Origin of the sequence: Stenotrophomonas sp. TWI377, assembly GCF_039674525.1 — a bacterium.
Taxonomy (GTDB): Bacteria; Pseudomonadota; Gammaproteobacteria; order Xanthomonadales; family Xanthomonadaceae; genus Stenotrophomonas.
Genome location: NZ_JBDJNT010000001.1, coordinates 688,854 through 746,524 on the forward strand (window position 1 = coordinate 688,854; position 57,671 = coordinate 746,524).

General features: G+C 66.1%; 46 protein-coding genes and 3 pseudogenes (2 of these 49 cut by a window edge). 23 read left to right on the plus strand and 26 right to left on the minus strand.

All coding sequences use genetic code 11. The annotated features are described in order from the left end of the window. Nucleotides 1-932: the 5' portion of a formimidoylglutamate deiminase gene (locus tag ABE546_RS02990; protein WP_346462652.1), read on the minus strand. Its footprint begins 445 nt before the window's first position; the window shows 932 of its 1,377 coding nt (coding positions 1-932); it begins with the start codon at nucleotides 930-932; its stop codon lies beyond the left edge, outside the window. A 63-nt stretch (nucleotides 933-995) separates the two neighbouring features. Here ABE546_RS02990 and hutI point away from each other — a divergent pair, with 63 nt between their 5' ends. The 8 genes from hutI (at nucleotide 996) to ABE546_RS03030 (ending at nucleotide 11,519) form a co-directional block, all read left to right on the plus strand. Continuing rightward, nucleotides 996-2,195 carry an imidazolonepropionase gene (hutI, locus tag ABE546_RS02995; protein ID WP_346462653.1) on the plus strand — a complete coding sequence of 400 codons (1,200 nt, stop codon included), beginning with the start codon at nucleotides 996-998 and terminating at the stop codon, nucleotides 2,193-2,195. 23 nt (nucleotides 2,196-2,218) lie between these two features. Beyond that, nucleotides 2,219-3,760: a histidine ammonia-lyase gene (hutH, locus tag ABE546_RS03000; protein ID WP_346462654.1), complete on the plus strand. Its 1,542-nt coding sequence runs from the start codon at nucleotides 2,219-2,221 to the stop codon at nucleotides 3,758-3,760. Next, nucleotides 3,757-4,590, plus strand: a complete 834-nt coding sequence (hutG, locus tag ABE546_RS03005; RefSeq protein WP_346462655.1) for an N-formylglutamate deformylase — start codon at nucleotides 3,757-3,759, stop codon at nucleotides 4,588-4,590. Before hutH ends, hutG begins: the two co-directional genes overlap by 4 nt. After that, nucleotides 4,587-6,254, plus strand: coding sequence for a urocanate hydratase (hutU, locus tag ABE546_RS03010; RefSeq protein ID WP_346462656.1), 1,668 nt, complete (start codon nucleotides 4,587-4,589; stop codon nucleotides 6,252-6,254). The genes hutG and hutU overlap by 4 nt, the downstream gene beginning before the upstream one ends. Before the next feature lie 38 nt (nucleotides 6,255-6,292). Next, on the plus strand, nucleotides 6,293-8,077 hold the full coding sequence (locus ABE546_RS03015; protein WP_346462657.1) for a hypothetical protein: 1,785 nt from the start codon (nucleotides 6,293-6,295) through the stop codon (nucleotides 8,075-8,077). Nucleotides 8,078-8,419: 342 nt separating this feature from the next. After that, nucleotides 8,420-8,626, plus strand: coding sequence for a hypothetical protein (locus tag ABE546_RS03020; protein ID WP_346462658.1), 207 nt, complete (start codon nucleotides 8,420-8,422; stop codon nucleotides 8,624-8,626). Next, nucleotides 8,598-9,263: a hypothetical protein gene (locus ABE546_RS03025; protein WP_346462659.1), complete on the plus strand. Its 666-nt coding sequence runs from the start codon at nucleotides 8,598-8,600 to the stop codon at nucleotides 9,261-9,263. Before ABE546_RS03020 ends, ABE546_RS03025 begins: the two co-directional genes overlap by 29 nt. Before the next feature lie 123 nt (nucleotides 9,264-9,386). Next, nucleotides 9,387-11,519 (plus strand): TonB-dependent receptor, encoded by a 2,133-nt coding sequence (locus tag ABE546_RS03030; RefSeq protein ID WP_346462660.1) that lies wholly within the window; start codon nucleotides 9,387-9,389, stop codon nucleotides 11,517-11,519. A 27-nt stretch (nucleotides 11,520-11,546) separates the two neighbouring features. Here ABE546_RS03030 and ABE546_RS03035 read toward each other — a convergent pair whose 3' ends face one another. The 5 genes from ABE546_RS03035 to ABE546_RS03055 all read right to left on the minus strand — a co-directional run bounded on the left by ABE546_RS03035 (nucleotide 11,547) and on the right by ABE546_RS03055 (nucleotide 14,606). Continuing rightward, nucleotides 11,547-12,314, minus strand: a complete 768-nt coding sequence (locus ABE546_RS03035) for a cyclic nucleotide-binding domain-containing protein (RefSeq protein ID WP_346462661.1) — start codon at nucleotides 12,312-12,314, stop codon at nucleotides 11,547-11,549. 207 nt (nucleotides 12,315-12,521) lie between these two features. Beyond that, nucleotides 12,522-12,743, minus strand: coding sequence for a hypothetical protein (locus tag ABE546_RS03040; RefSeq protein WP_313210733.1), 222 nt, complete (start codon nucleotides 12,741-12,743; stop codon nucleotides 12,522-12,524). Between the two features lie 81 nt (nucleotides 12,744-12,824). Continuing rightward, a complete protein-coding gene (locus ABE546_RS03045; RefSeq protein ID WP_313218769.1) occupies nucleotides 12,825-13,208 on the minus strand; it encodes a hypothetical protein in 384 nt (127 codons plus the stop codon). 2 nt (nucleotides 13,209-13,210) lie between these two features. Continuing rightward, a complete protein-coding gene (locus ABE546_RS03050; protein ID WP_346462704.1) occupies nucleotides 13,211-13,897 on the minus strand; it encodes an SGNH/GDSL hydrolase family protein in 687 nt (228 codons plus the stop codon). 133 nt (nucleotides 13,898-14,030) lie between these two features. Beyond that, the gene (locus tag ABE546_RS03055) at nucleotides 14,031-14,606 is read right to left on the minus strand and encodes a TetR/AcrR family transcriptional regulator (RefSeq protein ID WP_313210729.1); all 576 of its coding nucleotides are present in this window, start codon (nucleotides 14,604-14,606) and stop codon (nucleotides 14,031-14,033) included. Nucleotides 14,607-14,688: 82 nt separating this feature from the next. On the opposite strand from ABE546_RS03055, the gene ABE546_RS03060 reads away from it, so the two are divergent. Continuing rightward, nucleotides 14,689-15,228 (plus strand): thioesterase family protein, encoded by a 540-nt coding sequence (locus tag ABE546_RS03060; protein ID WP_346462662.1) that lies wholly within the window; start codon nucleotides 14,689-14,691, stop codon nucleotides 15,226-15,228. 32 nt (nucleotides 15,229-15,260) lie between these two features. On the opposite strand, the gene ABE546_RS03065 is transcribed toward ABE546_RS03060, so the two are convergent. From ABE546_RS03065 to ABE546_RS03080, 4 genes and pseudogenes are all read right to left on the minus strand, one after another. Beyond that, on the minus strand, nucleotides 15,261-15,932 hold the full coding sequence (locus ABE546_RS03065; RefSeq protein WP_346462663.1) for an HAD family hydrolase: 672 nt from the start codon (nucleotides 15,930-15,932) through the stop codon (nucleotides 15,261-15,263). A 15-nt stretch (nucleotides 15,933-15,947) separates the two neighbouring features. Then, nucleotides 15,948-16,280: a hypothetical protein gene (locus ABE546_RS03070; protein WP_346462664.1), complete on the minus strand. Its 333-nt coding sequence runs from the start codon at nucleotides 16,278-16,280 to the stop codon at nucleotides 15,948-15,950. Nucleotides 16,281-16,355: 75 nt separating this feature from the next. Further along, nucleotides 16,356-18,665: a patatin-like phospholipase family protein gene (locus ABE546_RS03075; RefSeq protein ID WP_346462665.1), complete on the minus strand. Its 2,310-nt coding sequence runs from the start codon at nucleotides 18,663-18,665 to the stop codon at nucleotides 16,356-16,358. 254 nt (nucleotides 18,666-18,919) lie between these two features. Then, a pseudogene (locus ABE546_RS03080) lies at nucleotides 18,920-21,335 on the minus strand (prolyl oligopeptidase family serine peptidase). Nucleotides 21,336-21,608: 273 nt separating this feature from the next. On the opposite strand from ABE546_RS03080, the gene ABE546_RS03085 reads away from it, so the two are divergent. Together ABE546_RS03085 and ABE546_RS03090 are read left to right on the plus strand one after the other, a co-directional pair. Beyond that, the gene (locus tag ABE546_RS03085; protein WP_346462666.1) at nucleotides 21,609-22,385 is read left to right on the plus strand and encodes a HipA family kinase; all 777 of its coding nucleotides are present in this window, start codon (nucleotides 21,609-21,611) and stop codon (nucleotides 22,383-22,385) included. After that, complete coding sequence (locus tag ABE546_RS03090; protein WP_313210715.1) at nucleotides 22,363-22,755, plus strand: DUF3037 domain-containing protein; 393 nt, start codon at nucleotides 22,363-22,365, stop codon at nucleotides 22,753-22,755. Before ABE546_RS03085 ends, ABE546_RS03090 begins: the two co-directional genes overlap by 23 nt. 83 nt (nucleotides 22,756-22,838) lie before the next feature. Here the strand turns inward: ABE546_RS03090 and ABE546_RS03095 are convergent, their stop codons facing one another. The 7 genes and pseudogenes from ABE546_RS03095 to ligA all read right to left on the minus strand — a co-directional run bounded on the left by ABE546_RS03095 (nucleotide 22,839) and on the right by ligA (nucleotide 34,288). After that, nucleotides 22,839-25,331 carry a membrane-bound PQQ-dependent dehydrogenase, glucose/quinate/shikimate family gene (locus ABE546_RS03095; RefSeq protein WP_313210713.1) on the minus strand — a complete coding sequence of 831 codons (2,493 nt, stop codon included), beginning with the start codon at nucleotides 25,329-25,331 and terminating at the stop codon, nucleotides 22,839-22,841. A 201-nt stretch (nucleotides 25,332-25,532) separates the two neighbouring features. Further along, complete coding sequence (gene gyrA, locus ABE546_RS03100; protein WP_313210711.1) at nucleotides 25,533-28,232, minus strand: DNA gyrase subunit A; 2,700 nt, start codon at nucleotides 28,230-28,232, stop codon at nucleotides 25,533-25,535. Between the two features lie 218 nt (nucleotides 28,233-28,450). Next, a pseudogene (mtnA, locus tag ABE546_RS03105) lies at nucleotides 28,451-29,509 on the minus strand (S-methyl-5-thioribose-1-phosphate isomerase); the annotation flags it as partial. A 43-nt stretch (nucleotides 29,510-29,552) separates the two neighbouring features. Further along, on the minus strand, nucleotides 29,553-30,275 hold the full coding sequence (locus ABE546_RS03110; protein WP_313210707.1) for a DUF3011 domain-containing protein: 723 nt from the start codon (nucleotides 30,273-30,275) through the stop codon (nucleotides 29,553-29,555). 109 nt (nucleotides 30,276-30,384) lie between these two features. After that, nucleotides 30,385-31,329 (minus strand): EF-P lysine aminoacylase EpmA, encoded by a 945-nt coding sequence (gene epmA / locus ABE546_RS03115; RefSeq protein ID WP_346462667.1) that lies wholly within the window; start codon nucleotides 31,327-31,329, stop codon nucleotides 30,385-30,387. Then, the gene (locus tag ABE546_RS03120; protein WP_313210703.1) at nucleotides 31,326-31,811 is read right to left on the minus strand and encodes a GNAT family N-acetyltransferase; all 486 of its coding nucleotides are present in this window, start codon (nucleotides 31,809-31,811) and stop codon (nucleotides 31,326-31,328) included. The genes epmA and ABE546_RS03120 overlap by 4 nt, the downstream gene beginning before the upstream one ends. Nucleotides 31,812-31,825: 14 nt before the next feature. Continuing rightward, entirely contained in the window at nucleotides 31,826-34,288 is a 2,463-nt protein-coding gene (gene ligA / locus ABE546_RS03125; protein WP_346462668.1) for an NAD-dependent DNA ligase LigA, read from the minus strand. 126 nt (nucleotides 34,289-34,414) lie between these two features. Here ligA and ABE546_RS03130 point away from each other — a divergent pair, with 126 nt between their 5' ends. Then, the gene (locus tag ABE546_RS03130; RefSeq protein WP_346462669.1) at nucleotides 34,415-35,536 is read left to right on the plus strand and encodes a pyridoxal phosphate-dependent aminotransferase; all 1,122 of its coding nucleotides are present in this window, start codon (nucleotides 34,415-34,417) and stop codon (nucleotides 35,534-35,536) included. 33 nt (nucleotides 35,537-35,569) lie between these two features. Here ABE546_RS03130 and zipA read toward each other — a convergent pair whose 3' ends face one another. The 6 genes from zipA to ABE546_RS03160 form a co-directional block, all read right to left on the minus strand. Beyond that, complete coding sequence (gene zipA / locus ABE546_RS03135) at nucleotides 35,570-36,307, minus strand: cell division protein ZipA (protein WP_346462670.1); 738 nt, start codon at nucleotides 36,305-36,307, stop codon at nucleotides 35,570-35,572. 47 nt (nucleotides 36,308-36,354) lie between these two features. Further along, complete coding sequence (smc, locus tag ABE546_RS03140; RefSeq protein WP_313210695.1) at nucleotides 36,355-39,858, minus strand: chromosome segregation protein SMC; 3,504 nt, start codon at nucleotides 39,856-39,858, stop codon at nucleotides 36,355-36,357. Nucleotides 39,859-40,613: 755 nt separating this feature from the next. Next, entirely contained in the window at nucleotides 40,614-41,066 is a 453-nt protein-coding gene (rplI, locus tag ABE546_RS03145; protein ID WP_123729653.1) for a 50S ribosomal protein L9, read from the minus strand. Nucleotides 41,067-41,221: 155 nt separating this feature from the next. Next, nucleotides 41,222-41,452 carry a 30S ribosomal protein S18 gene (gene rpsR, locus ABE546_RS03150; protein WP_002804494.1) on the minus strand — a complete coding sequence of 77 codons (231 nt, stop codon included), beginning with the start codon at nucleotides 41,450-41,452 and terminating at the stop codon, nucleotides 41,222-41,224. An 11-nt stretch (nucleotides 41,453-41,463) separates the two neighbouring features. Then, nucleotides 41,464-41,904: a 30S ribosomal protein S6 gene (gene rpsF, locus ABE546_RS03155; protein WP_088434172.1), complete on the minus strand. Its 441-nt coding sequence runs from the start codon at nucleotides 41,902-41,904 to the stop codon at nucleotides 41,464-41,466. A 167-nt stretch (nucleotides 41,905-42,071) separates the two neighbouring features. Next, nucleotides 42,072-42,410, minus strand: coding sequence for an iron-sulfur cluster assembly accessory protein (locus ABE546_RS03160; protein WP_313210692.1), 339 nt, complete (start codon nucleotides 42,408-42,410; stop codon nucleotides 42,072-42,074). A gap of 184 nt (nucleotides 42,411-42,594) precedes the next feature. Here ABE546_RS03160 and asnS point away from each other — a divergent pair, with 184 nt between their 5' ends. From asnS to ABE546_RS03215, 11 genes are all read left to right on the plus strand, one after another. Continuing rightward, the gene (asnS, locus tag ABE546_RS03165; protein WP_346462671.1) at nucleotides 42,595-43,989 is read left to right on the plus strand and encodes an asparagine--tRNA ligase; all 1,395 of its coding nucleotides are present in this window, start codon (nucleotides 42,595-42,597) and stop codon (nucleotides 43,987-43,989) included. A gap of 23 nt (nucleotides 43,990-44,012) precedes the next feature. After that, on the plus strand, nucleotides 44,013-44,318 hold the full coding sequence (locus ABE546_RS03170; RefSeq protein ID WP_102787980.1) for a hypothetical protein: 306 nt from the start codon (nucleotides 44,013-44,015) through the stop codon (nucleotides 44,316-44,318). Next, nucleotides 44,315-44,629: a hypothetical protein gene (locus ABE546_RS03175; protein ID WP_046273331.1), complete on the plus strand. Its 315-nt coding sequence runs from the start codon at nucleotides 44,315-44,317 to the stop codon at nucleotides 44,627-44,629. The genes ABE546_RS03170 and ABE546_RS03175 overlap by 4 nt, the downstream gene beginning before the upstream one ends. Nucleotides 44,630-44,635: 6 nt before the next feature. Further along, nucleotides 44,636-45,274 (plus strand): FMN-binding negative transcriptional regulator, encoded by a 639-nt coding sequence (locus ABE546_RS03180; RefSeq protein WP_346462672.1) that lies wholly within the window; start codon nucleotides 44,636-44,638, stop codon nucleotides 45,272-45,274. Nucleotides 45,275-45,348: 74 nt separating this feature from the next. Further along, the gene (gene can / locus ABE546_RS03185; RefSeq protein WP_346462673.1) at nucleotides 45,349-46,011 is read left to right on the plus strand and encodes a carbonate dehydratase; all 663 of its coding nucleotides are present in this window, start codon (nucleotides 45,349-45,351) and stop codon (nucleotides 46,009-46,011) included. Between the two features lie 24 nt (nucleotides 46,012-46,035). Continuing rightward, nucleotides 46,036-46,563: a 3-hydroxyanthranilate 3,4-dioxygenase gene (locus tag ABE546_RS03190; RefSeq protein ID WP_346462674.1), complete on the plus strand. Its 528-nt coding sequence runs from the start codon at nucleotides 46,036-46,038 to the stop codon at nucleotides 46,561-46,563. A 639-nt stretch (nucleotides 46,564-47,202) separates the two neighbouring features. Next, a complete protein-coding gene (gene kynU, locus ABE546_RS03195; protein WP_346462675.1) occupies nucleotides 47,203-48,480 on the plus strand; it encodes a kynureninase in 1,278 nt (425 codons plus the stop codon). 34 nt (nucleotides 48,481-48,514) lie between these two features. Next, complete coding sequence (locus tag ABE546_RS03200) at nucleotides 48,515-49,882, plus strand: NAD(P)/FAD-dependent oxidoreductase (protein ID WP_313218794.1); 1,368 nt, start codon at nucleotides 48,515-48,517, stop codon at nucleotides 49,880-49,882. Then, nucleotides 49,882-51,321: an exodeoxyribonuclease I gene (sbcB, locus tag ABE546_RS03205; protein ID WP_346462676.1), complete on the plus strand. Its 1,440-nt coding sequence runs from the start codon at nucleotides 49,882-49,884 to the stop codon at nucleotides 51,319-51,321. The genes ABE546_RS03200 and sbcB overlap by 1 nt, the downstream gene beginning before the upstream one ends. Continuing rightward, nucleotides 51,318-52,004 (plus strand): DUF2461 domain-containing protein, encoded by a 687-nt coding sequence (locus tag ABE546_RS03210; RefSeq protein ID WP_313210673.1) that lies wholly within the window; start codon nucleotides 51,318-51,320, stop codon nucleotides 52,002-52,004. The genes sbcB and ABE546_RS03210 overlap by 4 nt, the downstream gene beginning before the upstream one ends. A gap of 61 nt (nucleotides 52,005-52,065) precedes the next feature. Beyond that, nucleotides 52,066-52,647 carry a DUF2939 domain-containing protein gene (locus ABE546_RS03215; RefSeq protein WP_313210671.1) on the plus strand — a complete coding sequence of 194 codons (582 nt, stop codon included), beginning with the start codon at nucleotides 52,066-52,068 and terminating at the stop codon, nucleotides 52,645-52,647. A gap of 85 nt (nucleotides 52,648-52,732) precedes the next feature. Here the strand turns inward: ABE546_RS03215 and ABE546_RS03220 are convergent, their stop codons facing one another. From ABE546_RS03220 to ABE546_RS03230, 3 genes and pseudogenes are all read right to left on the minus strand, one after another. After that, nucleotides 52,733-53,680, minus strand: coding sequence for a 5'-nucleotidase (locus tag ABE546_RS03220; protein WP_346462677.1), 948 nt, complete (start codon nucleotides 53,678-53,680; stop codon nucleotides 52,733-52,735). 79 nt (nucleotides 53,681-53,759) lie between these two features. Then, the gene (locus tag ABE546_RS03225) at nucleotides 53,760-54,530 is read right to left on the minus strand and encodes an NAD kinase (protein WP_070470529.1); all 771 of its coding nucleotides are present in this window, start codon (nucleotides 54,528-54,530) and stop codon (nucleotides 53,760-53,762) included. A 275-nt stretch (nucleotides 54,531-54,805) separates the two neighbouring features. Continuing rightward, nucleotides 54,806-57,671: pseudogene (locus ABE546_RS03230) on the minus strand (NAD-glutamate dehydrogenase domain-containing protein) (its annotated part continues 2,027 nt past the right edge of the window); the annotation flags it as partial.

Sequence of the window (57,671 nt, forward strand, 5' to 3'; positions counted from 1 at the left end):
TGCATCGGGAACAGGCCGTCACCCAGGTTCGCCTCGGTGATCGGGCACAGCCCGGCCACCGCACGGCTGGCTACGATCTGCTGCATCTCCGCTTCGGTGATGTGGGTGGCATGCACCAGGCACCAGCGCGCATCCACCGGCGCGTGTTCGTACAGCCACTGCACCGGCCGCATGCCGCTCCAGGCGACGCAGGCATCGACCTCGCGGGTCTGTTCGGCGATGTGGATGTGGACGGGCCCGCTATTGAGCGGCAGCAACGCCGACAATTCCTCGCCGGTCACCGCGCGCAGGCTGTGCGGGGCGAAACCGAGCACCGCATCGTCCTGGTCCTGCAGCGCGCGCGTGCAGCCCTGCAGCAGCGCAGCAAACCCGTCGACATCGTGGATCAGCCGGCGCTGGGCCGGATTTGGCGCGGCGCCGCCGAAATCGGCATGCGCGTAGAACACCGGCAACAGGGTCAGGCCGATGCCGCTGGACCGGGCAGCGGCCGCGATACGCTCGGCCATCTCGGCACGGTTGGCATAGGCCGCGCCGTCCGGGCCATGGTGCAGGTAATGGAACTCGCCGACCCGGGTGAAGCCGGATTCCAGCATTTCCACATACGCCTGCTCGGCAATCGCCTGCATGGCCTCGGGCTGCAGATGCGCGAGGAAGCGGTACATCAGCTCACGCCAGCTCCAGAAGCTGTCGCCGCTGTTGCCGCCGATCTCGGTCAGTCCGGCCATGCCGCGCTGGAAAGCGTGGCTGTGCAGGTTGCCCAGGCCCGGCACCGCGATCGCCAACGCGGTATCGCCCGGCGCGCCCGACACACCTTCGGTCACCTCGATGAATCTGCCGCCCTGGCTGAGGATGCGCACATCGCGCGCCCAGCCATGTGGCAGCAGCGCATGAGCGGCGTGGAAACGAAGGATCGGTGCGGGGGTGGCTGGCATCACTGGACATCCCGGAAGAGGCGTCTATATTGTATAGACATATACACCGATGTGGTTGCTGCCATGCACTGTGACACCCTCTGGTACCACGCCAACCTGATCACCGTCGACGGCCCGGGCCTGGGCGTGATCGAGGAGGGCGTCATCGCCGCGACCGATGGGCGCATCGTGCATGTCGGTGCGGCCGGATCTGCCGATCACCTGCAGCCGGTCCAGCGTATCGACTGCGCCGGGCGCTGGATCAGCCCCGGCCTGATCGACTGCCACACCCACCTGGTCTATGCCGGCAACCGCGCCGGCGAGTTCGAGCAGCGCCTGCAGGGCGTGAGCTATGCCGACATCGCCCGCGCCGGCGGCGGCATCGTCTCCACCGTGCGGGCCACCCGCGCCGCCAGCGAGGCCGACCTGCTCGCCGCGAGCCTGCCCCGGCTGGACGCCATGCTGGCCGAAGGCATCACCACGCTCGAGATCAAATCCGGTTACGGGTTGACCCTGGCCGATGAGACCAAGCAGCTGACCGTCGCGCGCGAACTGGGCCGCCAGCGCGCGGTCGAGATCGTGCCGACCTTCCTCGGCGCGCATGCGATCCCGCCGGGCCGCGAAGCGCAGGAGTACATCGACGAGGTCTGCAACGTCATGATTCCGGCCGTTTCGGCGGCCGGGCTGGCCGAGGCGGTAGACGTGTTCTGCGAGAACATCGCCTTCAGCGCCGCACAGGCCGAGCAGGTCTTCCTCGCCGCGCAGCAACACGGGCTGGCGATCAAGATCCATGCCGAGCAGCTCAGCAACCAGCACGGTGCCGCCCTGGCGGCACGTCACGGCGCACTGTCGGCCGACCATATCGAACACCTCGACGCCGACGGCATCGCCGCGATGCGCAGCGCCGGCACCGTGGCGGTGCTGCTGCCGGGCGCGTTCTATTTCACCCGCGATACCACCCTGCCCCCGATCGCCGACCTGCGGGCGGCCGGCGTACCACTGGCGCTGGCCACCGATTCCAACCCCGGCACCTCGCCGCTGACCAGCCCGCTGCTGGCGATGAACATGGCCGCCACCCTGTTCCGCATGACCGTGGCGGAGTGCATCGCCGGCTTCACCCGTGAAGCGGCGCGCGCCCTTGGCCGGCAGGACCGGATCGGCCGGCTCGCCGTCGGCCTGGACTGCAACCTCGCCCTGTGGGACATCGAGGCGCCTGCCGACCTCGTCTACCGCATGGGTTTCAACCCCCTGCACGGCCGCGTGATGTGCGGCCAATCCGTCTGAATCTAGTGATGTCTGGAGATTTCATGAGCACTACCCTGACCCTGCACCCCGGCGCCGTCACGCTGGCGCAATGGCGCGCGATCCATGACGGCGCGCGGGTGCGGCTGGACCCGGCCTCGGCCGCGGCCGTGCTGCGCAGCGCGCAGACCGTGGCCGACATCGTCGCCAAGGGCGCACCGGTGTACGGCATCAATACCGGCTTCGGCAAGTTGGCCAGCGTGCGCATCGAGCGCGACGACCTGGAAACCCTGCAGCGCAATATCGTGCTTTCGCATGCCGCCGGCGTCGGCGAGCCGATGCCCGCACCCGTGGTGCGCCTGATGATGGCGTTGAAGCTGGCCAGCCTCGCCCAGGGCGCCTCGGGGATCCGCCCGCAGACGCTGGCCCTGCTGGAAGCCTTCCTGCAGCACGACTTCATTCCGGTGATTCCGTGCCAGGGCTCGGTCGGTGCCTCCGGCGATCTGGCCCCGCTCTCGCACCTGGCCAGCGTGATGATCGGCGTGGGCGAAGCCTTCGTGGCGGGCGAGCGCCTGCCGGCGGCCGAGGCGCTGGCCAAGGTCGGCCTGGCCCCGCTGGTACTGGGCGCGAAGGAAGGCCTGGCGCTGCTCAACGGCACCCAGTACTCCACCGCCTATGCACTGGCCGGTCTGTTCGCGATCGATACCGTGTTCCGCGCGGCGCTGGTCACCGGCGCGCTGTCGGTGGAAGCAGCCAAGGGCTCGGACACCCCGTTCGATCCGCGCATCCACAGCATCCGTGGCCAGCGCGGGCAGATCGCCACCGCCGCCGCGCTGCGCACCCTGATGCAGGGCTCGGCGATCCGCGAATCGCACCGCGACAACGACGTGCGCGTGCAGGATCCGTACTGCCTGCGCTGCCAGCCGCAGGTCATGGGCGCCGCGTTCGACGTGATGCGCCAGGCCGCCACCACGCTGGCGATCGAAGCCAACGGCGTGTCCGACAATCCGCTGGTGTTCACCGATACCAATGAGGCACTGAGCGGCGGCAATTTCCACGCCGAGCCGGTCGCTTTCGCGGCGGACATGCTGGCGATGGCCGTGTGCGAGATCGGCTCGATCAGCGAGCGCCGCACCGCGATGCTGGTCGACCCGGCCCTGTCCGGGCTGCCGGCCTTCCTCACCCCGAAGCCCGGTTTGAATTCCGGTTTCATGATTCCGCAGGTCACCGCCGCGGCGCTGGTCTCGGAAAACAAGCAGCGCGCCTACCCGGCCAGCGTCGACTCGATCCCGACCTCGGCCAACCAGGAAGATCACGTCTCGATGGCCGCGCACGGTGCACGCCGCCTGATGGCGATGGCCGAGAACGCGGCCAATGTGATCGGCATCGAGCTGCTCGCCGCTGCACAGGGCTGCGATTTCCATGCCCCGCTGCGCTCCAGCGATGCGCTGGAAGCGGTGCGCCAGCGCCTGCGCGCACAGGTGCCGACGCTGGAAGACGACCGTTACTTCCACCCGGACATGGTGGCCGCGACCGACCTGGTGCGCAGTGGCGTGCTGGCTGAAGGGCTGGCCGACATCCTGCCGCCGCTGGAGCCGCTGGCATGACGACCCCACCGGATTGGCTGCAGATCCACCGCGGCGATGTGCCGTTGATCGTCAGCTTCCCGCACACCGGCACCGAGCTGCCCGATGCACTGGCCGCGCAGTTCGTGTCGCCGTGGCTGGCCCGCCGCGACGCCGACTGGTGGGTGCATGAGCTGTACGGCTTCGCGCAGCAGATGGGCGCCACCACGGTGCGCACCGCGGTGTCGCGCTCGGTCATCGACGTCAACCGCGACCCCAGCGGCACCTCGCTGTACCCGGGCCAGAACACCACCGGCCTGTGCCCGCTGACCACCTTCGACAACCAGCCGCTGTACCGCGATGGCCACGGCCCGGACGAAGCGGAAATCGCGCGCCGCCGCGATACCTGGTTCGCGCCCTACCACGACGCCCTCGCCGCGGAGATCGCGCGCCTGCGTGCCCTGCACGGCACCGTGGTGGTGTATGACGCGCACTCGATCCGCTCGCACATCCCGCACCTGTTCGATGGCCAGCTGCCGCAGTTCAACCTCGGCACCAACGGCGATACCACCTGCGACAACGCGCTGACCGACGTGGTCGACAACCTGTGCGCGATGAGCGGCATGAGCCATGTGCGCAACGGCCGCTTCAAGGGCGGCTACATCACCCGCCATTACAGCGACATCCCCGGCGGCGTGCATACGCTGCAGATGGAGCTGGCCTGCCGCGGCTACATGCACGAGCCCGAGGCCGTGGATGAGCACAGCTGGCCCACGCCATTGGATCCCGATCACGCCGCCCCGCTGCGCGCCACGCTGCAGCAGGTGCTCGATGCCTGTCTCGACTTCGCTACGTCCCGGAGTGCTGCATGACCCGTCTCGATTCCACCCGCACCATCCTCGCCCCGACCGGCACCACGCTGACCTGCAAGAGCTGGCTGACCGAAGCTCCGCTGCGCATGCTGATGAACAACCTGCACCCGGACGTGGCCGAGCGCCCGCAGGAGCTGGTGGTCTACGGCGGCATCGGCCGCGCGGCGCGCGACTGGGAGAGCTACGACAAAATCATCGAGACCCTGCAGCGGCTGGAGGATGACCAGACCCTGCTGGTGCAGTCCGGCAAGCCGGTCGGCGTGTTCCGCACCCACGTGGATGCCCCGCGCGTGCTGATCGCCAACTCCAACCTGGTGCCGCGGTGGGCCAACTGGGACCACTTCAACGAGCTCGATAAGAAGGGCCTGGCCATGTATGGCCAGATGACCGCCGGCAGCTGGATCTACATCGGCGCACAGGGCATCGTGCAGGGCACCTACGAGACCTTCGTGGAAATGGGCCGCCAGCATTACAACGGCAGCCTGGCCGGCAAGTGGCTGTTCACCGGTGGGCTCGGTGGAATGGGCGGCGCGCAGCCGCTGGCCGCGGTGATGGCCGGCGCCTCGTGCCTGGCGGTGGAATGCCGCAAGAGCAGCATCGAGATGCGCCTGCGCACCGGGTATCTGGACACCTGGACCGACGACCTCGACGAAGCGCTGCGCCTGATCGAAGAGTCGTGCACCGCCAAGAAGCCGCTCTCGGTCGGCCTGCTCGGCAACGTCGCCGACGTGCTGGACGAGCTGCTGATCCGCGGCGTGAAGCCGGACCTGCTGACCGACCAGACCTCCGCGCACGACCCGGTCAACGGTTACCTGCCGCAGGGCTGGACGGTGGAAGAATGGGACGACAAGCGCGTCTCCGCGCCGAAGGAAGTGGAAGCGGCCGCGCGCGAATCGATGGCCAACCACATCCGCGCCATGCTCGGCTTCCACTCGCTCGGCGTACCGACCGTGGATTACGGCAACAACCTGCGCCAGATGGCGCTGGAAGAAGGCGTGGAAGATGCCTTCGACTTCCCCGGCTTCGTACCCGCCTACATCCGCCCGCTGTTCTGCCGCGGCATCGGCCCGTTCCGCTGGGCCGCGCTGAGCGGCGATCCGGAGGACATCGCCAAGACCGACGCCAAGGTCAAGGAACTGATCCCGGACAACCCGCACCTGCACCGCTGGCTGGACATGGCCGCCGAGAAGATCAAGTTCCAGGGCCTGCCCGCGCGCATCTGCTGGGTTGGCCTGGGCGATCGTGATCGACTGGGACTGGCCTTCAACGAGATGGTCGCCAATGGCGAGCTGAAGGCGCCGGTGGTGATCGGGCGCGATCATCTGGATTCGGGCAGTGTCGCCTCGCCGAACCGCGAGACCGAGGCCATGCAGGACGGCTCCGATGCCGTTTCCGACTGGCCGCTGCTCAACGCCCTGCTCAACACCGCCAGTGGTGCCACCTGGGTCTCGCTGCACCATGGCGGCGGCGTCGGCATGGGCTTCTCGCAGCATTCGGGCATGGTCATCGTCTGCGACGGTACGGAAGCGGCGGCCAAGCGCATCGCCCGCGTGCTGTGGAACGACCCGGCCACGGGCGTGATGCGGCATGCCGACGCGGGGTATGCGATCGCGGTGGACTGCGCGAAGGAGAAGGGGCTGGATCTGCCTGGGATTCTGGGCTGATACTTGGCAATAATTCTTAAGACTGAAGGGGCGGGATAATGAAACTTAGAAATTTGAGTCGTTGGACGTTGACGGAAGAAACCGCAAGTCTCCTGTTCTTCGCACAACGAATCGATGAACTCCTATTTGATTTATCCCTAGACACTTATAAACCGCCAGCCTTAAATTCACCGAGCCTTTGCCTAGAAGCAATTTCTTTGATCAAAGAGATCGAGAAAGGGACAATTGAGGCATCGAACCTTCAGCACGTCATCGAGGAGCTTGTTTGGAGCTTGCAGAATGACCCTATTGCAAAGAGCCTCCTCGACTCCGAGATTAGTTATTACACTCTTCATAACGATCAAACCCCAATTTCCGCAACAAAACTAAGACTAGAGATTCTATCCAGAACTCTAAATAGCGCTCGCTACATCGAATCAACATGCGAGATGCTATTTGACGCCATCACCAGCAATAAAAAAAAGAGCATTGACTTACACGCAACCGCGCTGATCACTTCACTTGTCAACAATGGCGTCAACAAGCAGTGGCTACATGAGCAGACACATGTATTTTTCTTTGCTCCAAATGGCGAAAAGATCTCCTCCAACGATGCGCTAGCCAAATTCATCAGCATAATAAATCAAGACACACACCATTTTTGCGTTTACGCCGCAGTATCCAATCTGATTCTTCAGACAAAAACTTCACTCGGCTCTTTTAAGATTTCAATTGTTGACCTACAAGATCAGAATATAAAGCTCAATGCCGAATTGAAGCAAATGCTTTTAGAAACTCCGGCTCAGGCGAATGAAGTTTTAGTGAAGATTGACGGCATCGAATGTCGCGATCCTTATACGGCAAGATCAGTCGCTTTCCGTAGACTTGATTTACTTAGCGATCTATTGGCACTCTTTCACCATAGAAAGCAGATCACATGGAGCTCCAGCGCAGTAATTGAATGGGCCTGCTGCGCTTTTGCCCCGGCACGCTGCGACGAATTGCGAAATCCAATGGAAAAGGCTTTCGATTTTCGCGAAGACCGTGCCGCGAAAGAGCTAAACCAGATGATAAGGAACCTCGCACTTCGCCAGAACCCGGCGAGCTTCCAGAGATTCAACAGAGTTGCGGATCTGCATGGAACTTGTATATCTCAGAATATTTCTGAGAATCAGCTTGTAAACCTTTGGACTGCCATTGAGACCCTTATCCCCTCACACGTTGACAGCGGCTCAAAAATAAAGCAAGTAATCAACGCAGCCATACCTTTCATTGGAATAACATACATAAAAAGAATTATTGACAGACTTCTTTTCGACCTGTTGATGTGGGATAAGTGGAGAACGCGAAGAATTCTCAACAAAATCAACGTAGAGAAGGGGACTCCACTGATCGTCAGGCTATCCATTTTCCTTTTTGATCCAGCAGCCCAAGATCTGCGAGACCAGCTCTACGCAAAGCTAGGGGACTTTCACCTTCTCCGATACCGCATATTTTGCATTTCGACGGAATTATCAAACCCTATCAACGTTAAGAGCAGACTGGATCGACACGAAAAGAAGGTTAAGTGGCAGATGCGGAGACTTTACAGGGCTCGCAATCTGATTGTTCACACAAGTCAAACACCTTCATATGTCGGAACGCTAATCGAGAATGGTCATGATTATCTCGACAGCATCATGTTCGGTGTAATTAAGTCATCATGCAGCGATTACAAGATTAGCACTATTGAGCAGTCCTTTGAGCTCACCTCCGTTCTTTATAGAAAGCTCATTTCTGAGATTTCGTCGTGCGAATCATTTGGCGAAGATCGAGCAAGAATATTGGTCTCTGACCCGTACTAGCCCCGACCCGCAGACCTCACGGCGGGGAGATGAATTTGCGACTTCAGTGACCCGAAACATCGCGTCCGATGAAACGCGACAGGGTCGAGCTGGACGTACCCGCCAGCCGCTATCTGCCAGACCTGCGAGGCTTGGCAGCGATCTCTGTCCAGCAATTCATCGACCATGCCTCCGGCGTTCCGGGGTGTTTCCAGCACCAGGTGAGGTGATTACCTTGGAGGTCAATCGCTTCCCGGCCACGCTGGCGGAGGTGTTCAAGGCACTCGCCGGGGGGCCACTGCAGTTCACGCCGGGCGCCGCCAACCGGTACACGCAGATAGACTATCCGGTCGTTACCGCCTGTTGGAAGTGCAGTACCAGCAACCCTATGCGCAGATCGTCCACGAACGTGTGCTGCGTCCGCTGGCATTGACGCACACCTCGTTGAATCCGGCAGGCGCCGCGCAGGAAAACACCGCTATCGCCTGCATCGGCAAACAAAGCTCCCTGCAGCGCGAAGACGACATCGCCTGGTCATCCTATGCCCGCACTGCATACCACCGTCGGTGATCTGGACCGCTTCCTGCTGGCCCTGACCCGCGGGGAGCTGGTGCGTCGTGGCACGCTGCAACGTCTGTGGCAGCCGCAGTTGTTGAGCAACGGGCGACGCAGCGGCTTCTCCGCCGGTTGGGAATTCGAGGAAAGCGGCGACTACCGCATGACGGGGCATGACGGTGGCACGCGGGCGCGGATAGCCTTCAGCGACGGCATGGCCGGGGACACTTACAGCTTCACCTACCTCACCAACGGCAGTGCGAAGAATGTGTGGTCGCGCACGCTGGTGGACAGCACCATGGCGGTGGTGGCCCCGATGCAATTCCCTCGCGAGGCCCTGTCGGAAAGGCTGATCACCTACGCACAGGAGCCCCCGACGGCCGCACGCACAACCGCGTTGAAACAGTGGCTCATCACTACCGGGCGCGGTGATCAGCCGATGCTGGAGCAGGACATCAACCGCGTGGGCGACGCGGTGGCCGAGAACCTGGGCCACGCCACCGCCGTGCACATCTTCACCCTCAACACCACGCTGTTCCCACGCTCGCCCAATGCCTGGGACAGCTTGCCGGAGACCTACTCCGCGCTGGGTGACCTGAAGCAGGCCGAACGGCTGTACGCCAAGTCGAAAGCTCTGGCGGCGCCGCGGTAGCTACGCGCCATACGCCCTACAAAGGTGACGAACCCGCAACATCCTGTTAACTTGCGCGCCCCACATGAAGTTGACAGGGTGCCGCGGCGACGTGGGCGCTGTCCGCACTGATACCGCGCACGAATGACTGCCCTCCCGAATCGCTCCACCGCCCCTGCCCTGTCCCTGCTCGCCGCTGCCTTGCTGGCCAGCCTTGCCGCCACCAACGTCGCCCATGCCGCGCCCGCCGGTCAGGCGGTCACCCTGGATGCGGTGAACGTCACCGCCGCCGATGCCACCGAGGCGGTGCGCCGTGCGCTGGGCCGGGTCCCCGGCGCGGGCAACGTGGTGGATCTGGCGCAGGTCGGCCAGGGCCGCGTCGCCGGCACCGCCGATGTGCTGGCCTACCAGCCCGGCATCAGTGCGCAGAGCGCCGGCAATGAAGGCGTCAAGGTCTCCATCCGCGGTTCGGGCCTCAACCGGGCGCCGGGTGCGCATGCCTCCGGCCTGTCGGTCTCGCTGGATGGTCTGCCGCTGACCGGCCCGGGTGGCACGCCGTACGAGCTGCTGGAGCCGCTGTGGCTGAGCCGCGTGGAGGTCCTGCGCGGTGCCAACGGGTTCGAGCGCGGCGCGTTGGCCTTGGGCGGTGCGATCAACTACATCACCCGCAGCGGCCGCGATACGCCGGGGCTGGAGCTGCACTACGAAGCCGGCGCACGCGGGTACCAGAAGCGCGGGATCAGCCTGGGTGGCGTGCAGGACGCGGTCGATTACTTCATCGCCTACACCGACACCGAGTACGACGGCTATCAGCAGCACGCCGCCGGCAAGGGCAAGGGTGCGGTGGCCAACGTCGGCTGGCAGCTCACGCCGGATCTGGAGACGCGCTTCTTCCTGCGCTACCGCGAGACCGATCACGAAACCCCGGGGCGCCTGACCCGCGCGCAGATCCGCAACGATCCCCGCGCTGCCAATCCGGCCAACCTGGCGATCGACGCGCGCCGCCCGCAGCCGGGCAGCACCTGGATCGGCAACACCACCACCTACACCATCGATGAAGATGCGTCGCTGCAGGCCGGCCTCGTGTATCACAAGTACCCGATGGACTTGAACGAGAGCCTGTACCGCCAGCAGCTGGACTACGCCAACCTCAACGGCACGCTCGACTACCGCCGCCGGCACGCGCTGTTCGGGCATGACAGCGTGACCACGATCGGACTGCGCGTGACCCACGATCTGGATGCCAACGTGCGCGAGACCCTGCGCTTCGCCAGCAACGGGTACGCGGCCGGCACGCACACCCGCGACTTTGAGCATTACGGCACCGACAGCGTGCTGCACGTCGGCAATGATCTGGCGCTGAGCGACACGCTGCGCCTGCAGACCGGCATGGCATTGATCCACACCCGCCGCGATGTGCAAGTCACTTGGCCGGCGACGCCGGAGAAACTGTCCGAGCGCCAGTGGGATTACGCGCCGCGGCTGGGCTTCACCTGGCAGCAGACCCCGCAGACGCAATGGTTCGGCAACCTGAGCCGCTCGCTGGAACCGGCGCATCCGTGGTCGATGATCTGGGGATCGAACCAGTACTTCGCCGCCGGCAACGGTGCCTCCACCGGCCGCCAGCGCGCGCCGGTGGAACTGGACAACCAGACCGCGACCACGCTGGAACTCGGCGCGCGCGGCGACAGCGCGCTCGGCCGCTGGGAGCTGACCGGCTATTACGCGCGCCTCAACCACGAACTGCTCACCGTGGAAGTGCAACCGGTGCCGAACCTGTTCATCGCCGAATCCAACGCCAGCCCGACCGTGCACCGTGGCATCGAAGCCGGCCTGGACAGTGCGCTGTGGCAGGGCGTCGGCGGGCGGCTGTCATTGCGCCAGGCCTACACCTTCAGCGACTTCCGCTACCGCGATGATGCACGCTTCGGTAGCAACCGCCTGCCCGGCCTGCCGCGCCACTACTATCAGGCCGAGCTGCGCTACGATCACCCGGCCGGCTTCTACGCCGGGCTGAACACCGAGTACGCGTCGAAAATGTTCGTCGACTATGCCAACAGCATGGCCGCCGACAGCCACGTGATCTTCGGCACCCGCATCGGCTACGACGCCCCCGGTGGCCGCTGGCAGGCCTGGGCGGAACTGCGCAACCTGAGCGACCGCCACTATGCCGCCACGGTGACCCCGGGCTACGACGATGCGGGCAAGGATGTCGCGCGTTCCACGCCGGGTGATGGGCGCGGTGTGTATGCCGGGGTGCGCTGGCGCTTTGACTGAGCGCCTAGGGCCGTGCGGCATGCCGCGCTAGGCCGCCTGGTTGCGGACCTGCACGCCGACTGCAGCGCTCCGCCGCATGGGGTCGGCGGCCGCCATTGCCTGCAGACGGTCGCGGCCGCGGACTTCCACATCGCGCCCCTCTACAGTCACCAGCCCTTCGGCCTGGAAGCGACGCAGCAAGCGGCTGAGCGTCTCCGGTGCCAAGCGCAGGTAGCTGGCGATATCCATCCGCGACATGGTGAGCTGCCAGCGGTTCGCGGCGTAACCCCGCGCCGCCATGCGGTCGGCCATGTCGATCAGGAACGCGGCCAGCCGCTCGTCGGCCATGCTGTTGCAGGCCAGCTGCGTGGCGCGCGAGATATCCCGGCTCATCAACCGAAACAGTTTGGCCTGCAGCGATGGCATGCGTGTGGCCAGTTCGGCAATCTCATGGAACGGCAATCGGCACAGGGTCACGGTGTCGAGTGCGATCGCATTGCAGGGATAGCGTTGCTCATCGATGGCGCTGAGACCGATGAAATCCCCCGGCATATGGAAGCCGAGCGTCTGCTCGCGCCCGTCGCGATCGACGGCGTACGTCTTGACCATGCCGAGGCGGATGACCGTGATGTACTGGAATGGATCGCCCTGCCGGAACAGCAGACCGCCGGCATGCACCGGCGCGGTGTGTTCGACGAGCCGCTCCAGCTCCTGCAGGTGTGCAGCGGCGAGCACACCCGGGAAGCACTCCGGGGCCACTGGACAGGAACAACACGCCCAGCAACGCGCCGACGGCGTGCCAGCGATGATGCGCATGATCGTGGGTCTCCTGCGATGCTGCGATGGCCGATTCATACTGTTTTGAGTGGCCCGGTTGTGCAATATCCAGGGGCCAGTATTTCTACTGGTTTGTTCTGCTTGCCCCTGACCGCACCGCGCATCCGGACTGAAGCATTCAGTCTGCGCCCGATAGGACGCTGTCACGCGCCGCACGCCCCATATCGCCGCTGCGCCCGCAGCCGCCTAGGTGCCAGTAATGGCCCAGGTGATGAAACCGGTGGCGACCGCGCTGACCGCCAGGCCGATCAGGAACAGCCAATCCGCCAGGCCTTCCAGGAACTGGTTGCGCTTGCGCCGGCGGGTGCGCAGCGCCCAATACGCGCTCAGGCAGGCGCCGAGGTAGATCAGCGAATTGATGCTGAGCAGATCATCGCCGAGGGTGTCGACCTGGCGCAGCCCGGCCACATGACCTGGATCAAGCCGACGCGTATTGCCGGACCAGCCGACCGTATTCAGCGGTCTTGACCGGCCGGCCGCAGGCGGCTGTCAGACCACCGCACCGATCTGGAACATCGGCAGATACAGCCCGAACACAGTCACCAGCGCGCCAGCCAGCATCGACAGCACGCCCAACACGGCCGCCAAGTGGGGGCGATACAGACCGCCTGGACCGCGAAACCACTGCAGCAGCACCAGCATCGGCGCGATCCAGGCCCAGCCATACCCGTGGATCAGCGCGCGCGTGAGCCACGGCAGCGCCACGCCGAAGCTGGTGAACACCTCCTGGAACTGCGGCACCACGAAGAACCCGATGGCGGTCATCACGATCGCGGTCAAGCCACTGCTCAGCACGCCCACCGCCAGCAGGCCGTAGCCGCGCGAGGCAGGCGGGAGCGCGGCTCGTGCCGCCACCGAGTAGGGATTGTTCATCGTCAACGCGCCTGCGCCCGCGCGATCGCCGCTTCGGCCAACGGCACCATCTTCGCGTAACCGGCCGGCGTGGGATGCACGCCATCGGCGGCCATTTCCGGGTCGAGCCCGCCGTCTTTGTTGGTCATGGCCGTGTGGTAATCCAGATAGACCAGACCCTGCTCCTCCGCGTAAGCACGCAACGCCCGATTGAGCGCCGTCACTTTGCCCGCGGGCTGCACGCCGGGTTGCCACGGGTAATCGCTGACCGGCAGCACCGAGGCCAGCACGATGCGAATGTTGTGCGCCTGCGCCAGTTCCACCATCGCGTGCAGGTTGTCTTCGATCATCGCCTGCGTGGTCGGCCCGGTATTGCCGGCGATATCGTTGGTGCCGGCGAGGATCACCACCAGCGCCGGTTTCAGCGCGATGACGTCCTGCTGGAAGCGCAGCAGCATCTGCGCCGTGGTCTGCCCGGAAATACCGCGGTTGACGTACGGCTTGCCCGGGAAGAAACGATCACTGCCGGTCGGTCCCCAGCCCTCGGTGATCGAGTCGCCGTAGAACACCACGCGCTTCGTCCCCGGCGCGACCGGTGCCAGCGCGGCGTTCTCGCCGCGGTAGCGCTGCAGCTGTGGCCAGTCCAGCAGGCGCTGCTGCATCTCCGTGATCTGCGCGGGCGTCGCCTGCTCGGCAGGCACCCGATACAGCGGATTGGTCGCAGGTGATTCCTGCGCGTGCGCACTCGGATGCAGGGCGCACGCGGCGAGCGTCGCGGCGAACACGGTGGAACGGATCAAGGCGGTCAAAGCGCGGCACTCCGGTTGCGGCAGGCCGACAGTCTCAGCGATCGGCGACCAAGGAAACAAGCTGCGCTGCGACGCGATCAAACGGGCCGATGTCGCGCGTGGCCCGGCTCATCGCCACCGCACCCTCGATGCTGGCGATGATCATGGTGGCAATGCCGTTGGCCTGCTCGGGCGAGCGGCCACCGCGGGCCAGCGCTTCGGTCAGACGGGCTTCCCAGCGCGCAAATACCTCGGCCGCGGCCCGCCGTGCATCGTCGGGGGCATCGTCGATCGGCTCTTCGACCGCCGCCGCAAGCACCGGGCACCCCACGTGGAAATCCGAACGGATCAAGCGTTCGCGCCACGCTGCCAGGAACAGGTACAGCCCGTCGGGGGCCGCTCCCTGCAGGCAGGTATCGAGCAGCGCATCCACCTTGGTGCCCGCCAAGGTCGTGGCTTCGGCCAGGACCTGCTGCTTGCCGCCGGGGAAGTGGTGGTAGGTGGAGCCGAACGGCGCCTGCGCGCGCCTGGCGACCTCACGGACGCTGGAGGCATTGAGTCCGTAGGTGGCCAGCATTTCCGCGGCCGCCGCCACGACGCGCTGCGGTGCATCGGAATGACGTGCACTCATGAGCCGGACTCCTTGCTAAGACGAGTGCCATAGATTAGCGTATTTCGATTATGACACCTGTTATAGATGAGCGTCCCTGCCCATGAATCTCTGGTTCCGCCTCCTGTTCCTGCTGCTGTCCTCGCCATTCCGCCCGAAGTTGAGCGCGCCGTTCGCGGTGTCGCGCTTGAACTTCCGGGTGCTGCCCAACGACATCGACAGCAACCTGCACATGACCAACGGCCGCTATTGGACGATCTTCGACCTGGGCCGGCTGGATCTGGTGTTCCGGATGGGCCTGGGCCGGGTGGCATGGCGCTCCAAGTGGGCCCCGATCGTCAGCGGAGGCAGCATCCAGTTCCGGCGGGAGCTCAAGCCGTTCCAGCGCTTCGTGCTGGAAACCCGTCTGGCCGGCTGGGTCGGCACGCGCATCATCATGGAGCAGCGGGTGCTGATCGGCGAGGAGGAAAAGGTCGCCACGCGTGCCCTGCTGATCACCGGCATCTACGACCGCCGGCATCGCCGGTTCGTTTCCACCGATCAGATGATGGAGGCCATCGGCGCGCCCATCGTGCCTTCGCCGGAACTGAGCAAGGCCGCGCAGGCGTTGCTTGCGGCGGAAATGGCGATGAAAGAGGACTGAGGCTCGCGCTGGTCGCGCAGTGACGGGAGCGCTCAGGCGTTGCGCCAGGGAAGGATCTGCGCCTTGGTCATCATCGTCTGTTCGATCAGGCGCAGGCACTTCTCCCCCGGGCTGACCAGATACCACTGCTCGCTGTTGCGCAGTAGCGGCAGGTCCGCGCGATGATCGGTGTAGGCCGTGCGCCACGGCGGCGGATACCCGCGCTCGGTCAGCATGGGAATCTTGTTCTCACCAATGCAGTGGTTTTCGCTGACCCAACCGCCGACACACGGCCGCAGGGTCGAGGCGACCAGCGGTACGTCCTTCAGACCTTCGCGTTCCAGCAACGCGCGCGCCAACGGCTCCCAGCAGCCGGTGGCGATGACAACCTCGTCGCCCTGGGCAAGATGGTGGCGCAGTCGTTCAACGCCCTCAGGCAGGAACACAGGCTCCGGGCCGGCGAATACCTCGTCGGCATGCGCCACGGCAAGCCTGGCCAGCGCCTCGCGGCTGCGTCCGAACGTCGCCATCCACACCGCGAAACGTACCGGCCTCCGTCGCGTGCGCGGTAGTGCCCAGAGCGGCACCAGCACCGGCAGCGCGAGCATGACGCCGGCGATCCGCCACGGTTGGCGGCGCAGCAGACCTTTGAAGAACCGGCTTGCCGTTTCCCAGCGGGTCAGCGTCAAGTCGAAATCAAATACCACCACGGTGCGGTCTGACATCCGTATCAGCTCCTTTCAGAAGACGCCTTGCACCAGCAGTTTGTCGTCATCGGTCGGTGTGAGAACCAACCCGTAAGCCTCGTTTCCGCGATGGAAGCCCGCCGAGCAGATCGCGTCCCAGCCCTGCCCGCAATCCACCTCGGGATGCGCGGCGAAGACGGGGTCACCCTCATTGTCCGGCGCACCGGCGATCCAGCCCGCTGTGAGCAGCAATGCCTTGGCCTGCGCGTACGGCATGCCGACGGTAATACCGATCTGCGTCCAGGCTGCGGGCAACGACGGTGCATCAGCGGCATGCACGTGGCCGGCGAACAGCAGCAGCAACAATGACAGGAACATCGGTTTCATCGGCATCACATCATGGGTGCGGCTGCACAGGATAAAGCGCGGGGCGCGCTGCGGGACGTCACTGCGCCTGTCAGCTCAGAACCCATCCAGCGTCCGCAGCAATGAGCCGAAGGTCAAATAGAACGAGTCGTGTCCACCCTGCGCGCGCCCATACCCCAGGAACACCGGCCCAAGGAACGTATCGGCACCGACGAACACGCTGCCCGCGGTCTGCATGCCATCAAGGCTGACATCCTCACGGCGCTGCCAGAATCCGCCCCACTCCACACTGCCGCCGACGTACAGCGGGATGGTGAGCAGAGAGTCGGCGTGCGCGACGCGACGGTAATACACCACCCGGGCCAGCGCGGTCTGCGGCGCGAAGATGGATTCTTCCGGGTACCCGGACAGATTGCCCAACCCGCCCAGGAAGCCGTAGGTGGCCAGCAGATCGTCGCCGCCGTGTGCCGAGGAGGCGCGCAGGCCCCCCAGCCAGCGGTTGTGGCCCTGCGCCCATGCCCCATCCCACTGCACCCGCGTCACCGCCGCCGAATTGTCGGTGCCGAGCGCATCGAGATAGTGCTGGCGTGTCAGTGACACGCGCTGGCCGCGACTGGGGAAGGCCGAGCTGTCGATCGAATCGTGGCGCAGCTGCCAGCCGACGCTGCCCATGTCCGCGCGGTAATTGCCCAGCTCGGTCGGGTTGCCGACGTCCAGGCGCAGGCGCTCACGGCCGCGCTCGCCGAACAGCGCGATTTCCCAATCCGGATGTGGCGAATATGCCCAGCGCAGTCCACCCAGCCACTGGCTGTAACGGAACTCGGCGAGTGCGCCGCCGCGCATCAGCGCCAGGTCCAGATCGGTGGCGCGGTACTTGGCATAGGTGGACAGTGCATGCCGGCCACTACTGCCGAACGGCCGGTAGTACTCGGCGAACGCCTCTTCCACTTCGCCCAGCCCAAGGCGCAGCTTGAGCTCGGCGCCCTGCTCGCTGAGGCCGGTCCGGGTCAGCTCGGTGATCAGCTGGTAGTTGCTGCTGCCGTCGAAGTCGTCGGACAGGCGCAGCGCGAAGTGCAGGAAATCCGGGCCCCAGCGTTTGTCCTGCGGTGCGAGCACCAGGCCCTGTTGCCCGTCGCGCTCTTCCAGCCGCCACTGCACCTGCTGGTAGCGACCTTCGCCGTAGGCCGTGGCCACCTTCTGCTCCACGCGGTCCGGCGCCAGCGGCTGGCCGACCTCCGGCTGCAGCCGCTGCTCGATATAGCGCGCGGTACGTGTCTTATCGCGCAGCACATCGATGAAGGCCACGATCGGCGTTTCATACGCCGGCGGCCGATGCTGGCGCTGGAAGGCGGCGTAGCGAGTATCGTCCACCTGGAATCGACGAACCGCCGCGACCTCAGCCTGCGCCGCCTGCTCACCGACACCGACGGCCTGCGGCGAGCGGTTGAAATCCTGGCTGCCCATGTCGCCCAGCGGCGGCGTGATCAGCAGATCCTGCGGGCCGAGCGTGGCCAACTGCGCCAGTACTTCGCGCTGCATCAGTACGCTGGCCATCTGGTGACTGATCGCCAACGGTGAATCCAGCTGCGCCTCGGTCATCAGCGGCGAGCCGACCCGCGACACGATCAACCGCTGCGCTCCCAGCCGCCGCGCTTCATCGATCGGGACATTGTCGACCACACCACCATCGACCAGCAGATGGTCCTCATAGCGCACCGGCGCGAACACGCCCGGCACCGACATGCTCGCGCGGATGGCCAACGCCAGGTCGCCCTGCGCGAACACCACCTTCTCGCCGCTGACGATATCGGTGGCGATGGCCCGGAACGGAATCGGCAAATGATCGAAGTCGCGCACCTGCCAGGTCGGCAGCAGCAGGCGGCGCAGCAGCATCTCCAGCTTCTGACCCTGGATCAGGCCCTGCGGGAACGCGATCTTGCCGTTGCTCAGGCCGACTTCGACGCCGCCCAGCAGGCGCAGGTCATCTTCCTTGCGGCGCATGCTGCGCTCATCGCGTGGCGGTTTGTCGCGCAGCACCTCGGCCCAGTCGATCCGGTCCAGCACCGCCTCGATCTCATCGGCGGTGTAGCCGGAGGCATACAGACCGCCGACCACCGCGCCCATCGAGGTGCCGACGATGCAGTCGATCAGTACGCGCTCGCGCTCGAGCACCTTGAGCACGCCGATGTGGGCCGCGCCGCGGGCACCACCGCCGCCGAGCACCAGGCAGGTGCGGGGGCGGTCGGGATCCTGCGTTGCCGAATCAACGGATGCTGGAGCGGTCTGCGCCACCGCCATGAGCGGGGCGCACGCCAGCGCTGCCAGGACGAACAGCCAGCGGCTGCACCCACGCCGCGTGGCAGTACCGGTGGGTTGTAGTGGTGACTGCTGCATTCGATCCCTCATTCCCCGGTCCACGCCCCCTGGCAATCCCACGAAGAACAGGGCATTGGCGGCCCGGATCGTGGTGCGGTAACGGCGCCGACGACACCGCTGCCCGCCGGTCCCCACGACTGGATATCCATGCCTGCGTCCTTGTGGTCTGCCCCGAGTGTAATTCCATCACCCGCCCGGAACGCAGAACGGTCGCCCATTGAGGGCGGCCGTGGGTCTGATGCGAAGCGCAGCTGACTGATGAACGGCGCTACCGATGCCTCACCTCAGTGCTTGGCCGGCGGCGCATTCTTCACATAGGTATCGAACCAGGTCAGCATTTCCGACACCAGCTGCTCATTGGATTCCAGCGCGGTGTACCAGTGCGGTTCGTGCGGCAGCATCACCAGGCGGGTGGTGCCCCCGTTGCCGCGGATCGCCTGGAACAGCTTGCGCGACTGGAACGGCTCGGTGCCCGGGTTGGCGTCATCCTCGCCGTGGACCAGCAGCAGCGGCAGCTTGATCTTGTCGGCATAGAAGAACGGCGAGGCCTTCAGGTACACGTCCTGCGCCTGCCAGACCGAACGGCGTTCGTTCTGGAAACCGAACGGGGTGAACGTCTTGTTGTACGAGCCGCTGGTGGCGACGCCGGCCTTGAACAGGTCGGTATGCGCGATCAGGTTGGCGGTCATCAGGCCCCCATGGCTGTGACCGGTGACACCGATCCGGTTGCGGTCGACCACACCCAGGTCCACCGCCTTGTCCACCGCGGCCTTGGCATCGGCCTCAAGCTGTTCCAGATACGTGTTGTAGGCGGTTTTCGGGTCGCCGACGATCGGGAACGAGGCATTGTCGATGATCGCGTAGCCGGCCAGCAGCATCAGCCGGTACGGCGCCAGGCGGGTGAACGTCTGCTGCGAACCAGACACCTGTCCTGCCTGCGCGGCGTTGGCGAAGTCAGCCGGGTACGCGTACAAAATCGCCGGGACACGCTGGCCTTCCTTGTAACCCGGCGGGGTGTACAGGGTGAACGACAGGTCCACGCCGTCGGCGCGCTTGTAGGTGACCAGGCGCTTCTTGATCTGGCGCACTTCCGGGGTTGGATCCACCAGGTGGGTCAGTGCGTCCGCTTTGGACACGAACTGCGCTTCGCCCGCCCTGGCGGCCGCGACCCGCTCGCCCAGCAGGCGCACGAACGCATTCGGCGCATCGGTCACCGATTGGTGCCACGTGATCAGGTGGCCCGGGAGGGCGCTGAAGCCGATGAACTGCTCATAGGCATCGGCATCGCTGCGGAACAGGCGCTCGGTTTTCAGGCTGTCGAGGTTGAGGGCATCCAGGAAGGGACGATCCCCCTGCGGCGAAGCGCCCTGCCCGCGCAGGAACACGCTATTGCCTTCCTGGCGCACCACGTAGGCGCCGGTGGGCAGGCGCTGGTACACGAAATTGCCCGGGTCCTCGTACAGCTCATCACTGGAGAGATCCCACAGCAGGCGACCTTCCTGCTTCGGGTTGTCCACGTTGACGATGCGGGTCTGGCGCCAGTGGCGGTTCTCGTCGTTCTCGTCCAGGAAAGCGACGTCAGGCTGCGCGGTCCACGCCAGGCCTTCGAAACGCTGCGTGGTACGGGCGATCTCGCTCGGTTTGGCAGTAAACGGCGCCTTGAGCATCAGCACGCGGTCACGCTGCGGCACGGTGACTTTCCAATCGCCCTTGTCCAAGGCTTCGGCATACACCAGCGTGGCCGGATCGGTCGCGCGCCAATCGAAATCGCGCGGGCCTTCCGGTACGCCGTGAACCGGGACGCGGTCGGCCAGCGGCAGGCTGGCGATCGGCGATCGGCGTGCTGCGGCCGCTGGCGATATCCAGCACCGCCACGTCATTGGCGAAACGCTGGTAGGTCACCGCATGCGAGAACGGCGCCTTGAGCGTCCTGGTGAGTACGTGCACGCCATCCGGCGCGGCCCCGATGCTGTCCAACAGCGCCGGGGCACCGACGGTACGCACCGTGTTGGAGGCGGTATCCACCACCGCCAGCTGCGATTGGCCGTAATAGGCGAACAGCGCTTCATCGTAGGCACTGGTCAGCGTATCGCGGGCCTCATAGGTGCTGCTCTCACCGGCAGTCCCCAGCGACTCCTGGATGTCCGGGCCGATCGCACCGTCCGCCGACGGTGCCGGGCCCTGCCTGGCGGGAACCAGCTTGACCAGCAACTGCTGGCTGCCACCGAGCCACTGCACGGTGCTGCCGAAGATCGGGTTGAGCGCCACGTTCGGCACCTGGCGGACCTGGCCGGTGGCCGCATCGCCAACCCACAGCTGCACGCTGTCATCGGCCACGTTCTGGAACGCAAAGCGCTGGCCATCGGCCGACCATTGCGCCATGCCGGCGCACCCGTTGGGCAGCGCCACCTTGGTGGAGCGGCCGGTGGCGGTCTCCACCACGGTGAAGTCGCCCACGCACGGTGGTATGCCGTAGCCACCCGGGGTGTCGTGGCGGCTGCGGTTTTTCGGCTCCAGGCGCACACCGGCCAGCTTCAGGTACGGCTGGGCAACGCGGGTGATCGAAGGATAGGTCTGCGTGGTGGTCAGCAGCAGGCGCTGGCCGGTCGGATCGACACTGGGGGTCGGCGGCGGCGGTGCCTTGAGCACCTTGAGCAGGCTCTCCGGTGGTGTGGCGTAGCCACTGGCATGGGCGGGCATCGTGCCCAGCGTGGCGAAGGCTGTCACGGTGAACGCCGTGGACCAGAACGTACGAGCAAGCATGCGTGTCCCCTTGGATATGGTGGGAGCCGGCACGGCAGGGTCGTCGGTCGGCACGTCTCGAATCTAGCACTGCCGTCCTTCCCGAAGATGGGCCAGAAGAAATGGCCGGCGGCTTTTCACCTGATCCGGCAAAGCCTGCCGCAGGCGGCCATCGAGACCGGTATCGCGGTGCGGTACCCTTGTCGTTCAACTGCTTCCAGGTGCCCTGCCGTGCGGACCGTGCACGCCCTCCGATATGTCACCCCGCTGCGCGAAGGCGGCTCCCTGCCCGCCGTGGTCGAGACCGACGACGACGGCATGGTGGTGCTCAAATTCCGCGGCGCCGGCCAAGGGCCCAAGGCCCTGATCGCCGAACTGATCGCAGGTGAAATCGCCCGGACGCTCGGCCTGCCGATTCCGGAGATCCTGTTCGTCGAACTGGACCGCGAGTTCGCGCGGACCGAGCCGGACCCGGAGATCCAGGACCTGATCCGTGCCAGCGAAGGCCTGAACCTGGGCAGTGATTACCTGCCCGGCGCGATCAACTACGACCCGGCCGCGATGCAACCCGACGCCGAGCTGGCCTCGAAGATCGTGTGGTTCGATGCGTTCACCAGCAACGTGGACCGCACCGCCCGCAATCCCAACCTGATGGTGTGGCATCGCAAGCTGTACCTGATCGACCATGGTGCAGCGATGTACTTCCATCACGATTGGGCCAGTGCCGGCGAGGCCTGCAAGAAGCCCTTCGTGCTGATCCGCGATCATGTACTGCTGCCCGTCGCCACGCAGATTGCCGAGGTCGATGCCGGTCTCGCGGTGATGCTGCCCGATGCGGAAATCGAGCGCATCGTTGGCCTGGTGCCGGACAGCTGGCTGGTGGACGAACCCGCCTTCAACAGCCCGACCGCCTACCGCCAGGCGTACATCGATTACCTGCAACACCGTCTTCGCGTCCGCGCCGCCTTTGTCCAGGAGGCCGTCCGTGCCCACACTGCACACGTATGACTATGCGGTGATCCGCGTGGTGCCCCGCGTCGAGCGCGAGGAGTTCATCAACGTCGGGGTGATCGTGTCCTGCCCGGGCGCCAAGCACCTGGAAGCGGCGATCGAGCTGGATCTGGAACGGCTGCGCGCCTTCGCGCCGGCCCTGGATATCGAGGGCCTGCAGCCGTGGCTGGATGCCATCGTGGCAATCTGCCGCGGCGACGCGAACGCAGGCCCCATCGCGCAGTTGCCCGCGCGCGCACGCTTCCATTTCCTGACCGCCAAGCGCAGCTCGGTGGTGCAGATGTCGAGTACGCATGTGGGCCGCACCGCCGATCCGTCAGGTGTGGTGGCGCATCTGATGCGGAAGATGGTGCGGGTACCGGCGTAGCGCGTCGATCCTGACCAGCCACCGGGCAGAGCCCGGTGCTGTGTCACTGGCATTGCGGGCCGCGCGAACCGCGGCCCTGCCCCTCACCCCTTCGGCAGCGCGTAGGCGATCACGTAATCGCCTGCCGGGGTTTCCATGAAGTGGTGGCCGCCGGCCATGATGACCACGTACTGGCGTCCGCCAAACTCATAGATCATCGGGTTGGCCTGGCCGCCCGCGGGAAGCTTGGCATGCCACAGTTCCTTGCCGGTCTTCAGATCGATCGCGCGCAGCAGATCATCGGTTGCCGCCGCAATGAAGATCAGTCCACTGGCCGTCACTACCGAGCCCCCATTGTTCGGCGTACCGATTTCGATCGGCAGGCCGGAGCGGATGCCGAAGGGCCCATTGCCGCGCGCACTGCCGAACGGGCGGTCCCACAGCGTCTTGCCGGTGCGCAGGTCGACGGCGCGGATGCCGCCGTACGGCGGCTGCTTGCACAGCAGCTTGGTGAACGGCAGGCGCCAGCCGGCGTTGACGTCGATGGCATACGGCGTGCCCACCTGCGGATCGCCCGCGCCTTCCGCGCCGCCCTTGTCCGCTTTGACGTCCTCGCGCGGCAGCCAGCCCAGCTTGTCCGCCTTTTCGCGCGGCACCAGCCGGTTGTAGTTGGGCATGTCGTTGTAGTTGGCCACGATCACGCCGCGGCGCGGATCCACGGCAACGCTGCCCCAGTCCGAGCCACCGTTGTAGCCGGGATATTCGATGGAATGACGGTCCACGGTCGGCGGGGTATAGAAGCCTTCGTAGCTGGCTTCACGGAACTGGATGCGGCACACCAGCTGATCGATCGGGGTCATGCCCCACATGTCGCGCTCGGTGAGGTCCGGCTTGCGCAGCGTGTGATACAGCGAGAACAGCTGGGTCGGCGAACGCTGTTCCGGCTCGACGCCACCGGTGGGCACCTTGCGCTCTTCGGCCGGGGTCAGCAGCTTGCCGGTGCGGCGGTCGAGGATGTACATATCGCCCTGCTTGGTGGGCAGCAGCAGCGCCGGGACCTTGCCGGCGGCGGTCGGGTAGTCGATCAGGGTCGCCTGCGAGCCCATGTCGTAATCCCAGACATCCTTGCGCACCGCCTGGAAGTGCCAGGCCGGCTTGCCGGTGTTGACGTCGATCGCCACCAGCGAGGTGGCGTACCTGTTTTCGTTTTCGGTGCGCGAACCACTCCAGTAATCGCCGGCCGAGTTGCCCATCGGCAGGTAGACCAGGCCGAGTGCGTCGTCGCCGGTCGCGGTGGTCCACATGTTGGGGGTGCCGCGGGTATAGGTCTCACCCGGCGGCGGTGCGCCGTTGCGCTCCGGGCGGACCATGTCCCAGGCCCAGCGCAACTTGCCGGTGACGGCATCGTAGGCCTGGATCACGCCGGACGGCGCGTCGCGGCGCTGGCCATCCAGCACCTGGTGGCCAGTCACGATCACGCCCTGCACGATCGCCGGCGGTGAGGTGATGGAGACATAGCCGGCAGGGCTGTCGCCCATGCCGACGGTGATGTCGACCTGGCCGTTGTTGCCGAAGCCCGTGCACGGCTTGCCGGTCGCGGCATCGACTGCGATCAATCGACCATCCAGGGTGCCTTCGATGATGCGGGCGGCGCAGGCGCCGCGCGGCACCTGGGTCAGCACCGGCACGCCACTGGGGACGGCAAGATCGGCGGCGACATCGTTCAGCGCGGTGTCCTGCGCGGTAGCCGGCACTTCGTAGTAGGAGACGCCACGGCAGGCCGCGGTGTAGGGAATGGACTTGTCCTTGACCTTGGGGTCATAGCGCCAGCGCTCGGTGCCATCGGCGGCGTTGAGCGCGACCAGCTGGTTGCGCGCGGTGCACAGGTACAGGCTGTCGCCGACTTTCAGCGGCGTCGTTTCCGCGCCCCAGCGCTTCTCCGGCAGATCTCCGGTGCGGAACAACCAGGCCTGTTCAAGCTTGCCGACGTTGTCCGGGGTGATCTGCTGCAGGGGCGAGAAGCGCGTGGCGGCATTGTTGCGGCCATAGGCGGCCCAGTCGCCATCGACCGGACGGTCGGCCGGCTGCAGGGGCGCATCGGCGGTCGGGGTCAGGCCGGTGCTGGTCATCGGTTCGGGAAACGCGCCCTGCGCGGCCGTGACGCCGTGCGGCACGAAGGCCAGGGTGAAGGCGGCGACGAACACCAGCGCGAGCACGCCGGCGATGCCACGCGAGACCTTGCGCGAAACCGGACGATCCAGCGTGGGCAACAGCAGCGACAGCACGAAGCCGATGGCCACGATCAGGCCCAGGCGCGGCACCCAGCGCCAGTAATTGCTGCCCGACTCCCACCACGTCCACAACAACGTGCCGACGAACACCAGCGCGAACCACAGTGCGCCGCTATAACGGCCCCGCCACAGCTGTACGCCGGAGATCAACAGGCCGACACCGGCCAGCACGTAGTACCAGGAACCACCGAGGCTGGCGAGCCAGGCGCCCCCCGCGGTGAATACAACGCCCAGCAACAGAATGACAATTGCCAGCACAGCCACCAGCCAATGGCGGCGGTGGCGGGTCTGCGTCGTGGTGGACATCGGTTTCTCCTGAAGCGCGAAGATCGCCGACGTTGCTGCCGGCCCCGCGGCTCTTATCCCACCGGGGTCGTGAACGTTGCGCGTTCTTTGCAGCGGTCGCCAACGTCGGCACAGCCGACGATGAAACCCGGCAAGTCCCTGCCCTCCAACGAAAAACGCCGGCGTAAGCCGGCGTTCTCCGTGTGGCTCCCACTGGCAGGCTTACGCCTCCGGCGGTGCCACCACCGGGCTGGCCTCGACGGCTGCCGGTGCCTCTTCTTCCACACCCTCGTCCAGCGAAGCGTCCATGCGTTCAACGGCCTGGAGCTTCTCTTCCTTGGACAGACGGATCAGGGTCACGCCCTGGGTGTTGCGGCCGACGCGCGAGATTTCCGAACCACGGGTCCGCACCAGGGTGCCACCATCGGAAATCAGCAGCACTTCGTCGCGCGGCCCCATCAGCACCGCACGCACCAGCTTGCCGTTGCGCTCGGTGGTCTGGATGCCGATCACGCCTTGGGTGCCACGGCCCTTGCGCGGGTAATCCGGCAGCGGGGTGCGCTTGCCGTAGCCGTTCTCGGTCGCGGTCAGGATGTACAGCGCATTGTCGTCGTCAGCCCCGTTCTCGATCACGGCATCACCGCTGTCGATCACGGTCTCGTCGACCTGGCTCTCATCCTCGTTCTCGTCTTCACTGCCGCCCGCACTCTCGGCCACGATCAGACTGACCACTTCCTCGCCCTTGGGCATCTTGATGCCGCGCACGCCGGTAGCGGTACGGCCCATCGAGCGGACCTTGTCCTCACCGAAGCGCACGGTCTTGCCGTTGGAGGCGAACAGCAGGATGTCGCGCTCACCGTCGGTCAGGCCGACGCCGACCAGTGCGTCCCCCTCATCGAGGTTGATCGCGATCTTGCCGCGTGCCAGACGGAACGCGAACTCGCTGAGTGGGGTCTTCTTGACGGTACCGTTGCGGGTAGCGAAGAACACGAACTGGCCTTCGGCATACTCACGCACCGGTAGCACGGCCTGCACCCGCTCACCGGCTTCCAGCGGAATCCAGTTGATGATCGGGCGGCCACGGGCGTTGGAACCGGCTTCCGGCAGCTGATGCACCGGCAGCCAGAACACCTTGCCTGCGCTGGTGAAGGTCAGCAACGTATCGTGCGTGTTGACCAGCCACAGCTGTTCGATGAAATCCTCTTCCTTGGTCGACGCCGCGCTGCGGCCACGGCCACCGCGGCGCTGGGCCCGATAGGCACTGACCGGCTGGCGCTTGGCATAGCCGGCGTGCGACAGGGTGACCACCACGTCTTCCGGGGCGATCAGGTCGAGGATGTCCAGGTCTTCTTCGCTGTGGCGGATTTCGGTGCGGCGTTCGTCACCGAACTCGGTACGCACGTTGATCAGCTCTTCGCGGATGACCTGCAGCAGACGGTCGGGATCTTCCAGGATTTCGATCAACCCGGCGATCACTTCCAGCAGCTGCTTGTACTCGTCGGTCAGGCGGTCCTGCTCCAGCCCGGTCAGGCGGTGCAGGCGCATTTCCAGGATCTGGGTCGCCTGGATCTCGGTCAGCTGGTAGCCGCCCTCGAGCAGGCCCACACCCTTGGGCAGATCATCCGGACGCGACGCTTCGGCACCGGCGGCGCCCAGCATCGAGCCGACCAGGCCCGGCTCCCACAGACGGGCGAGCATGCGTTCGCGCGCCTCGGTGGGGTTCGGCGAGGTCTTGATCAGTTCGATCATCTCGTCGATGTTGGCCAGCGCGACGGTCAGGCCTTCCAGCACGTGCGCACGGGCACGCGCCTTGCGCAGCTCGAACACGGTGCGGCGGGTGACCACTTCGCGGCGGTGGCGCACGAAGGCCTCGAGCATCTGCTTGAGGTTCATCAACTGCGGGCGGCCATCGACCAGCGCCACCATGTTGATGCCGAACACCGACTCCATCTGGGTCTGCTGGTAGAGGTTGTTCAACACAACTTCCGCCGACTCGCCACGCTTGATCTCGATGAAGATGCGCATGCCGTCCTTGTCGGACTCATCGCGCAGTTCGCTGATGCCTTCGAGCTTCTTTTCCTTGACCAGCTCGGCGATCTTCTCGATCAACCGGGCCTTGTTCACCTGGTACGGGATCTCGGTCACGATGATCGATTCGCGGCCGTTGTCGGCCACTTCGACCTCGGCCTTGGCGCGGATGCGCACACGGCCACGACCGGTCCGGTACCCGGCAACGATGCCGGCGGTGCCGTTGATGATGCCTGCGGTCGGGAAGTCCGGGCCCGGGATGAACTCCATCAGGCCATCGACGTCGATCTCGGGATTGTCGATCAGCGCGATGCAGGCGTTGATCGATTCGGTCAGGTTGTGCGGCGGGATGTTGGTCGCCATGCCCACCGCGATACCGGCCGAACCATTGACCAGCAGGTTCGGGAACCGGGTCGGCATGACCGTCGGTTCCAGTTCCTTCTCGTCGTAGTTGGGCTGGAAATCGACCGTTTCCTTCTCGATGTCCGCCATCAGCTCATGGGTGAGCTTGGACATGCGGGCTTCGGTGTATCGCATCGCGGCGGCGGAGTCGCCGTCGACCGAACCGAAGTTACCCTGGCCATCGACCAGCATGTAACGCAGCGAGAACGGCTGCGCCAGACGCACCAGCGTGTCGTACACCGACTGATCGCCATGCGGGTGGTACTTACCGATGACGTCACCGACGATACGCGCCGACTTGAAGTAAGGCTTGTTGGCGTGCGCGTTGAGTTCACTCATCGCGAACAGCACGCGGCGATGCACCGGCTTGAGGCCATCGCGCGCATCCGGGAGTGCGCGCCCCACGATCACGCTCATCGCGTAATCGAGGTAACTCTTGCGCATCTCGTCTTCCAGGTTGACCTGGATGATTTCCTTGGCGGTTTCTGCCATTCGGGTTCCGTTGTCTGGTAGCGGTCCAGTCCGTCACGACCGCCCTTTCGGGGCGGTTGCGCCGGAATCTCGATTAACCGTTGGATTCTACCACAGCAGGCCATTTCCCGCCCGCTTTTACGGGGGTTTTACCGGCAAGAATCAGGAACTTACGGGAGCGTTGCCGGCCGACGGGCGCCCGGGCCGGAGCCCTGCCGAGCCACGCCCGCCCATTCCCCCCCGAACGCGGCCTGCATGTTCGCCGTGGTCGGGTTCAGGATCACCCCGCGCTCGGTCACGATGGCATCGATCAGGCTGCCCGGGGTGACATCGAACACCGGGTTCCAGGCGGCGATGCCCTCGGCCACGGTGCGGGTGCCGCCCACGCCGTACAGCTCGCCCGGGTCACGCTGCTCGATCTCGATCTGCTCGCCGTCGGCGGTGTCCATATCCACCGTGGAGGACGGCGCCACCACCATGAACTTCACGCCGTGGTGGCGGGCGGCGATGGCCAGCTGGTAGGTGCCGATCTTGTTGGCGGTGTCGCCGTTGGCGCAGATGCGGTCGGCGCCAACGATCACCCACTGCACCGCGCCGGTCTTCATCAGGTGCGAGGCCGCCGAATCGGCGATCAGGGTGGCATCGATGCCATCCTGCTGCAGCTCCCAGACGGTCAGGCGCGCGCCCTGCAGCCACGGCCGGGTTTCCCCGGCGAAGACCTTGGCGATGCGGTGCTGGGCCATGCCGGCGCGGATCACGCCCAGCGCGGTGCCGAACCCGGCGGTGGCCAGCGAGCCGGTGTTGCAATGGGTCAGCACGCCGCTGCCCGCCTCGATCAAGCCAGCGCCCAGCGCGCCCATGTGACGGTTGGCGGCCAGGTCCTCCTCGGCGATCGCCTGGGCCTCGGCGGCCAGCAGCTCACGCCAGTCGGCACCGGCCGGGCCCAGCGCGCGGCGCATCCGGGCCAGCGCCCAGGCCAGATTCACGGCGGTCGGGCGGGAGGCATTGAGGCGCTGGAGGGCCGGTTCCAGCTTCAGCAGCGCCTGGGCGCCATCATCGGCCTGGACCTCGTTGGCCGCCAGCACCACGCCCCAGGCGGCGGCAATGCCGATGGCCGGCGCGCCGCGTACGGTGAGCGCGTGAATGGCCTCGGCCACGGCGTCACTGTCGCGGCATTCCACGTGCTCCACCACGAACGGCAGCTTGCGCTGGTCGAGCAGTTGCAGGGTATCGCCGGTCCACAGGATCGGGCGGATATGGTCGTAACGGGCGTAGTCGATGTCGGTGGATGCGTTCATCGGGCCATTGTAGCGGCGCGCCGATGCGGGCGGAATCGCGTGCTCAGTTGACCGCGAACTCGGCGCGGCAGCCCTTGTCCACCCACACCCCGCGGCTGTCCCAGCCCCAGCTGCTGCCCTGCTCGCAGGGCGTGCCGGAGAGCTGCTTGTTGAGCGTGGCACCGTGGGTGATCCCGGCACCACAGAAGCGGCGCTGACGGGATTTGGATTCGCAGACGAGAATGCGCGGCACGTTGAGGAAGCCACTGCCATCGGCGGCACCGACCTCGAACTCGCCCTGGCAACCGCGGGTCACCCAGATCTCGTTGCGGCGGTAGCCCCAGCTGTGGCCTTCGCGGCAGGGCAGCGAGGTGAGCTGGCGAAGCAGACGCACCGGCGCACCCTGCAACACCACCGGACAACTCTGCGGGCGGCCATTGGATTCGCAGCGCACGACGCGGCGCGTGCGACGCTCTCCATCGCTGCGGGTCGCCGCCACGGCCGTGCGTGCGCGGAACTCGGCGCGGCAGCCCAGCGTGACCCAGACGCCGGAGCGATCGGTGCCCCACTCCGAGCCACGCACACAACTGTTGTCGGAGAGCTGGCGGATCAGATCCACGCCGCGCTCGGTGGGAATATCGCAGTGCACCCATCCCATATCGCGCGATTCGCAGCGCACCACTTCGCCGGCGTAGCCGCCCGCCTGCGCGAGGGCCGTCTCCGGCATCAGCGCAGTCCACAGCAACACCGGCCACAAGGGCATGCCCGCGCCTACCAACAGCTTCATCAACTCGATCCCTGCCACGCCTGAACGATCACCTGACCACCTTCGGACATCCGGTGTGATCAGAGCATCATCATGCAGGCCGCGCAAGACGCGAATGCGTCAAAACGCCTCAAGCGTGGGCGAAATCCAGGGCCAGTACATCGGCGATCCGGCCGGTGCGGTTCATCGCCATCAACAAGCGGTCCACACCGACCGCGACACCCGCGCAATCGGGCAGTTCCGGCAAGGCCGCGAGCAGGTGTTCATCCACCGGGGGCAGCACATCGCCACGTGCGGTGCGTATCGCATGGTCGCGCTCGAAGCGAGCGCGTTGTTCAGCCGCATCGTTCAGCTCGTGATAGCCGTTGGCCAGCTCCACATTGCCCAAGTAGAGCTCGAAACGCTCGGCCAACGCGGGCGTGCCGGGGCGGATCCTCGCCAGTGCCGCCTGGGTGGCCGGCCAGTCGTGCACCACCGTCATCGTGTCGTCACGGAAGTGCGGCTGGATGCAGTGGGTCATCAGCAGATCGAGCCAGTCGTCGCGGGTGAGCCCATCGGCATCGATGCGGATCTCGGCCAGCGGCGCCTGCAGCTGTTCCAGGCTGGCCTGGAACGGGTCCAGCCCGATATGCCGCTGGTAGAGACCGCGGTAATCGATGACCTCCAACGTGGCCTCGCGCTGGACCAGCTGCAGAGCGGCGCGCACCAGCTCGGCGGTCTCGCCCATCAAGCGGCGGTGATCCCAGCCGACCCGGTACCACTCCAGCATGGTGAACTCGGGGTTGTGGCGGCCACCGGCCTCGCCATTACGGAACACGCGGCCGAGTTCGTAACAGTCCCCCACCCCGGCGGCGAGCAGCCGTTTGAGGGGAAACTCCGGCGAGGTGCGCAGCCATCGCTGCGGCGTGCCTGCATCCACGTGCCCACTGAAACGGGTGTGGAAGCTGTCGATGTTCGGCTCGGTATTGCCGGCGGCGGAGAGGATCGGCGTTTCCACCTCCAGGACATCGCGCGCGGCGAAGAAGCTGCGGATCAGCGCGTTGAGCACGGCTCGCTGGCGCAGCGCGGCGATCATGCGCGCGCGTCCTTCAGGCGCTGGGCCAACGGCAGCGTCAGCAGATCGCGGGTGTCATCCACATAGCCGGTGGCCAGGTACAACCGGCGCGCCAGTTCGTTGTGGTGGTTCACTTCCAGGCGCATGCGTTCCACGCCCCGCGCATTGGCACGCTGCTCCAGAATCGCCAGCGCCTGCTTGCCGCGCCCGCGGCCCCGCGCGGCATGGGCCAGGTAGAGCTCGTCCAGCAGCGCGAAGTGACCGCCCTGCTCCAGGCTGAAGCCCATCGCCAGGGCACCGTAGCCCACCACCGTGCCCGCCTCGTCCAGCCACAACAACACTTCGCCATTGCGCGGATCTTCCAGCAGTGCGGCCAAGGCAGTGCGCACGCGGGTGTCGTCGAAATCGAGTTTGTCCTCGGCGTAGAAATCGCGCATCAGCCCGATCAACAACGCGGTGTCAGCCACGGTGGCCAGACGGAAATCAAGGGGAATGGTCTGCATGCGATCTCTCTTGTTCAATACTTCGCGAGGAAAGCGACCAGCTGGTCTTCATCCCAGACCGGCACGCCCAGTTCCTGTGCCTTGGTCAGCTTGGACCCGGCCTCGGCACCCGCCACCACGAACGAGGTCTTCTTGGAGACACTGCCGGCCACCTTGGCACCCAGTGCTTCCAGGCGCGCCTTGGCCTCATCGCGATTCATCTGCGACAACGTCCCGGTCAGCACAGCGGTCTGGCCCTCCAGCGGACCTGCTGCCTGCTCGGCCTGTTCTGGCGCCAGCGCCAGCAGTTTCTGGCGGTAATCCTCGGCCTTGAGCAGCATCGGCCCATGGCCCTCGCTGTCCAGCCAGTCGGCCAGGCCCATGGCCACCTCGTTGGGCAGGCCGGCGGCCACAAAGCGCACCGGCTCGGCATCCAGCACCGCGGCAGCGTCCGGCAGCATGGCGACCAGCTTCTCGGCGCGCAGGCGGGTGATGCCCGGAATCTCCGCCTCGACCAGCAACTGCGCGAAATCCAGACCCTCGCGCAGCTTGGCGATCGGCGGGTGCACATCGCTGATGCGTACCTGACCGACCTGCAGCAAGGCATCGATCGCCTCCTGGTTGCCGGCCTGCTCGAAGAAGTGGCCGAGCGAGCGCGCGACTTCGCCGCCAATATCGGGCACGCGCTTGAACAGCGGCCACGGCAGGTGGCGGATCAGCTGCAGATCGCCGAACCAGGTGGCCAGGGCCTTGGCGGTGCTTTCGCCTACGTGCTCGATGCCCAGCGCGAACAACAAGCGCTCCAGCGTGGTGGTGCGGCTGGCGTCGATGGCGGCGATCAGGTTGTCGGCCCACTTGGTGGCGATCTTTTTCGTGTTCCAGGTGAACGTGGTCGGCATCGCCAGCGCCTGCGCGCGCCATCCCGCATCGCTGCCATCCAGCTTGAGCAGACCCCGCAGATAGTCACCGCTGCCTTCCGGCGGCAGATGCAGGCCGATCTGGCTGGCCAGCGCCTCGGGCGACTCGGCATCCAGCACCAGCTTGAGCTGCAGCAGTTGATCGCGCTGCAGGCGGTACAGATCCGCCACGCCGCGCACGATGCCGGCATCGACCAGCGTCTCGATGTACTTCCCGCCCAACCCGTCGATATCCATCGCACGGCGCGAGGCGAAGTGCGCGATGGCTTCCTTGCGCTGCGCCGGGCAGCTCAACTCACCCGAGCAGCGCCAGGCGGCCTCGCCCTCTTCGCGGACGATCTCCGAACCGCATACGGGGCACTGCGAGGGCATCTGCCACGGCGTGGTACCGGCGGGGCGGCGATCGGCGATGACGCTGACCACTTCCGGGATCACATCGCCGGCGCGGCGCACGATCACCGTATCGCCGACACGTACATCCAGACGCGCGATCTGATCGGCGTTGTGCAGCGTCGCGTTGGACACGATCACGCCGGCCACGGCCACCGGTGCCAGCCGCGCCACCGGGGTCGCCGCGCCGGTCCGGCCGATCTGGATCTCGATCGCCTCCACCGTGGTGGTCTGCTCCTGTGCCGGGAACTTGTGTGCGATCGCCCAGCGCGGAGCACGCGCGACGAAGCCCATCTGTTCCTGGCCGGCACGGTCATCGAGCTTGTAGACCACACCGTCGATATCGAAGGCCAGGCCATCGCGGCGCTCGCCAATGTCACGGTAATAGGCGAGCAGCCCGTCCGCACCTTCCACCACCTGGCACAGGTCGCTGACCGGGAAGCCCCATGCACGCAGCTGGGCCAGCGTGGCCGAATGGGTGGGCGGCAGTTCACCGCCGTCGACCTGGCCGATGCCATAGGCGTAGAAACTGAGCTTGCGCCTGGCGCTCATCTTCGGATCCAGCTGGCGCAGCGAGCCGGCCGCGGCATTGCGTGGATTGGCCAGCACCTTGCCGTCATGCAGCCGGGCATCGGCGTTGTAGGCCTCGAAATCAGCGCGGGCCATGTAGACCTCGCCGCGTACTTCCAACACCTCGGGCCAGCCTTCGCCTGTGAGCGCCTGCGGGATCACGCTGATCTGGCGCAGGTTGGCACTGACATCCTCACCGGTGGCGCCATCACCCCGGGTTGCGCCTTGGACGAAGCGGCCATTCTCGTAGCGCAGGCTGATCGCCAGGCCGTCGAGCTTGGGTTCGGCGGAGAAGTAAAGCGTGCGCCGGCGCAGGCGCTCGCCGATGCGGCGCACGAAATCCTGGACTTCCTCATCGCTGAAGGCGTTGCCCAGCGACAGCATCGGCACCGCATGGCGAACCTCGGCGAAGCGCGAAGAGACTTTGCCACCCACCTGCCGGGTGGGCGAGTCTGCGGTGATGAGCTCGGGGTGCGCCTGCTCGATCGCTTCCAGCTCGCGCACCAGCCGGTCGTACTCGACGTCGGGAATCAGCTGCTCGTCGCGCTCGTGGTATGCCTTGCCGGCATCCTCGATCTGGCGGCGCAGGACGTCGGCACGTGCGGCGGGGCTGGGGGTCATGCGGAAGGCGATCCTGGCGGGGCATTCAATTTTACCCCTCCCCCCGCTCCTGCGCGCAGTGAAGAATGCTTGCCGCCGATTCGCAGTGGCGCTAGGTTGCGTCGAACCCCTCTTTGCCGGTGCACCGTGAGCCCTGCCCTTGCCGCTTCCCGTCGCTCGTTTCTGCAACTGGCCGGTACCGGCCTGGCGTTGTCCGGCCTGGGCGTACTGCCTGCGTCGGCCACGCCGTCGCGCGCGCTCCCCGCCAGTGCGGGACCGGTGCTGCTGAACTTCAACGAGTGCCCCTATGGGCCATCGCCTGCCGCGCAGGCCGCGGCACGCGACATCGTCGCCAGCAGCGGGCGGTATCTGTTTGCTCTGGCCGGCGAGCTGCGCGATCTGTTCGCCCAGCAGGAAGGCATCGGCAAGGATCACGTGCGGCTGTATCCGGGCTCCAGCGAGCCACTGAACCGGGCGGCAGTGCTCTGGACCTCGCCTGGTGCGGGGCTGGTGGTCGCCGATCCCACCTTCGAGGCGCTGGGCGATCTTGCCGCTGCGCGTGGGGCCACGGTGGTCAAGGTGCCGCTGCGCGCCGACGGGGCACACGACGTGCGTGCGATGGCGGCGGCTGCCGCGACGGTCAATGCCGGCCTGCTGTACCTGTGCAACCCCAACAATCCCACCGGCTCGATCACCCCGACGGCCGACATCGCCTGGCTGCTGGCCAACACGCCTGCGCAGACCCGGGTGCTGGTCGATGAGGCCTACCTGCAGTACAGCGAACAACGCTCGGTGATCGCCCAGGTGATGCAGCGCGATGACGTGATCGTGCTGCGCACCTTCTCCAAGCTCTACGGGATGGCCGGACTGCGCCTGGGCGTGGCGGCTGCGCATCCGGATAGGCTGAAGGAACTGGCCAGCCTGGGCGACAACCCGTTGCCGGTCACGGCGGTGGCCGCCGGGCTGGCGAGCCTGCGCGATCCCTGGTTGATCGCGCAGCGCAACGCGGAGAATGCCCTGGTGCGGCAGGAGACCATCGGCTGGCTGGGCAAGCGCGGTTTTACCTGCATGCCTTCCGAAGCGAACTGTTTCGTGGTCGATGTGCAGCGTGACGGCGCAGCGTTTTCCGCAGCGATGGCCAAGCGCGGCGTGGTCATCGGCCGCAGCTGGCCGATCTGGCCGCAGCGGGTGCGGGTAACGGTCGGCACCGAGGCCGAGATGGCGCGGTTCCGCGAGGCGTTCGAGGCGGTGGTCAGCCGCAACGGGTAAATGGAGAGCCGACCGTTGGTCGGCTCTCCTTGATCACCAGCGCGGCGCTTTGGTGAGCGGCGGGGCCTGGTGCTGGCGGTCGTAGGCGCGCAGCTCGTCGCGGATGTGCGCGATGCGCTGGCGGCCCAGGGCGTTGCGGCTGTCATCGAGCACCACGCCGTCGAGCAGTTCGCCCATGCGCTGCACGGTCGGCAGCATCTTTTCCCAGGCGTCCAGCGCGGTCAGCGGCGCCGGCAGGGTCAGGAAGAAGGCGATCGCCGGCGTTTCCATCTCGCGGATGTTGGCCATGTCGAAACTGCCCGGCTTCATGATGCTGGCCATCGAGAAGATCGGGCCGCGCTCAGGATGGCCTTCGACCAGACGGTGGAAGACATTCATGTGGCCGAACACCAGGCCGGTCTTTTCCGCAGCGACGACGATGTCTTCGCCACGCAGCTGCTCACCAGCACGGGCGGCCACGAACAGCGAGACGATCTTGTCGAAATCCTGGGTGGTGCGCTTGCCAAGGTCACTGGCCGCACCGGCATCCACCTCGGGCAGGCCGAGTTCGGGCTGGGTCACGCCGTCTTCGCCCACCACGGGCGCGGCGCCGTCGGCCGGGATCTCGCCCTCGCCCAGCACGGGCTCGCGGCGCTGGCCGTTGGCGCCTTCGGCACCCTCGACGCGGCGGCCTTGCACTTTCTTTTTCGGACGGCCAAACAGGAAGATCGCAGCGATCAACAGCAGGCCGGCGGCCAGGATGCCGATGCGGAGCAGTGCCATGTCGGACATTCGGGAGGTTCTCCGGCTAAATCATTCAGGTACTTAAGGATGGCACGTCACGCCGCGCCCGCCAATCGTGCGGCTTCCTCCAGGTCGACACTGACCAGTCGGCTGACGCCCGGTTCGCGCATGGTCACGCCGGAAAGCTGGTGCGCCGCCTCCATCGTGGCCTTGTTGTGGCTCACAAACAGGAACTGAACCTTCTCGCTCATTTCCTTGACCATGTTGGCCAGGCGGCCGACGTTGGCTTCGTCCAGTGGCGCGTCCACCTCGTCCAGCAGGCAGAACGGCGCCGGGTTGAGCTGGAAGATCGCAAACACCAACGCCACCGCGGTCATCGCCTTCTCGCCACCGGACAGCAGCGAGATGCTCGACACCCGCTTGCCCGGCGGCCGCGCCATGATCGCAACACCGGTGTCGAGCAGGTCTTCACCTGTCAATTCCAGATAGGCGTGACCACCCCCGAACAGACGCGGATAGAGCTGCTGCACGCCGGCGTTGACCCGGTCGAAGGTGTCCTTGAAGCGGCCGCGGGTCTCGCGGTCGATCTTGCGGATCGCGTCTTCCAGGGTTTCCAGCGCGGTGGTGAGGTCGGTGTTCTGCGCGTCCAGATACTCCGAACGCTGCGAGGCCTCGCCGTATTCCTGGATGGCGGCCAGGTTCACCGGCTCCAGGCGGCGCATGCGGCCGTCGATCTGATGGACCGTCTGCTCCCAGTCGGTGATGCGTGCATCCTCGGGCAGGCCGTTGATCACATCCTGCAGCACGAAGCCGGCCTTCTCCACCGAGGCCGACAGCTGGTCGGCGCTGAGCACCAGCGCCTGCTGGTCGAGCTTGCGCTGGGAAATTCGCTCGCGTTGGGCAAGCGCCTGTTCGTCGCGCTGATGGCGGGTCTGTTCAAACGTGCGCAGCTCGGCATCGATGCCATCCAGCAGCGTGCGCGCCTCGCCCAGCACCCGGTCGGCACGCACGCGCTCACCCAATGCGTTCTGGTGTTCGGCTTCGAGCGTCTTGACCGGCGAATCGCCTTCGTCGAGCTGCGAATGCAGTTCGCCCAGGCGCGTATCCAGCTGCCCGCGCTGCGTGCTCATGCGCTCCAGTGCCTGGCTCAGCGAGGCGATCTGCGCCCGCTGTGATTCCAGGGTCAGTGCCAGCGAGTGCGCCGCTTCGCGTACGTTGCGGGCCTGGTCACGCGCCTGGTCGCGCGCATCGGTGAGCTGGCGGCGCTCGCCTTCCAGCGCCGCGCGGACCGATTCCAGATCCCCCATGCTGGTGACCGCATCGTCCAGGCGCGCGCGTGCTTCACGCACCTGCTCACGGCCGGCATCCAGCGTTTCCAGCAGCTGCACCAGTTCGCCTTCGATACGATCGATGCGGGTTCGGGCGGCTTCCACCTTGCCCTGCTGGCTCTGCAACTGCCCACCAAGTTCGGACACGCTGCGATGCGCCAGATACAACTGGCGCTGCGCGTCTTCGCGCTGCTGCTCACCGGCCAGCAACTGGTCACGGAAACCGGACAACTGCTGTTCCAGGGCCGCTTCGCGGTCCTGCAACGTTTCAATCTGCTCGCGCAGGGTGACGATCTCGCGTTCACGCAGCAGCGCGCCCTGCTTGGCCGCGCCGGAGCGCGACACGCGCACCCAGCCTTCACCCAGGCGCTCGCCACCGCGGGTAATGACCGAATCGCCCTCACCCAGCGTCGCCTGCAGTGCACGCGCGGCCTCGAGATCCTCGGCGGCATGCAGGCGCGCAAGCAGGCGACGGATCGCGGTGGGGCCCTGTACTTTCGCGGCCAACGAGGTCGGCGCGACGTCCAGCGCGTCCTGCTCGGCCGAGACCAGCGCGATGCGGCCTTCGCCGAGTTCGCCCAGCGCATCCACCAGCGTTTCCGGTGCATCGACCAGCACACCTTCGATCAGCTGACCGAGCGCGCTTTCCACGGCGTTTTCCCAGCCACTCTCCACGGTCAGGCGCTCACCGACGCGCGCGCCGGAGTCCAGCCCCCGCGCCTTCAGCCATGCCACCGCCGCGCCCTGCTCCTGGCCCAGCGCGGCCTGCTGCAGGGTTTCCAGCGAGGACAAACGGCCGCGTGCGGCCTGGGCCTGCTTGCGGATCTCGGCCAGCTCGGTCTGCCCGGTGCGCTGCCGATCCTGCAGCCCGGCCACGGCGTGTTTGCGTTCTTCGACCTGCTCGTTGAGCGTGTCCAGCGAGGCCTTCTGGGTCTCGTGCTGGATGTGCAGCTCCTCGAACACCTCGGCCAATGCGTCCAGATCCAGCCCGGCACGTTCGGCCTGCAGCGACTCGCGGCGACGGTCGGCTTCCAGCACCTGGCGGTCCAGATAGTCCACGCGGGTGCGCTCGACTTCCCCGGCACGCGAGGCCTCGGAGGTGCTGCGGGTGTGGCTTTCCCAGCGCTGCTGCCAATCGGCCAGGCGCGCCTCGGCATCGCGCAGGGCTTCCTGTTTGATTTCGTTCTCTTCCTGCAGCTGCTCCAGGCGCGGCTCGGCGTCATCGACCGCCTCGCGCAGCACCATCAGCTTGGCCTCATCGCCACTGATATGCTGGCCCAGATCGGCCAGCGCCTGCTGGGCTTCATCGCGCGCCTTGTTCAGTCGCTGCGACATCTCGCGCTGATGCTGGATCTGCTGCTCCAGGCGCGCCAGGGTGCTGCCGACCTGGTACACCTCGGCCTGCGCGGTGTTGAGCGCATCGGAGGCTTCTTCGCGGCGCAGCCGGCTGGTTTCGATGCGCGCTTCGGCGTCGCGCTGTTCGGCGATCAACTGCTGCAGGCGCGTTTCCTCGCGCGACAACGCTTCGCGCAGCCCGCCCAGGCGCCCATCCAGGCCGCGGTACTCCAGCGCCTTCCACTCGGCATCCTTGACCTTGCGCTCTTCCTGCAACGCCTGGTACTGCTCGGCCTGCCGCGCCTGGCGCTTGAGGTGCTCGAGCTGCTTGCCGATTTCCTCGCGCAGGTCGCCCAGGCGATCCAGGTTTTCGCGGGTATGCCGGATGCGGGTTTCGGTTTCCTTGCGGCGCTCCTTGTACTTGGAGATGCCGGCGGCTTCTTCCAGATACACACGCAGATCTTCGGGCCGGGCCTCGATGATCTTGCTGATCATGCCCTGCTCGATGATCGAATAGCTGCGCGGCCCCAGGCCGGTGCCGAGGAACAGATCGGTGATGTCGCGGCGGCGGCACTTGGTACCGTTGAGGTAGTAGTTGCTGCTGCCGTCGCGGCTGACGGTGCGCTTGACCGAGATCTCGTTGAACGAGGCGTACTCACCGGTGATGGTGTGGTCGGTATTGTCGAAAATCAGTTCGACGGCGGCCTGCGAGACGGGCTTACGGGCGGAGGAGCCGGAGAAGATGACGTCGGTCAGCGAGTCGCCGCGCAGGCGGCTGGCGGAGCTTTCGCCCATGACCCAGCGCACGGCATCGATGATGTTGGATTTGCCACAGCCATTGGGGCCCACCACGCCGGTCATGTTGGTCGGCAGGTGCAGCGTGGTCGGATCGACGAAGGATTTGAATCCGGACAGCTTGATCGTGGACAGACGCATGGCGTGATGGTTTTCCGGGCGAAGGCCTGAAGCGACCCCCACCATGGTGGATTACGGAGCGGATTTACCCTTCAAGCCATTGATGTTGCAGGGTTTCAATGGCCTCGAGGGCGACGCGATAGCCTGAGTATAACGGGGCGGGTGTTCAGCGGGCTGCGGGGGCTGGTGTTGGCCGTGTAGCCGTAGCCAGAGCCAGAGCAGAAGCGGCATTTCAGGTTGGTGCGTGGCGGGACGGTGTGGCTTGACTTCGCTTGGCCTGACTTGGCCCGACCTGACATGACACGACCTGTTCGCCATCGTCGGCGCGTCGACACCGGGGTAAAGCCACGCCATACGCCGCTGGGGCGGTACGAAAAGCAAGAGCATCCACGCATGGCGTGGATCTACCTGGGAAGCTGGACCCCCCAACAGGCTGGCTTGGGTACCGCCCGCCACAGCCGACGGACCCCAGCTCTTCCAACCGCCCGGACCGGACATTTGGCTGGAGGGTGCCGGGTAGCCTGGGCCGGGACCGTAATGCGCCATGGATGGCGCATTTCGAGCCCCCATGGACGGGTTTACGGCGGGTCCCGGCCCAGGCTACCCGGCGCCCTCCCACCGATGTCATCAAGGCGCCAAGCCGTTGCCGTTGCCGTTGCCGTTGCCGTTGCCGTTGCCGTTGCCGTTGCTGTTGCTGTCGCTGTTGCTGTCGCCACAAACAAAAACGGGCACCCTCGCGGGCGCCCGTTTCAGTGACTCCCGCCTTTCGGCAGGGATCAGGCCTTTTCGGCTTCCACAACCACCTTGACGGTGGTTTCCACGTCGGCGTGCAGGTGAACAGTCACCTCGTACTCGCCCACGTTGCGGAAGGCGCCTTCGCCCAGGATCACTTCGCTCTTTTCCAGCGGCAGGCCGGCAGCGGTGAAGGCTTCGGCGATATCGCGCGGGCCAACCGAACCGTACAGCTTGCCTTCGGTCGAAGCGTTCGCAGCGATCGTGACGCTCTTGCCTTCCAGCTTCGCCTTGCGGGCTTCGGCGTCAGCGTGGATCGACTGGGCCTTGGCTTCGTAATCAGCGCGCTTGGCTTCGAACTCCGCCACGTTGGTCGCGGTGGCCGGAACGGCCTTGCCGGTCGGGACGAGGAAGTTGCGGCCGTAGCCCGGCTTCACGTCGACCAGATCGCCCAGACCGCCGAGGTTGGTGACCTTCTGAAGAAGAATCAGCTTCATGGTGTAGCTCCAAATATGTATTCGTTAGCGAGGCTCAGGCCCCGCAGCGGATGGCTGTCCGAATATCCGAACGGCGAGTCCTGAAACCGCCCGACGCTTTACAGCGCGGGCGGCAGGATCCGCGAAAGCGGCGGCCGGAAGGCCGCCTGCCTTCATCAGACGTCGTGGTTGTCGGTGTACGGAATCAGGGCCAGGAAACGGGCGCGCTTGACGGCCGTTGCCAGCTGGCGCTGGTACTTCGACTTGGTACCGGTCACGCGGCTCGGCACGATCTTGCCGTTCTCGGTGAGGTACTGGCGCAGGGTGTTGAGATCCTTGTAATCGATCTCCTTGACACCTTCGGCCGTGAACTTGCAGAACTTGCGACGACGGAAGAACTTGGACATGTCAGTGCTCCTTAAGCGGCCGAAGCGGCGTCATCGCCGGCATCGGTGTCAGCGGCGGCGGGGGTGGTTTCACCTTCTTCGTCATCACGACGACGACGCTCGCCACGCTCGGGCTTGTCACCCTTCTCGTCCTTGCTCTTCATGATCAGCGACTGCTCGGTGTCAGCTTCGTCACGCTTGATGACGAGGTTGCGCAGCACGGCGTCGTTGAAGCGGAAGCTTTCCACCAGCTCGCTCAGCACGGCCTGGTCGCACTCGATGTTGAGCATGACGTAGTGGGCCTTCACCAGGTTCTGGATCGGGTAAGCCAGCTGACGACGGCCCCAATCTTCCAGACGGTGGATGGTGCCGTTGCCGTTCTCGACCAGCGCCTTGTAGCGCTCGATCATGGCCGGGACCTGTTCGCTCTGGTCCGGATGGACCAGGAACACGACTTCGTAATGACGACTCATGTGTTTTTACCTTTCGGATGTGGCCCTTTGAGGGCCGGACAGCCCCCCGCAGGTGAACGCGGTGGGGCAAGGGTCCTGCCCGGAATCAGGCAGGAAGCCGCGCATTGTGGCAGCAGAAGGGGTTGCAGGCAAGCCGGGCGGGCAGAACAGGCCCGGCGCGCGGGCGATCAGGCCTTGTCGGCCTCGGTCGTGAAGCTCTCGCCGCAGCCGCATTCGGCGGTCGCGTTCGGGTTCCTGAACGTGAAGGTCTCGCTCAGCCCGTGCTTGCCGAAGTCGATCTCGGTGCCGTCCACCAGCGCCAGGCTGGTGGCATCCACATAGATGCGGACCCCATCCTGCTCGAAAACGGTGTCGCCTTCGCGCTCATCGCGGGCCAGATCGGTGATGTGCCCCCAGCCGGAACAGCCGGTGCGGGTCACGCCGAAACGCAGGCCCAGCGCACCGGGGGTCTGTTCGACGAACTTCTGCACACGGGCAAAGGCAACAGGGGTAAGGCTTACGGCCATGACGGGCAACTCCAGCGGATCGTGATCATTATAGAGGGTATGGCGCGGCCCGGCCTCGGCGGCCGCAGCTGCGGTTCACACGGCGCGCAGCCCCGGGGGACGCGAGAAATGCCTCGCAAGCCGAACACCGCACCCGTTAAACTCCGTGTTCAGAGATCGAGTCGATCAACAGAGGATTCAAGTCATGACGGTGGTCAGCGTTGAACATGCGCTTGCCGGGAAGATCCCGGAAGGCGGCGAGGCAACAGTACGCGGATGGGTCCGCACGGTGCGCGGCTCTGCGGCGCTTGCCTTCGTCAATGTCACCGATGGCTCCTGCTTCGCCCCCATCCAGGTGGTGGCCAATGACACCCTGGCCAACTTCGACGACATCAAGAGCCTGACCCCGGGCTGCTCGGTGATCGCCCGCGGCACCCTGGTCAAATCCCAGGGCAAGGGCCAGTCCTTCGAGATCCAGGCCAGCGCCATCGAGATCGTGGGCCTGGTCGAAGACCCGCTTACCTACCCGATCCAGCCCAAGCCGATGAGCCCGGAATTCCTGCGGGAAGTGGCGCACCTGCGCCCCCGCACGAACCTGTTCGGTGCGGTCACCCGCATCCGCAACTGCCTGGCCCAGGCCGTGCACCGCTTCTTCCACCAGAACGGCTTCAACTGGATCAGCACCCCGATCGTGACCACGTCCGATGCCGAAGGTGCCGGCCAGATGTTCCGGGTCTCGACCCTGGACATGGCCAACCTGCCGCGCAACGAAAAGGGCGAGGTGGATTTCAGCCGCGACTTCTTCGGCAAGGAAACCTTCCTGACCGTGTCCGGCCAGCTGAACGTCGAGGCCTACTGCCTGGCGCTGAGCAAGGTCTACACCTTCGGCCCGACCTTCCGTGCCGAGAACTCCAACACCACCCGTCATCTGGCGGAGTTCTGGATGATCGAGCCGGAAATCGCCTTCGCCGATCTGGCCGAAGACGCACGCCTGGCCGAGCAGTTCCTGAAGTACCTGTTCCGCGCGGTGCTCGATGAGCGTGGCGACGACCTGGCCTTCCTGGCCGAGCGCGTGGACAAGAACGCGATCACCAAGCTGGAAGGTTTCATCAACGCACCGTTCGAGCAGATCGACTACACCGAAGCGGTGAAGCTGCTGCAGAACTCCGGCCGGAAGTTCGACTTCCCGGTCGAATGGGGCCTGGACCTGCAGACCGAGCACGAGCGCTGGCTGACCGAAGAGCACATCGGCCGCCCGGTGGTGGTGACCAACTACCCCGAGCACATCAAGGCGTTCTACATGCGCCTGAACGATGACGGCAAGACCGTCGCGGCGATGGACGTGCTGGCCCCGGGCATCGGCGAGATCATCGGCGGCAGCCAGCGCGAAGAGCGCCTGGATGTGCTGGACGCGCGCATGGCGCAGTTCGGCCTGGATCCGGCGCATTACGGCTGGTACCGCGATTTCCGCCGCTACGGTTCGGTGCCGCACGCCGGCTTCGGCCTGGGCTTCGAGCGCCTGGTGGTCTACGTCTGCGGGCTGAGCAACATCCGCGACGCGATCCCCTACCCGCGCGCACCGGGCAGCGCCGAATTCTGATCGACCTACGGAGGCACTGAACCATGACCCTGTTCTTCGCGCTGTGTTTCGTCGGCGTGGCGATCGCCGGGTTCAGTGCCTTCGTGATCTTCTGGCCGCTGACCCTGGTCCACATCCGCGACCGCCACCCGGCGCTGGCGGATCGTTTCGGCACGGGCGCGTTCCTGCGCCCGGATGCGCTGCGCTGGCTGCTCGGCCGCGACTATCGCCAGAGCACCGACCGCTCGCTGACCGGCCTGGCCGCGCCGGCCTGGCTCTCCCTGCTTACGCTTCTTGCTGGACTGGGCATGGCTGCCCTGCTCTGGCTGCTTTCGATGGTAATCACATGAACGACGACACTTCCCACCACGACGAGTGGTTCCTGGCCAGCCTCGGCAACACCCTGATCTGGGCCCGCCTGCGCGTGCGCCCGGCCGGCACCGCCGAGGTGCTGGACAGCGACGGCAACACGCTGAGCTATGACAGCGAAGACACCGCGCGCTCGCAGCTGTTCGACGCCGAGTTCGTCGCCTACGATGGTCTGGATGAAGAAGACGCCCTGGTGCGCGGCTTCTCGCTGCATGAAGTGCAGCCGCCACAGGCCGACAGCGATGACGCCCTGCACGGCCGCATGATCCAGAGCCTGGGCGCCCGCGCGTAACCGACGATGTTCATCCCGTCCGCCTTCGTCGAGACCGACCTGATCTGGCTGGACCGGCTGCTGGCGCGCGATGCCTTCGTCACGCTGGTCACCACCGGGGCCGACGGCCTGCCGCAGGCCACGCGGATGCCGGTGCTGTACCGGCGCGATGCCGACGGCATCCTGATCGAAGGCCACTGGGCCAAGCCCAATCCGCAAGCCGGCCATGCCGGCCCGGCGTTGATGCTGGTGCAGGGCCCGCACGCCTACGTATCGCCTGGCTGGTATCCCGATAAGGCTGCGCAGGCGCGCGTACCGACCTGGAACTACGCCGCCGCGGAACTGCGCGGCGTGCTGGAACCGGTCACCGATGACGAGGCACTGATCGCCATGCTGGACAGCCTGAGCGCGCACTATGAAGCACAGGTCGGTGGCGACTGGGAGCTGCTGCCGATCGAGCCGCGCCAACAGCGCATGCTCGGCGGCATCGTCGGTTTCCGCTTCCGCCCGGCGCAGGTGCAGATCAAACTCAAGCTCAGCCAGAACCACCCCGAGGCCAACCAGTCCAGCGTGATCGACGCGCTGTCGGCACTGGACGCCCCGGCATCTCGCGAGCTGGCGCAGTGGATGCGCTGGCGCCGCGAGGGTGGCGCTGCCGCCGATTGACCTTCCCCGCTCCTGCGACGACGCGGCCACCCTGGCCGCGCCTTGCCCCCACCCGACGCCAGGGACCCCGCACGATGAAAGACATCCACAAGCTGCTGCAGAACAACCGCGAATGGGCGGACCGGATCGAGAAAGAAGACCCGGAGTTCTTCCACCAGCTGGCCAAGCAGCAGCACCCGGAATACCTGTGGATCGGCTGTTCCGATTCGCGCGTGCCGGCCAACCAGATCATCGGCATGGCACCGGGCGAAGTCTTCGTGCATCGCAACGTGGCCAACGTGGTGGTGCATACCGATCTGAACTGCCTGAGCGTGATCCAGTACGCCGTGGATCAGCTGAAGGTGAAGCACATCCTGATCGTGGGCCATTACGGCTGCGGCGGCGTGCACGCCAGCTTGAACAACACACGCGTGGGCCTGGCCGACAACTGGCTGCGCCATGTCGGCGATGTCGCGCAGAAACATTCGGCGATCATGGAGGCGATCGAGGATCCGGCGCTGAAGCATGCGCGCCTGTGCGAGTTGAACGTGATCGAGCAGGTGGTCAACGCCTGCCGCTCGACGATCGTGCAGGATGCCTGGGCACGCGGCCAGAAGCTGATGGTGCACGGTTGGGTATACAGCCTGAAGGACGGCCGGGTGCGCGAGATGGGCATTGACGTGGGCGCACCGGAAGACCTGCAGCCGGCCTACGAGAAGGCACTGTCCTACGTGCCGCGCCACGGTCGGCGCGACTGATTCTTCCTTTTACGGACATCTCCCATGCTTGCCTCGCCCATCAATCTGCTCGCTTGGATCGAAGAGAACCGGCATCTGCTGAAGCCGCCGGTCGGCAACAAGATGATCGAGAACGGCGATTTCATCGTGATGGTGGTCGGCGGCCCGAACAGCCGCACGGATTTCCATTACGACGAGGGCCCGGAGTGGTTCTATCAGCTTGAAGGGGAGATGGCGCTGAAGGTGCAGGAGGATGGCGCGGTGCGCGACATTCCGATCCGCGCGGGCGAGATTTTCCTGTTGCCGGGCGGTGTGCCACATTCGCCGCGCCGCCCGCCAGGCGGTGTGGGCCTGGTGGTGGAGCGCAAGCGGCTGGCGCATGAGCGCGATGGGTTGATGTGGTTCTGCGAGCGGTGCAATCACAAGTTGTACGAGGAGTTTTTCGCGCTGGAGAACATCGAGACGGATCTGCCGAAGGTGTTCGATCGCTATCACTCGTCATTGGCGTTGCGCACGTGCGATGCGTGCGGGCATGTGGATCCGCTGCCTGCGAAGGTCGCTGTTGAGGGGTGATGGCTGGGTCGCTCCAGGGCGTCAGGACTTGAAAGCCTGAGAGCTTTAGAGCGTTGTTGCTTTAGAGCCCGCGGTTGAGGCGCCTGGGAGTGGGCCGGCTTGCAAGGAAAGAGCAGCGTCAACGGCAACTGCTGCTCTGCTGCGTCAGCGGCAGCTTCGAAAGTTGAAACCAACACCGGCCAAATGGGGGAGCAAGTGTCGCCGTTGTGTTCGATCACGTCCGGAGAGACGCCGCTGTAGCGAGTCGATGCACCCTCCACCGCTGCTGGCTCGCCCTCAGCTCTCAAGCCGCACGCCAACACAATCAAAGACGTAGCCCCGCCCCCGTTTTCCCGTGCGCCCCAGCCAATTGTCAGCGGGTCGGTGTGGGTGGGTCTGCAGGACCGTGTGCGGCATGGATGCCGCACTACGAGCCTACATGGACGTACTTGCGGCGGGTCCAGCAGGCCCACCCACACCGGCCCGTACACTGGAACGTCACTCCGTACGCTTTGGCTTTGGCTTTGGCTTTGGCGCTGGGTCCCTTGAGCGCCAGCTGCCAATCACCAGCCCCCGCCAAATCAGCACCGCAAGCCAGATTCAGCCCACGCCCCCACCACCCGGATAAACTGTCGGCTCACTGACACCGCCGGTTGCACCATGTCCGAACTCCTCAGCCGCACCCATGCCGTTGCCCTGGACGCCGCCGACCCGCTGCGCGCCCTGCGCAACGAATTCGTCTTCCCGCAGCACAACCATCGCGACCAGACCTACTTCGTCGGCAACTCGCTGGGTCTGCAGCCGCGCGGGGCACGTGCCGCCGTCCAGGAAGTCATGGACAAATGGGCCTCGCTGGCGGTCGAAGGCCACTTCACCGGCGACACCCAGTGGCTGCACTACCACCGCCTGGTCAGCGAACAGCTCGCCCGCGTCGTCGGCGCCTTGCCCAGCGAAGTCGTGGCGATGAACACCCTCAGCGTCAACCTGCACCTGATGATGGTCAGCTTCTACCGGCCCACCGTCGAGCGCCCCGTCATCCTCATGGAGGCCGGCGCCTTCCCGACGGATCGGCATGCGGTGGAGTCGCAGATCCGCTTCCATGGCTTCAACCCCGATACCGATCTGATCGAAGTGCAGCCCGACGAGCCCAACGGCACGATCTCGCTGCAGGCCATCGAACGCGCCATCACCGAACACGGCCCGCGCCTGGCGCTGGTACTGTGGCCTGGCGTGCAGTACCGCAGTGGCCAGGTGTTCGATCTGGACGCCATCACCCGCATGGCGCGCCTGCAGGGCGCCCGCGTCGGCTTCGATCTGGCGCATTCGGTCGGCAATGTGCCGTTGCGGCTGCACGATATCGCGCCGGATTTCGCCGTGTGGTGCCATTACAAGTACCTCAACGCCGGCCCGGGCGCCGTGGCCGGCTGCTTCGTGCACGAACGCCATCACCGCGATACCACGCTGCCGCGCTTCGCCGGCTGGTGGGGCCATGAAGAAGCCACCCGCTTCAAGATGTCGCCACAGTTCGTGCCCGCTGTCGGTGCCGAAGGCTGGCAGCTCAGCAATCCGCCGGTGCTGGGCCTGGCCCCGCTGCGCGCGGCCCTCGATGTCGTCGACAAAGCCGGCGGCATCGATGCGCTGCGGACCAAATCGCTGCGCCTGACCGGCATGCTGGATGCGCTGGTGCGTGCGCGCCTGTCGGGCGTGCTGGAGGTGCTGACGCCTTCGGAGCCGGATCGCCGCGGCTGCCAGCTCTCGCTGCGTGTGGCCGGTGGCCGCGAGCGCGGCCGCAGCCTGTTCGAGTACCTGCAGACCGTGGGTGTGCTCGGCGACTGGCGCGAGCCCGACGTGATCCGCATCTCGCCGACACCGCTGTACAACCGCTATCTCGACCTGCACCACTTCGTCGAGGAAGTGGACGCCTGGGCCGGTCGCTGACCCGACCGCCCTCCCCGCCCCCACGGACATCGCCTTGATCGCTACCCCCTCCCGCTCGCTGAGCATCATCGGCGCTGGCCTGGCCGGTTCACTGCTGGCCATCCTGCTGTCCCGCCAGGGCTGGCAGATCACCTTGTATGAGCGCCGCGGCGATCCGCGCGTGAGCGATTACGAGTCCGGTCGTTCGATCAATCTGGCGCTGGCCGAACGCGGCCGGCACGCACTGCGCCAAGCCGGCGTGGAAGACGCCGTCATGGCCAAGGCGGTGATGATGCGCGGGCGCATGATCCACCCGCGCGAAGGCGAGCCGCAGCTGCAACGCTACGGGCGCGACGACAGCGAAGTGATCTGGTCGATCCACCGCAAAGACCTCAACACCACGCTTTTGCAGCTGGCCGAGGATGCCGGTGCGACCGTGCACTTCCACCGCCGCCTGCACACGGTGGATTTCGATGCCGGCTACGCGCGCTTCATCGACGACCGCGACGACCAGCCGCACGACATCCGCTTCGACACCCTGATCGGGGCCGACGGTGCCGGCTCGGCGCTGCGCGCGGCGATGAACCGCAAGCAGCCGCTGGACGAGCGCATCGACTTCCTGGACCACTCCTACAAGGAGCTGGAAATCCCGCCGACCGACGATGGCGGCTTCCGGATCGAGGCCAATGCACTGCACATCTGGCCGCGCGGGCACTACATGTGCATCGCGTTGCCGAACGACGAAGGCACGTTCACGGTCACCCTGTTCCTGCCCAACGAGGGCGATCCGAGCTTTGCCACCACCAACAGCGGGGCCGAGGCCGAAGCGCTGTTCGCGCGCGACTTCCCCGATGCGCTGGCGCTGATCCCGAACCTGCGCCGCGACTGGGAGCAGCATCCGCCGGGCCTGCTGGGCACGCTGCATCTCAAGCACTGGCATATGAAGGGCCGCGCGGTGCTGATCGGCGACGCGGCGCACGCGATGGTCCCGTTCCACGGCCAAGGCATGAACTGCGCCTTCGAAGACTGCATCGCCCTGGCCGCGCATCTGCTGGAGCAGGATTCGCTGGGCGAGGCCTTCGCTGCATTCGAAGCGGACCGCAAGCCGAACGCCGAGGCGATCCAGCAGATGGCGCTGGAGAACTACCTGGAGATGCGCGACCGCGTGGCCGATCCGCAGTTCCTGCTGCAGCGCGAACTGGAACAGGCGCTGCAGGCGCGCTGGCCGACCCGCTTCGTGCCGCACTACACGATGGTCACCTTCCTGCGCACCCCGTACGCCGTGGCGCTGGCGCGCACCGAGCTGCAGCGGCGCATGCTGGAGCAAGCCACTGCCGGGCACGACAGCCTGGCGCATATCGACTGGGCCGCACTGGAGCGGCTGGTCCACGAACAACTGCCCGTCCTGGAGGGTGCGCACTGATGGCCGACAGCTTCCTGTTCTATGACCTGGAAACCTTTGGTCAGGACCCGCGCCGCACGCGCATCGCGCAGTTCGCCGGTATTCGCACCGATGCCGATCTGAACATCATCGAAGCACCGGTCAGCTTCTACGTCAAACCGGCCGATGATCTGCTGCCCTCCCCGATCGCCACCCTGATCACCGGCATCACCCCGCAGCACGCGCTGAGCGCCGGCGTCACCGAGGCCGAAGCGTTCGCGCGGATCAACGACCTGATGGCGCAGCCGGGCACCTGCTCGCTGGGCTACAACACGCTGCGCTTCGACGATGAGTTCGTCCGCCACGGGCTGTTCCGCAACTTCTACGACCCCTATGAACGCGAGTGGCGCAACGGCAATTCGCGCTGGGATCTGCTGGACATGATGCGATTGCTGCATGCGCTGCGCCCGGACGGGATTGTCTGGCCGCAGCGCGAAGACGGCGCCACGTCGTTCAAGCTCGAGCATCTGGCCACGGCCAACAACGTCCGCGAGGGCGATGCACATGAAGCGCTGTCCGATGTGCACGCGACGATCGGCCTGGCGAAGCTGTTCAAGCAGGCCCAGCCGCGGCTCTGGGACTACGCGCTGAAGCTGCGTGACAAGCGCTTCGTGGGCAGCCTGCTGGATGTGGATGCGATGCGGCCGGTGCTGCACATCTCGATGCGCTACCCGGCCCAGCGCATGTGCGCGGCACCGGTGCTGCCACTGGCGCGCCATCCCTTCATCAACAACCGCATCATCGCGTTCGATCTGGAGGGCGATATCGAGCCGCTGCTCGATCTGCCACCGGAAACCATCGCCGCGCGCCTGTACACCCGCGCGGCCGACATGGCCGAGGGTGAGCAGCGCGTGCCGCTCAAGGAAGTGCACCTCAACAAGGTCCCGGCGCTGGTCGCCTGGAACCATCTACGCCCGGCCGACCATGCGCGGCTGGGCATCGACCCGGCCGCGATCGAAGCCAACGCCGAGCGCCTGCGACAGATCGGCCCGGCCCTGGCCGAAAAAGTTCGCCAGGTGTATTCAGGTGAGCGCTCGCTGGCGCCGAGCGATGTGGACGCCTCGCTCTACGACGGCTTCCTGGCCGACGGCGACAAATCCCTGATGGCACGCATCCGCACCAGCCCGCCGGCCGAACTGGCCAGCTTCGCCGAGCGCCTGCGCGACCCGCGCATGCCCGAGCTGCTGTTCCGGTACCGCGCCCGGAACTACCCGGACACCCTGGACACCACCGAGCGCTCACGCTGGAACGACTATCGTCGCCAGCGCCTGCTCGGCGATGCATCGCTGGGCGAACAGACCCTGCCGCAGTTCACCGCGCAGCTGGATGCACTGGCCGCAGAGCACGCCGACGATGCCGGCAAGCTCGCCCTGCTGCAGCACCTGCGCGACTGGGGCACCCACCTGCAGAGCAGCCTATGAGTACGTATTTCAGCCCGGCCACCTTCACCTTCCTGCGCGGCCTGGCCCGCAACAACGACAAGACCTGGTTCAACGAGCACAAGCCGAAGTACGAAGAGCACGTCCGCCAGCCGTTCCTGCGCCTGATCACCGATCTGCAGCCGGACCTGGCCGCAGTCAGCGAGCACTTCCGCGCCGATCCGCGCACCGTGGGTGGCTCGCTGTTCCGCATCTACCGCGATGCGCGCTTCTCCAACGATAAATCGCCCTACAAGAGCTGGCAGGGCGCGCGCCTGTTCCATGAGCGGCGCAAGCAGGTGCCAGCCCCGTCGTTCTACATCCACCTGCAGCCGGGCGAGAGCTTCGTCGGCGCCGGCCTGTGGCATCCCGAGCCGGCCACGCAGCGCAAGGTGCGGCATTTCATCGTCGACAACCCGGGCAGCTGGAAGGCCGCCGCGCATTCGCCGGTGCTGCGCAAGAAGTTCGATTTCGAGGAAAGCGAAAAGCTGGTGCGGGCCCCGCGCGGGTTCGAGCCGGAGTTCGAGTTCATCGACGATCTCAAGCACCGCAACTGGGTGTTCTGGCGCTCGCTGGACGACGCCACGATGACCGGGCCGCGACTGCGCCAGACCATCGCAGCCGACCTGGTCACGCTGGCCCCGTTCGTGGATTACCTGTGTGCGGCGCTGGACCTGGAATTCTGAGCTTCACGTGCGCTGACGCCCGGTGGGTCAAGCTGGGCACCATGACGACAAGGCAGATCCGATGAAGAAGCTGCTGTGGTTGCTGGTCACCGTGCTGCTGGTGCTGGCCGGCATCGTGTTCGGCGGCCCCTACGTGACCGTGCATGGCCTCAGCCGCGCGATCGAACAGCGCGACACCGCCAGACTCGACCGTTACGTGGATTTCCCGATGCTGCGCGCCAACCTGCGCGCCCAGCTGAGCGATTACGTGGTGCGCCGCGCGGGTCCGGACATGCAGTCCAGCCTGTTCGGTGCGTTGCTGCTCTCGGCCGGTGACCGGCTGAGCGCGACCGCCGTGGACGCACTGGTGACCCCCACCGGCATCGGTGCGCTGCTGGAGGGCCACACCCTGTGGAAGCGCGCCAGCAACGACCTGGACAGCCCCAGCAACGATGCCTACGCGGCGCCACGGCCGGCACGGCCGCTGAACGGCGCCACCCACCATTTCGAGTCGCTGTCGCGGTTCACCGCCACCACCCATACCCCGCAGGGCGCGCCGGTGGTCTTCATCCTGCAGCGCTCGGGGCTGCGCTGGCGCCTGGTCGACATCCGGCTGCCATTGAACCCCGAAAGCACCGCCCCGTCGGTCCTGCCGATCCAGTAGGTACCCACCGTTGGTGGGTACATAGGCGCCACCGTTGGTTGGTACATGGGCGCCACCGTTGGTGGGTACATGGCCCCACACACCATCAACCGTCGTTGGCGACCCCATGCGGCACGTGCCCGGCGGCCACGCTCTGGTGTTGCAGCGCGCTGTCGATGTTGTGCTGGGAATCGTCGAAGAAGATGTCCGCGCCGAACGCTTCCAGGAACGGGCCCTTGTGGCGGCCGCCCAGGAACAGCGCCTCGTCCAGGCGCACGCCCCACTCGCGCAGCGTGCGGATGACCCGCTCGTGCGCCGGTGCCGAACGCGCAGTGACCAGCGCGGTGCGGATCGGCGCATCTTCGCCCGAGGGGAACACGGCCTGCAGGGTGTGTAGGGCCGAGAGGAAGTTGCGGAACGGACCGCCACTGAGCGGCTCACGGGCGTTCTCACGCTCATGGCGGCCGAACGCTTCCACGCCCTGCTCGCGCGAAATGCGTTCGCTCTCATCGCCGAAGATCACCGCATCACCATCGAAGGCGATGCGCAGCTGGCCCAGCGGACGGCCCAGATCGACCTGTTCGGCTGCGGCGATGGTCTCGCCCGGCGGCTTGGGCAGGATGGTCGCGGCAGCGATCCCGTGCAGCAGCGCGCGCCGCACCGACTCCGGGTTGGCCGACAGCAACAGATCAGTGCCGAACGGCTTCACATACGGCCAGGTCGGCTCGCCCGCGGTGAAGGTCGCGCGGATGATGCCCAGGTCGTAGTGCTGGATCGAATTGAAGATGCGCAGGCCGGTATCGGCGGAGTTGCGCGACAGCAGGATCACTTCCACCCGCGGCTGTTCCGGCGACTGGCCCTGGTTGAGCGCGAGCAGCTTGCGTACCACCGGGAAGGCCACGCCGGGGCGCAGCACATCATCTTCGTGCTTGCGCTGGTACTCGGCGTAGGCATCGACGCCTTCGGCCTCGAACAGCGCGTGGCCCTCTTCCAGATCGAACAGGGCCCGCGACGTCACGGCAACGGTCAGCAAACGGGGGGTGTTGTCGCCCATGGCAATCAGCAATCCAATGCGGCCGCAGCGGCCGGCCAGCCATTCTCCCACAGTGCATGGCCAGCACGGCCGTGCGCCGTCAGAACATGAACTGCTCGCTCAGGATCCGGTCTTCCAGGTTGTGCTCCGGGTCGAACAGCATGGTGACGCGGCGTTCGCGCGATTCGCGGATGGTCACTTCCACCACATCGCGGGTTTCGTGCGAATCGGCGGTGACGCTGACCGGGCGCTTGTACGGGTCGAGCACCCGGAAGCGCACTTCGGTGTCCGCCTTGAGGATCGCACCCCGCCAGCGGCGCGGACGGTACGGCGCCAACGGCGTCAGCGCGATCGTGTGCGAGCCCAGCGGCAGGATCGGGCCATGCGCGGAATAGTTGTAGGCGGTGCTGCCGGCCGGGGTGGCGACCAGCACCCCGTCGCCGATCAGCTCGGCCACGCGCTCCTGGCCATTGAGGTCGATGCCGATATGCGCGGCCTGGCGGGTCTGCCGCAGCAGCGAGACGTCGTTGTAGGCCAGCGAGCCGGTGGTGGTGCCGGACTCGGTCAACGCCAGCATCTCCAGCGGCCGCAGGTTGGCCGGCTCCGCGGCCGCCAGGCGCGCGGGCAGATCATCATCACGGAACTGGTTCATCAGGAAGCCCACCGTGCCCAGCTTCATGCCGAACACCGGCTTTTCCAGCGCACCATAGCGATGCAGCGTCTGCAGCAGGAAGCCATCCCCCCCCAACGGGCACAGCACCTCGGCCTGCTCGGGCGTGTAGTCGCCATAGCGGGCCCGCATCTGTGCCAGGGCGAGCTGCGCCGCTTCGGTGGAGCTGGCCATGAAGGCGATACGGGGGGTGTCGCTCATCGGTGAATCCGGGTGGGGTATGCCGGCAAGAGCATAACCGTTCGTGCCGGTCGCGGGCCGGCACGGACGGAAACGAAAACGGCCCCGCCGAAGCGGAGCCGTGTGTTTCTCATGCAATGCCGTTACCGGCCCCCGCCCATCCCTCTGGAGCAGAGCCCCCCTGAGTCAGGGGGGCGCGCCGAAGGCGCGGGGGTCTGGAAGCATCGTTTGCATGGGGCCCACGGTTTGCAAGGCAAACCGTGGGGCGTCAGCGCGAATGCGCCAACGCACCATGCTTACGCACCATGCGAAGCCAGCTGACCCAGGCGCTGGACCGCGACCGAAACGGTCGGGTAGTCCAGGGTCTTCTGCTCGGCCAGTTCGGCCAGCATCGCCAGGGTGAAGCGCAGGCTGCTGTCGTCGCGGCCCATCCAGGCGGCGACCTTGGCTTCCGCGCTGCTGCCCTTCATCGACAGGACCTGGGCAGCCAGGTTGCGATGGTGGGCCGCCAGCTCGTCACGCAGCACGCCACGGGCCACGGCGTGCCAGCGGCCGTTGACCTCCAGCGCGTCGATCTGCTCGAACAGCCACGGCAACTGCAGGGCGTCGCCCAGGCGGAAGTGGACCTTGGAGACGTCCACCGGCTTGAGCTTGCGGGTGCGAGCCAGTTCGATGATGTCGAACGCCGGCTCCAGGAACTGCAGTTCCGAGAGCTGCTGCGACAACGCCGGCGGCAGGCCCTTGTCCTTCCACTCCTGCACGCTTGCCTCGTAGGCCGGGCGCTGCGAATCCGGCAGCACGCCCGAGGCGTCGCGGATGTCGTTGAACGCGGCCTGGTAGCGGTTGACGGCTTCGGTGATGCCCGGCATGGCGCCCGGGCGCGAGAGCAGCCAGCGCACGAACGAACGCTGCAGCTTCCAGATCACTTCCAGCGCATCGATCTGCACCGACTCCGGCAGCGTGCCGTCGAGGGCGTCGATCTGTGCCCACAGCGCGCGTGCGTCCAGCGTTTCACGGCTGATCGTGTACGCCTTGGCGACCTCGGCCACGGTGCGGCCGGTGTCTTCCTGCATGCGCATCAGGAAGGTGGCGCCCATGCGGTTGATGGTCTGGTTGGTCACGGCCGTGGCGATGATTTCGCGCTTCAGGCGGTGACGTTCCATCGCGTCGGCGTACTTCTTCTGCAGCGGCGTCGGGAAGTAGCGCTGCAGTTCCTTGGACAGGTACGGATCTTCCGGAATGTCCGACTCAAGCAGCTGCTGGAAGGCCACCAGCTTGGAGTAGGACAACAGCACCGACAGTTCCGGACGGGTCAGGCCCTGGCCACGCGCCTTGCGTGCGGACAGTTCTGCATCCGAGGGCAGGTACTCGATCTGGCGATCCAGCAGGCCCTGCTGTTCCAGCGTGCGGATGAAGTGCTGCTTGGAACCCAGGCGCTTGACCGCCATGCGTTCCATCAGGCTCAGCGCCTGGTTCTGACGGTAGTTGTCCATCAGCACCAGCGCGGCTACTTCGTCGGTCATCGAGGCCAGCAGCTTGTTGCGCTGTTCAACGGTCAACTTCTTGGCCCGCACCACATCGTTGAGCAGGATCTTGATGTTGACTTCGTGATCGGAGGTGTCCACACCGGCCGAGTTGTCGATGAAGTCGGTGTTGAGCAGCACGCCGGCCTGCGCGGCTTCGATACGGCCCAGCTGGGTCATGCCCAGGTTGCCGCCCTCGCCCACCACCTTGCAGCGCAGCTCGCCGCCATTGACGCGCAGCGCGTTGTTGGCGCGGTCGCCGACATCGCTGTGCTGCTCGCTGGCCGCCTTGACGTAGGTACCGATGCCGCCGTTCCACAGCAGGTCGACCGGCGACTTCAGGATCGCGCTCATCAGGTCGTTCGGGGTCATCGACTTGATGCCCTCGTCCAGGCCGAGTACCTCACGGACCTGCGGGGTGATCTCGATGGACTTCAGCGTACGCGGGTACACGCCACCGCCCTTGCTGATCAGCTTGGCATCGTAATCGGCCCAGCTGGAGCGCGGCACGGTGAACAGACGCTCACGCTCGACGAAGGTCGTGGCCGCATCCGGGTTCGGGTCCAGGAAGATGTGGCGGTGATCGAATGCCGCGACCAGGCGGATATGGCGCGACAGCAGCATGCCGTTGCCGAACACGTCGCCGGACATGTCGCCCACGCCGACCGCGGTGAAGTCCTGGCTCTGGCTGTCACGGCCCAGCGCACGGAAGTGGCGCTTGACCGACTCCCACGCACCACGTGCGGTGATGCCCATGCCCTTGTGGTCGTAACCGACCGAGCCACCGGAGGCGAACGCGTCGCCCATCCAGAAGCCGTGCGCCACGGCCAGCCCGTTGGCGATGTCGGAGAAGGTCGCGGTGCCCTTGTCGGCGGCCACCACCAGATACGGGTCGTCCATGTCGTGGCGGACCACGTCCACCGGCGGCACGATCTTGTTGTTGACGATGTTGTCGGTGATGTCCAGCAGGCCCTGGATGAACAGCTTGTAGCAGGCCACGCCGTTGGCGAACACCGCATCACGGTCACCGTTCACCGGCGGCATCTTGGCGAAGAAACCGCCCTTCGCGCCGACCGGCACGATCACGGTGTTCTTGACCATCTGTGCCTTGACCAGGCCCAGCACCTCGGTACGGAAATCTTCGCGACGATCCGACCAGCGCAGGCCACCACGGGCCACGGCGCCGAAGCGCAGGTGGGTACCTTCCACGCGCGGGCCGTACACGAAGATTTCGCGGTACGGACGCGGCTTGGGCAGGTCCGGCACCAGCGCCGAATCGAACTTGAAGCTGATGACGTGGCCCGGACGGCCCTCGGCATCGGTCTGGTAGTAGCTGGTGCGCAGGGTCGCATCGATCACGCCCATGAAGCTGCGCAGGATGCGGTCTTCATCGAGGCTGGAGACGCGGTCCATCAGCTTGAGCAGCGCATCGCGCGCGGCGTCCATCTGCACGGTGCGGTCGCCCTTGCGCGCATCGACCACGGTCTTGAGCACTTTCAGGGTGGCTTCGTCACCGCCGGCGAGCACGGTCAGATGCGCGCGCAGCTGGGCCTGGCCCTCGGCGATCGCGTCCTTGCTCTCGTGGCCGGTGGCCGGATCGAAGCGCGCTTCGAACAGCTCCACCAGCAGACGGGCCAGC

Excerpts from the sequence above, each read along its gene's own strand:
- hutI (WP_346462653.1), top strand. The coding sequence starts at position 996 with ATGCACTGTGACACCCTCTGGTACCACGCCAACCTGATCACCGTCGAC.
- hutH (WP_346462654.1), top strand. The coding sequence starts at position 2,219 with ATGAGCACTACCCTGACCCTGCACCCCGGCGCCGTCACGCTGGCGCAA.
- hutG (WP_346462655.1), top strand. The coding sequence starts at position 3,757 with ATGACGACCCCACCGGATTGGCTGCAGATCCACCGCGGCGATGTGCCG.
- hutU (WP_346462656.1), top strand. The coding sequence starts at position 4,587 with ATGACCCGTCTCGATTCCACCCGCACCATCCTCGCCCCGACCGGCACC.
- ABE546_RS03015 (WP_346462657.1), top strand. The coding sequence starts at position 6,293 with ATGAAACTTAGAAATTTGAGTCGTTGGACGTTGACGGAAGAAACCGCA.
- ABE546_RS03025 (WP_346462659.1), top strand. The coding sequence starts at position 8,598 with ATGCCCGCACTGCATACCACCGTCGGTGATCTGGACCGCTTCCTGCTG.
- ABE546_RS03030 (WP_346462660.1), top strand. The coding sequence starts at position 9,387 with ATGACTGCCCTCCCGAATCGCTCCACCGCCCCTGCCCTGTCCCTGCTC.
- ABE546_RS03035 (WP_346462661.1), bottom strand. The coding sequence starts at position 12,314 with ATGCGCATCATCGCTGGCACGCCGTCGGCGCGTTGCTGGGCGTGTTGT.
- ABE546_RS03045 (WP_313218769.1), bottom strand. The coding sequence starts at position 13,208 with ATGAACAATCCCTACTCGGTGGCGGCACGAGCCGCGCTCCCGCCTGCC.
- ABE546_RS03055 (WP_313210729.1), bottom strand. The coding sequence starts at position 14,606 with ATGAGTGCACGTCATTCCGATGCACCGCAGCGCGTCGTGGCGGCGGCC.
- ABE546_RS03060 (WP_346462662.1), top strand. The coding sequence starts at position 14,689 with ATGAATCTCTGGTTCCGCCTCCTGTTCCTGCTGCTGTCCTCGCCATTC.
- ABE546_RS03065 (WP_346462663.1), bottom strand. The coding sequence starts at position 15,932 with ATGTCAGACCGCACCGTGGTGGTATTTGATTTCGACTTGACGCTGACC.
- ABE546_RS03070 (WP_346462664.1), bottom strand. The coding sequence starts at position 16,280 with ATGAAACCGATGTTCCTGTCATTGTTGCTGCTGCTGTTCGCCGGCCAC.
- ABE546_RS03075 (WP_346462665.1), bottom strand. The coding sequence starts at position 18,665 with ATGAGGGATCGAATGCAGCAGTCACCACTACAACCCACCGGTACTGCC.
- ABE546_RS03095 (WP_313210713.1), bottom strand. The coding sequence starts at position 25,331 with ATGTCCACCACGACGCAGACCCGCCACCGCCGCCATTGGCTGGTGGCT.
- gyrA (WP_313210711.1), bottom strand. The coding sequence starts at position 28,232 with ATGGCAGAAACCGCCAAGGAAATCATCCAGGTCAACCTGGAAGACGAG.
- ABE546_RS03110 (WP_313210707.1), bottom strand. The coding sequence starts at position 30,275 with ATGAAGCTGTTGGTAGGCGCGGGCATGCCCTTGTGGCCGGTGTTGCTG.
- epmA (WP_346462667.1), bottom strand. The coding sequence starts at position 31,329 with ATGATCGCCGCGCTGCGCCAGCGAGCCGTGCTCAACGCGCTGATCCGC.
- ABE546_RS03120 (WP_313210703.1), bottom strand. The coding sequence starts at position 31,811 with ATGCAGACCATTCCCCTTGATTTCCGTCTGGCCACCGTGGCTGACACC.
- ligA (WP_346462668.1), bottom strand. The coding sequence starts at position 34,288 with ATGACCCCCAGCCCCGCCGCACGTGCCGACGTCCTGCGCCGCCAGATC.
- zipA (WP_346462670.1), bottom strand. The coding sequence starts at position 36,307 with ATGTCCGACATGGCACTGCTCCGCATCGGCATCCTGGCCGCCGGCCTG.
- smc (WP_313210695.1), bottom strand. The coding sequence starts at position 39,858 with ATGCGTCTGTCCACGATCAAGCTGTCCGGATTCAAATCCTTCGTCGAT.
- rplI (WP_123729653.1), bottom strand. The coding sequence starts at position 41,066 with ATGAAGCTGATTCTTCTTCAGAAGGTCACCAACCTCGGCGGTCTGGGC.
- rpsR (WP_002804494.1), bottom strand. The coding sequence starts at position 41,452 with ATGTCCAAGTTCTTCCGTCGTCGCAAGTTCTGCAAGTTCACGGCCGAA.
- rpsF (WP_088434172.1), bottom strand. The coding sequence starts at position 41,904 with ATGAGTCGTCATTACGAAGTCGTGTTCCTGGTCCATCCGGACCAGAGC.
- ABE546_RS03160 (WP_313210692.1), bottom strand. The coding sequence starts at position 42,410 with ATGGCCGTAAGCCTTACCCCTGTTGCCTTTGCCCGTGTGCAGAAGTTC.
- asnS (WP_346462671.1), top strand. The coding sequence starts at position 42,595 with ATGACGGTGGTCAGCGTTGAACATGCGCTTGCCGGGAAGATCCCGGAA.
- ABE546_RS03170 (WP_102787980.1), top strand. The coding sequence starts at position 44,013 with ATGACCCTGTTCTTCGCGCTGTGTTTCGTCGGCGTGGCGATCGCCGGG.
- ABE546_RS03175 (WP_046273331.1), top strand. The coding sequence starts at position 44,315 with ATGAACGACGACACTTCCCACCACGACGAGTGGTTCCTGGCCAGCCTC.
- ABE546_RS03180 (WP_346462672.1), top strand. The coding sequence starts at position 44,636 with ATGTTCATCCCGTCCGCCTTCGTCGAGACCGACCTGATCTGGCTGGAC.
- can (WP_346462673.1), top strand. The coding sequence starts at position 45,349 with ATGAAAGACATCCACAAGCTGCTGCAGAACAACCGCGAATGGGCGGAC.
- ABE546_RS03190 (WP_346462674.1), top strand. The coding sequence starts at position 46,036 with ATGCTTGCCTCGCCCATCAATCTGCTCGCTTGGATCGAAGAGAACCGG.
- kynU (WP_346462675.1), top strand. The coding sequence starts at position 47,203 with ATGTCCGAACTCCTCAGCCGCACCCATGCCGTTGCCCTGGACGCCGCC.
- sbcB (WP_346462676.1), top strand. The coding sequence starts at position 49,882 with ATGGCCGACAGCTTCCTGTTCTATGACCTGGAAACCTTTGGTCAGGAC.
- ABE546_RS03210 (WP_313210673.1), top strand. The coding sequence starts at position 51,318 with ATGAGTACGTATTTCAGCCCGGCCACCTTCACCTTCCTGCGCGGCCTG.
- ABE546_RS03215 (WP_313210671.1), top strand. The coding sequence starts at position 52,066 with ATGAAGAAGCTGCTGTGGTTGCTGGTCACCGTGCTGCTGGTGCTGGCC.
- ABE546_RS03220 (WP_346462677.1), bottom strand. The coding sequence starts at position 53,680 with ATGGGCGACAACACCCCCCGTTTGCTGACCGTTGCCGTGACGTCGCGG.
- ABE546_RS03225 (WP_070470529.1), bottom strand. The coding sequence starts at position 54,530 with ATGAGCGACACCCCCCGTATCGCCTTCATGGCCAGCTCCACCGAAGCG.